Origin of the sequence: Bradyrhizobium sp. 179 (assembly GCF_023073535.1) — a bacterium.
Taxonomy (GTDB): Bacteria; Pseudomonadota; Alphaproteobacteria; order Rhizobiales; family Xanthobacteraceae; genus Bradyrhizobium.
This window is the reverse complement of sequence record NZ_JADPJR010000149.1, coordinates 57,672-113,939: the sequence shown is the minus strand read 5'-3', so window position 1 is coordinate 113,939 and position 56,268 is coordinate 57,672. Positions and strand designations below refer to the sequence as shown.

52 protein-coding genes, 1 other RNA gene and 1 pseudogene (2 of these 54 running past the window's edge) are annotated in these 56,268 nt (G+C 64.4%); 38 read left to right on the top strand and 16 right to left on the bottom strand.

Going from position 1 to position 56,268, the window contains the following annotated elements; all coding sequences use genetic code 11:
• The 3 genes from IVB12_RS34645 to IVB12_RS34635 form a co-directional block, all read left to right on the top strand.
• A protein-coding gene (locus tag IVB12_RS34645; RefSeq protein ID WP_247306830.1) for a TRAP transporter large permease subunit crosses the window boundary here: on the top strand, window positions 1–1,677 show its 3' portion. Its footprint begins 177 nt before the window's first position; 1,677 of the gene's 1,854 nt are visible here — the last part of the coding sequence; its start codon lies beyond the left edge, outside the window; the stop codon is at window positions 1,675–1,677.
• A gap of 12 nt (window positions 1,678–1,689) precedes the next feature.
• Window positions 1,690–2,667: an NAD(P)-dependent oxidoreductase gene (locus IVB12_RS34640; RefSeq protein WP_247306623.1), complete on the top strand. Its 978-nt coding sequence runs from the start codon at window positions 1,690–1,692 to the stop codon at window positions 2,665–2,667.
• 156 nt (window positions 2,668–2,823) lie between these two features.
• Entirely contained in the window at window positions 2,824–4,122 is a 1,299-nt protein-coding gene (locus IVB12_RS34635) for an MFS transporter (protein WP_247306621.1), read from the top strand.
• Between the two features lie 98 nt (window positions 4,123–4,220).
• On the opposite strand, the gene IVB12_RS34630 is transcribed toward IVB12_RS34635, so the two are convergent.
• Window positions 4,221–4,832: a TetR/AcrR family transcriptional regulator gene (locus IVB12_RS34630; protein WP_247306619.1), complete on the bottom strand. Its 612-nt coding sequence runs from the start codon at window positions 4,830–4,832 to the stop codon at window positions 4,221–4,223.
• Window positions 4,833–4,963: 131 nt separating this feature from the next.
• On the opposite strand from IVB12_RS34630, the gene IVB12_RS34625 reads away from it, so the two are divergent.
• From IVB12_RS34625 to IVB12_RS34600, 6 genes are all read left to right on the top strand, one after another.
• Window positions 4,964–6,208: a cytochrome P450 gene (locus IVB12_RS34625; protein ID WP_247306617.1), complete on the top strand. Its 1,245-nt coding sequence runs from the start codon at window positions 4,964–4,966 to the stop codon at window positions 6,206–6,208.
• Between the two features lie 279 nt (window positions 6,209–6,487).
• Window positions 6,488–10,123 carry an AsmA-like C-terminal region-containing protein gene (locus tag IVB12_RS34620; protein ID WP_247306614.1) on the top strand — a complete coding sequence of 1,212 codons (3,636 nt, stop codon included), beginning with the start codon at window positions 6,488–6,490 and terminating at the stop codon, window positions 10,121–10,123.
• A 400-nt stretch (window positions 10,124–10,523) separates the two neighbouring features.
• Window positions 10,524–11,642: a DUF2336 domain-containing protein gene (locus IVB12_RS34615; protein WP_247306612.1), complete on the top strand. Its 1,119-nt coding sequence runs from the start codon at window positions 10,524–10,526 to the stop codon at window positions 11,640–11,642.
• A 31-nt stretch (window positions 11,643–11,673) separates the two neighbouring features.
• Window positions 11,674–11,913 (top strand): hypothetical protein, encoded by a 240-nt coding sequence (locus IVB12_RS34610; RefSeq protein ID WP_247306609.1) that lies wholly within the window; start codon window positions 11,674–11,676, stop codon window positions 11,911–11,913.
• 55 nt (window positions 11,914–11,968) lie between these two features.
• Complete coding sequence (locus tag IVB12_RS34605; protein WP_247306606.1) at window positions 11,969–12,217, top strand: hypothetical protein; 249 nt, start codon at window positions 11,969–11,971, stop codon at window positions 12,215–12,217.
• Window positions 12,218–12,373: 156 nt separating this feature from the next.
• On the top strand, window positions 12,374–13,102 hold the full coding sequence (locus IVB12_RS34600) for a Crp/Fnr family transcriptional regulator (RefSeq protein WP_247306603.1): 729 nt from the start codon (window positions 12,374–12,376) through the stop codon (window positions 13,100–13,102).
• A 27-nt stretch (window positions 13,103–13,129) separates the two neighbouring features.
• On the opposite strand, the gene IVB12_RS34595 is transcribed toward IVB12_RS34600, so the two are convergent.
• The 10 genes from IVB12_RS34595 to ssrA form a co-directional block, all read right to left on the bottom strand.
• A complete protein-coding gene (locus IVB12_RS34595) occupies window positions 13,130–14,836 on the bottom strand; it encodes a response regulator (RefSeq protein ID WP_247306600.1) in 1,707 nt (568 codons plus the stop codon).
• On the bottom strand, window positions 14,833–16,347 hold the full coding sequence (locus tag IVB12_RS34590) for an ATPase domain-containing protein (RefSeq protein WP_247306598.1): 1,515 nt from the start codon (window positions 16,345–16,347) through the stop codon (window positions 14,833–14,835). Before IVB12_RS34590 ends, IVB12_RS34595 begins: the two co-directional genes overlap by 4 nt.
• A 137-nt stretch (window positions 16,348–16,484) precedes the next feature.
• Complete coding sequence (locus tag IVB12_RS34585) at window positions 16,485–16,982, bottom strand: GNAT family N-acetyltransferase (protein ID WP_247306828.1); 498 nt, start codon at window positions 16,980–16,982, stop codon at window positions 16,485–16,487.
• 222 nt (window positions 16,983–17,204) lie between these two features.
• Complete coding sequence (locus tag IVB12_RS34580; RefSeq protein WP_247306597.1) at window positions 17,205–19,076, bottom strand: ferrous iron transporter B; 1,872 nt, start codon at window positions 19,074–19,076, stop codon at window positions 17,205–17,207.
• 23 nt (window positions 19,077–19,099) lie between these two features.
• Window positions 19,100–19,375: a FeoA family protein gene (locus IVB12_RS34575; protein ID WP_247278520.1), complete on the bottom strand. Its 276-nt coding sequence runs from the start codon at window positions 19,373–19,375 to the stop codon at window positions 19,100–19,102.
• 113 nt (window positions 19,376–19,488) lie between these two features.
• Window positions 19,489–19,740, bottom strand: coding sequence for a ribbon-helix-helix domain-containing protein (locus IVB12_RS34570; protein WP_247306579.1), 252 nt, complete (start codon window positions 19,738–19,740; stop codon window positions 19,489–19,491).
• A complete protein-coding gene (locus IVB12_RS34565; RefSeq protein ID WP_247306577.1) occupies window positions 19,737–19,925 on the bottom strand; it encodes a DUF4169 family protein in 189 nt (62 codons plus the stop codon). Before IVB12_RS34565 ends, IVB12_RS34570 begins: the two co-directional genes overlap by 4 nt.
• A gap of 275 nt (window positions 19,926–20,200) precedes the next feature.
• Window positions 20,201–21,664 carry a class II fumarate hydratase gene (fumC, locus tag IVB12_RS34560; RefSeq protein WP_247306574.1) on the bottom strand — a complete coding sequence of 488 codons (1,464 nt, stop codon included), beginning with the start codon at window positions 21,662–21,664 and terminating at the stop codon, window positions 20,201–20,203.
• 104 nt (window positions 21,665–21,768) lie between these two features.
• Window positions 21,769–22,287 carry a ClpXP protease specificity-enhancing factor SspB gene (locus IVB12_RS34555; RefSeq protein ID WP_247306571.1) on the bottom strand — a complete coding sequence of 173 codons (519 nt, stop codon included), beginning with the start codon at window positions 22,285–22,287 and terminating at the stop codon, window positions 21,769–21,771.
• A 116-nt stretch (window positions 22,288–22,403) separates the two neighbouring features.
• Window positions 22,404–22,771: a transfer-messenger RNA gene (gene ssrA / locus IVB12_RS34550) on the bottom strand.
• A gap of 294 nt (window positions 22,772–23,065) precedes the next feature.
• On the opposite strand from ssrA, the gene IVB12_RS34545 reads away from it, so the two are divergent.
• The 10 genes from IVB12_RS34545 (at window position 23,066) to IVB12_RS34500 (ending at window position 32,552) form a co-directional block, all read left to right on the top strand.
• Window positions 23,066–23,827, top strand: a complete 762-nt coding sequence (locus IVB12_RS34545) for a tripartite tricarboxylate transporter TctB family protein (RefSeq protein ID WP_247306568.1) — start codon at window positions 23,066–23,068, stop codon at window positions 23,825–23,827.
• A gap of 4 nt (window positions 23,828–23,831) precedes the next feature.
• Window positions 23,832–25,349, top strand: a complete 1,518-nt coding sequence (locus tag IVB12_RS34540; RefSeq protein WP_247278527.1) for a tripartite tricarboxylate transporter permease — start codon at window positions 23,832–23,834, stop codon at window positions 25,347–25,349.
• A gap of 140 nt (window positions 25,350–25,489) precedes the next feature.
• Window positions 25,490–26,470: a tripartite tricarboxylate transporter substrate binding protein BugD gene (locus IVB12_RS34535; RefSeq protein WP_247306565.1), complete on the top strand. Its 981-nt coding sequence runs from the start codon at window positions 25,490–25,492 to the stop codon at window positions 26,468–26,470.
• Between the two features lie 171 nt (window positions 26,471–26,641).
• The gene (locus IVB12_RS34530) at window positions 26,642–27,436 is read left to right on the top strand and encodes a thymidylate synthase (RefSeq protein WP_247278529.1); all 795 of its coding nucleotides are present in this window, start codon (window positions 26,642–26,644) and stop codon (window positions 27,434–27,436) included.
• A 5-nt stretch (window positions 27,437–27,441) separates the two neighbouring features.
• Window positions 27,442–27,927 carry a GNAT family N-acetyltransferase gene (locus tag IVB12_RS34525; RefSeq protein ID WP_247306562.1) on the top strand — a complete coding sequence of 162 codons (486 nt, stop codon included), beginning with the start codon at window positions 27,442–27,444 and terminating at the stop codon, window positions 27,925–27,927.
• Complete coding sequence (locus IVB12_RS34520; protein ID WP_247306560.1) at window positions 27,927–28,436, top strand: dihydrofolate reductase; 510 nt, start codon at window positions 27,927–27,929, stop codon at window positions 28,434–28,436. The genes IVB12_RS34525 and IVB12_RS34520 overlap by 1 nt, the downstream gene beginning before the upstream one ends.
• 154 nt (window positions 28,437–28,590) lie before the next feature.
• Window positions 28,591–29,733, top strand: a complete 1,143-nt coding sequence (gene hflK, locus IVB12_RS34515) for an FtsH protease activity modulator HflK (RefSeq protein ID WP_247306557.1) — start codon at window positions 28,591–28,593, stop codon at window positions 29,731–29,733.
• Window positions 29,730–30,626, top strand: coding sequence for a protease modulator HflC (locus tag IVB12_RS34510; RefSeq protein WP_247278533.1), 897 nt, complete (start codon window positions 29,730–29,732; stop codon window positions 30,624–30,626). Before hflK ends, IVB12_RS34510 begins: the two co-directional genes overlap by 4 nt.
• A 70-nt stretch (window positions 30,627–30,696) precedes the next feature.
• The gene (locus IVB12_RS34505; protein WP_027560516.1) at window positions 30,697–30,903 is read left to right on the top strand and encodes a DUF2065 domain-containing protein; all 207 of its coding nucleotides are present in this window, start codon (window positions 30,697–30,699) and stop codon (window positions 30,901–30,903) included.
• A gap of 143 nt (window positions 30,904–31,046) precedes the next feature.
• Window positions 31,047–32,552 (top strand): Do family serine endopeptidase, encoded by a 1,506-nt coding sequence (locus IVB12_RS34500; RefSeq protein ID WP_247306553.1) that lies wholly within the window; start codon window positions 31,047–31,049, stop codon window positions 32,550–32,552.
• 75 nt (window positions 32,553–32,627) lie between these two features.
• Here the strand turns inward: IVB12_RS34500 and serB are convergent, their stop codons facing one another.
• Window positions 32,628–33,533 carry a phosphoserine phosphatase SerB gene (gene serB, locus IVB12_RS34495; protein WP_247306515.1) on the bottom strand — a complete coding sequence of 302 codons (906 nt, stop codon included), beginning with the start codon at window positions 33,531–33,533 and terminating at the stop codon, window positions 32,628–32,630.
• Between the two features lie 11 nt (window positions 33,534–33,544).
• Here serB and miaA point away from each other — a divergent pair, with 11 nt between their 5' ends.
• The 8 genes from miaA to IVB12_RS34455 all read left to right on the top strand — a co-directional run bounded on the left by miaA (window position 33,545) and on the right by IVB12_RS34455 (window position 42,081).
• Window positions 33,545–34,501, top strand: a complete 957-nt coding sequence (gene miaA, locus IVB12_RS34490; protein WP_247306512.1) for a tRNA (adenosine(37)-N6)-dimethylallyltransferase MiaA — start codon at window positions 33,545–33,547, stop codon at window positions 34,499–34,501.
• A gap of 328 nt (window positions 34,502–34,829) precedes the next feature.
• On the top strand, window positions 34,830–36,605 hold the full coding sequence (locus tag IVB12_RS34485) for an acetolactate synthase 3 large subunit (protein ID WP_247306509.1): 1,776 nt from the start codon (window positions 34,830–34,832) through the stop codon (window positions 36,603–36,605).
• Between the two features lie 145 nt (window positions 36,606–36,750).
• A complete protein-coding gene (gene ilvN / locus IVB12_RS34480; protein WP_247278538.1) occupies window positions 36,751–37,293 on the top strand; it encodes an acetolactate synthase small subunit in 543 nt (180 codons plus the stop codon).
• A gap of 3 nt (window positions 37,294–37,296) precedes the next feature.
• Window positions 37,297–37,992: a class I SAM-dependent methyltransferase gene (locus IVB12_RS34475; RefSeq protein WP_247306507.1), complete on the top strand. Its 696-nt coding sequence runs from the start codon at window positions 37,297–37,299 to the stop codon at window positions 37,990–37,992.
• A 48-nt stretch (window positions 37,993–38,040) separates the two neighbouring features.
• On the top strand, window positions 38,041–38,931 hold the full coding sequence (locus tag IVB12_RS34470; protein WP_247306505.1) for an EamA family transporter: 891 nt from the start codon (window positions 38,041–38,043) through the stop codon (window positions 38,929–38,931).
• Between the two features lie 7 nt (window positions 38,932–38,938).
• Entirely contained in the window at window positions 38,939–39,541 is a 603-nt protein-coding gene (locus IVB12_RS34465; RefSeq protein WP_247306503.1) for a LysE family translocator, read from the top strand.
• Between the two features lie 133 nt (window positions 39,542–39,674).
• Complete coding sequence (gene ilvC, locus IVB12_RS34460) at window positions 39,675–40,694, top strand: ketol-acid reductoisomerase (protein ID WP_035700280.1); 1,020 nt, start codon at window positions 39,675–39,677, stop codon at window positions 40,692–40,694.
• A gap of 538 nt (window positions 40,695–41,232) precedes the next feature.
• Window positions 41,233–42,081 (top strand): SDR family oxidoreductase, encoded by an 849-nt coding sequence (locus IVB12_RS34455; protein ID WP_247306500.1) that lies wholly within the window; start codon window positions 41,233–41,235, stop codon window positions 42,079–42,081.
• 11 nt (window positions 42,082–42,092) lie between these two features.
• Here the strand turns inward: IVB12_RS34455 and IVB12_RS34450 are convergent, their stop codons facing one another.
• Window positions 42,093–42,713, bottom strand: coding sequence for a hypothetical protein (locus tag IVB12_RS34450; protein WP_247306498.1), 621 nt, complete (start codon window positions 42,711–42,713; stop codon window positions 42,093–42,095).
• A 104-nt stretch (window positions 42,714–42,817) separates the two neighbouring features.
• Here IVB12_RS34450 and IVB12_RS34445 point away from each other — a divergent pair, with 104 nt between their 5' ends.
• Complete coding sequence (locus tag IVB12_RS34445) at window positions 42,818–43,468, top strand: TetR/AcrR family transcriptional regulator (RefSeq protein WP_247306813.1); 651 nt, start codon at window positions 42,818–42,820, stop codon at window positions 43,466–43,468.
• Between the two features lie 210 nt (window positions 43,469–43,678).
• A complete protein-coding gene (locus tag IVB12_RS34440; RefSeq protein ID WP_247306496.1) occupies window positions 43,679–45,391 on the top strand; it encodes an LTA synthase family protein in 1,713 nt (570 codons plus the stop codon).
• Window positions 45,392–45,507: 116 nt separating this feature from the next.
• On the opposite strand, the gene IVB12_RS34435 is transcribed toward IVB12_RS34440, so the two are convergent.
• Both IVB12_RS34435 and IVB12_RS34430 read right to left on the bottom strand, forming a co-directional pair.
• Complete coding sequence (locus tag IVB12_RS34435) at window positions 45,508–47,067, bottom strand: glycine betaine ABC transporter substrate-binding protein (RefSeq protein ID WP_247306494.1); 1,560 nt, start codon at window positions 47,065–47,067, stop codon at window positions 45,508–45,510.
• Window positions 47,064–47,846, bottom strand: a complete 783-nt coding sequence (locus tag IVB12_RS34430; RefSeq protein ID WP_247306491.1) for an ABC transporter ATP-binding protein — start codon at window positions 47,844–47,846, stop codon at window positions 47,064–47,066. The genes IVB12_RS34435 and IVB12_RS34430 overlap by 4 nt, the downstream gene beginning before the upstream one ends.
• 137 nt (window positions 47,847–47,983) lie before the next feature.
• Here IVB12_RS34430 and IVB12_RS34425 point away from each other — a divergent pair, with 137 nt between their 5' ends.
• Together IVB12_RS34425 and IVB12_RS34420 are read left to right on the top strand one after the other, a co-directional pair.
• On the top strand, window positions 47,984–48,802 hold the full coding sequence (locus IVB12_RS34425) for an ABC transporter ATP-binding protein (protein WP_247306488.1): 819 nt from the start codon (window positions 47,984–47,986) through the stop codon (window positions 48,800–48,802).
• Complete coding sequence (locus IVB12_RS34420) at window positions 48,802–49,590, top strand: ABC transporter permease (protein ID WP_247306485.1); 789 nt, start codon at window positions 48,802–48,804, stop codon at window positions 49,588–49,590. The genes IVB12_RS34425 and IVB12_RS34420 overlap by 1 nt, the downstream gene beginning before the upstream one ends.
• A gap of 44 nt (window positions 49,591–49,634) precedes the next feature.
• On the opposite strand, the gene IVB12_RS34415 is transcribed toward IVB12_RS34420, so the two are convergent.
• Window positions 49,635–50,084: a cupin domain-containing protein gene (locus IVB12_RS34415; protein ID WP_247306482.1), complete on the bottom strand. Its 450-nt coding sequence runs from the start codon at window positions 50,082–50,084 to the stop codon at window positions 49,635–49,637.
• A 138-nt stretch (window positions 50,085–50,222) separates the two neighbouring features.
• On the opposite strand from IVB12_RS34415, the gene IVB12_RS34410 reads away from it, so the two are divergent.
• The 7 genes and pseudogenes from IVB12_RS34410 to IVB12_RS34380 all read left to right on the top strand — a co-directional run.
• Window positions 50,223–51,248: an ABC transporter substrate-binding protein gene (locus IVB12_RS34410; protein WP_247306480.1), complete on the top strand. Its 1,026-nt coding sequence runs from the start codon at window positions 50,223–50,225 to the stop codon at window positions 51,246–51,248.
• A gap of 29 nt (window positions 51,249–51,277) precedes the next feature.
• The gene (locus IVB12_RS34405) at window positions 51,278–51,982 is read left to right on the top strand and encodes an NUDIX hydrolase (protein ID WP_247306477.1); all 705 of its coding nucleotides are present in this window, start codon (window positions 51,278–51,280) and stop codon (window positions 51,980–51,982) included.
• 95 nt (window positions 51,983–52,077) lie between these two features.
• Window positions 52,078–53,400 (top strand): ABC transporter substrate-binding protein, encoded by a 1,323-nt coding sequence (locus tag IVB12_RS34400; RefSeq protein WP_247306474.1) that lies wholly within the window; start codon window positions 52,078–52,080, stop codon window positions 53,398–53,400.
• 15 nt (window positions 53,401–53,415) lie between these two features.
• Window positions 53,416–54,186, top strand: a complete 771-nt coding sequence (locus tag IVB12_RS34395; protein ID WP_247306471.1) for an ABC transporter ATP-binding protein — start codon at window positions 53,416–53,418, stop codon at window positions 54,184–54,186.
• On the top strand, window positions 54,186–54,890 hold the full coding sequence (locus IVB12_RS34390; RefSeq protein ID WP_247306468.1) for an ABC transporter ATP-binding protein: 705 nt from the start codon (window positions 54,186–54,188) through the stop codon (window positions 54,888–54,890). Before IVB12_RS34395 ends, IVB12_RS34390 begins: the two co-directional genes overlap by 1 nt.
• 6 nt (window positions 54,891–54,896) lie before the next feature.
• A complete protein-coding gene (locus IVB12_RS34385; RefSeq protein ID WP_247278555.1) occupies window positions 54,897–55,778 on the top strand; it encodes a branched-chain amino acid ABC transporter permease in 882 nt (293 codons plus the stop codon).
• A pseudogene (locus tag IVB12_RS34380) lies at window positions 55,775–56,268 on the top strand (branched-chain amino acid ABC transporter permease); it runs 554 nt beyond the window's last position. The gene IVB12_RS34385 and the pseudogene IVB12_RS34380 overlap by 4 nt, the downstream one beginning before the upstream one ends.

The following is a 56,268-nucleotide window of genomic DNA, read 5'->3' as shown; positions in this document are numbered from 1 at the left end:
GGACTGATGGTTGGCTCGGCCTTCTTCGGCGCGGCGAGCGCGCTCGCGCGCGGCGAGAATGTCGGCGTGTCGTTCTTCCGGGATCTGCTGTCACAGCGATTGCAGGCGCTTGTCGATGCCGCCAGCGCGCTCCTGGTCGTGCTGATCTCCGGCTATGTCGCCTACAACGCCATCAAGCTGGGTTCGCTGACGGCGGGACAGACCACCGGATCCGGCCTGCCACTGGAGCTGACCTTCTATCCGATGGGTGTCGGCGCGCTGTTCATGACGGTGTTCGCGATCGACCATCTCTGCACACGCCCGCTCCCTGATATCGTCAGGGGCCTCATTGCCATCCTGGTCATCACCGGCCTTTATCTTGCCTGGGATTATCTCTCGCCGTCATCGGCGCCGTCGGCGGGCATCTTGATGCTGATCGGCTTCTTCGCCACCCTGTTCGGCGGCTTGCCAATCGGCTTTGCGCTGGCACTCGCCGCGCTGATCTTCATCTGGGTCGAGGGCGCGCTGCCCGGCGTCATCTTCGCCCAGCAGATGGCGCGAGGCATCGACAATTTCGTGTTGCTCGCGATCCCCTTCTTCATCCTCGTCGGCTATCTCGTGGAAGCCAACGGCATGTCGGTGCGCCTGATCGAGCTGTTGCAGCGCGCGGTGGGGCGGATGCGCGGCGGATTGAACGTCGTGATGGTGGCCTCGATGGTGCTGTTCTCCGGCATCTCCGGCTCGAAGATGGCGGACGTCGCCGCGGTCGGCTCCGTCTTGATCCCGGCGGCGCGCCGCTCGAAGCAGAATCCGGGCGGCGCGGTGGCGCTGCTTGCAGCGTCCGCGGTGATGGCGGAGACCATTCCGCCCTGCATCAATTTGATCATCCTCGGCTTCGTCGCGAACCTGTCGATCGGCGGCCTGTTCGTCGCAGGCCTCCTGCCGTCGGCGCTGATGGCGCTGGTGCTGATCGCGGTGTCCATCATCTTCGGCAAGCGGCCGGACAAGATAGAGGAGGTCGAGCCGCAGATGCCGGTGTCGGGCCTGTGGAGCGGCGCGATCGCCTCGTTCGGCCTGGTCTTCATGATCTTCTTCGGTTTCAAGACCGGCTTTGCCACCGCGACGGAGATCTCGGCCTTTGCCGTCGCCTATGCGCTGGTCGTCGGCAGCGTGGTGTTCCGCGAGCTTGGCTTCAAGTCCGCCGCGCACAGCTTCGTGCAGGCGGCGACGCGCGCGGGTCTCGTGCTGTTCATCGTCGCCGCCGCGCAATCGCTGGCCTTCACGCTGACCTTGCAGCAGGTGCCGCATGCGGTCGGCGACTTCATGCTGGGACTGTCCAAGACCTCAGGCGTCTGGTTGTTCATCCTGTTGGCGATTGCCGTGCTGATCGTGATGGGCTCGGTGCTGGAAGGCGCGGCCGCCCTCATCATCTTCGGACCGCTGCTGCTGCCGGTCGCCGTGCAGCTCGGAATAGATCCCCTGCATTTCGGCGTCGTGCTTGTCATCGCGATGGGCATCGGCCTGTTCGCGCCGCCGCTCGGGCTCGGGCTCTACGGCGCCTGCCTGATCGGTAACGTGCCGATCGAGCAGACGGTGAAGCCGATCATGGCCTATCTCGGCCTCTTGTTCCTCTGCCTGCTCGTCATCGCCTTCGTGCCGTGGCTCTCGACGGCGCTGCCGCGCGCGTTCGGCTATTGAAGGAGTGTCGTCGTGAAAGTCCTGCTCGCCCACACGCCGGAGATGCGGCGGAACTACTACGGCGATCGCAGCCTGAATGGCCTGCGCGCGACCGCCGAAGTGATGCTGCACGATGGCGACGAGCCGCTCGACGCTGCCGGGCTCGTGCGTGCGGCCAAGGACGTTGACATCATCGTTGCCGATCGCATGACGGAGGGGCGCGGCGAGATCTTTGCGCAGCTGCCGCGCCTGTGTGCATTCGTCCGCTGCGCCGTCGACGTCCGCAACGTCAATGTCGACGCGGCATCAAGGGCGGGCGTGCTCGTGACCCGTGCCGGCCCGGGCTTCGTGCAGGCGGTGGCCGAGCTCGCGCTCGGCTTCATGGTCGATCTCTCCCGCGGCGTCTCGCGAACCACCGCCGACTACCAGGCCGGCCGCAAGGCGGAAGCACGGATGGGCCGCCAGCTCGCGGGCAGCCGGATCGGCATCATCGGCTATGGCAGCATCGGGCGTTATCTCGCCGAGGTGGCAAAAGTGCTGCGCATGGAGGTGCTGGTCGCCGATCCCTTCGCGACCGTCAGCGACGCTGCGATCCGGCAGGTCGGTCTTGATGAGCTGCTCGCCGTGTCGGACTACGTCGTCTGCCTCGCGATTGCCAACGAGCAGACCGAGAACCTGATTGGGGAAGCGGCACTGGCGCGCATGCAGAAGCATGCCGTGTTCATCAATCTCTCACGCGGCAATCTCGTCGACGAGGCGGCGCTGGCGCGGGCATTGATCGAGCATCGCATCGCCGGCGCGGCCATGGATGTCGGCCGCGCGCCCGACCAGATGCCGACACCCGAGCTGGCGAAACTGCCGAACGTGATCGCCACGCCGCATGTCGGTGGCCTGACCCCGCAGGCAATCGAATATCAGTCGCTGGAAACGGTGCGTCAGGTCGAAGCGATCGTGAAGGGAGAGATCCCGCAAGGCGCCGTCAACGCCGACCACTGGACGCGGCGGCCTTAAAGAAGATCCATCGGCTTGAACGTCGCTCCTTCGGCGTTCGAGATGATCTCGGCGGTGCGCGCAAATTGCGCTGCCGCTCAAGAGGCATGCACGAAAAGCGCTTGACCCGGGCATCTCTGGATGGTCGGAAGGATCGTCCAGGGATGAAACACAAACATGCGGTTTCCGTTCTTCTACGGCTGGGTCGTAGTCGCCGTGACCTTCGTCACCATGGCCATTGGCGTCAACGCGCGCACCGCCTTTTCATTGTTCTTTCCTCCCATCATCTCCGAGTTCGGCTGGGAGCGTGGCATCACTGCGGGGGCGTTCTCCTTCGGCTTCGTGGTGTCGGGCGTGGTCAGCCCGCTGATCGGCCGCCTCATGGACCGCGCCGGCCCGCGCGCCGTGATGGAGCTCGGCGTCGTGCTGATGGGCGGCGGCCTGCTGCTCGCGCCGCTCACCAGCGCGCCCTGGCACCTCTACGTCACCATCGGCGTCATGGTCGGCGCCGGCTCGGTCTGTCTCGGCTATTCCGGCCAGTCGCTGTTCCTGCCGAACTGGTTCATCCGCAAGCGCGGATTCGCCATCGGCATTGCGTTCGCCGGCGTCGGCATCGGCTCCGTGACGCTGCTGCCATGGGTGCAGCACATGATCGAACAGACCGGCTGGCGCACCGCCTGCACCGCGATGGGGCTGCTGGTCCTGATCGTTCTGGCGCCGATCAATCTGCTGCTGCGCAAGCGCCCCGAGGACATCGGCCTTGAGCCGGACGGCGATGCCACCCCGCTCGCGGGAGCGGCAAAGCCCGTCTCCAATGTCGTCGATCCGGTCTGGGCCGGCACCGAATGGACGCTGAAGCGTGCCGTTGCAACTGCACGATTCTGGTGGATCGCGCTCGGTTATTTCTGCGGCCTGTACATCTGGTACGCGGTGCAGGTGCACCAGACCAAATTCCTGCTCGATATCGGCTTCAGCCCTGGCGTCGCGGTGTGGGCGCTCGGCATCGTCAGCCTGCTCGGCATTCCCGGCCAGATCCTGCTCGGCCATGTCTCCGACCGGATCGGGAGGGAATGGGTGTGGGCGATCAGCTGCGCGGGTTTTGCCATCTGCTTCGCGGCGCTGATGGCGCTGAAGTTCCAGCCGTCATTGTGGCTGGTCTATCTCATGGTGTTCACGCAAGGCGCGCTCGGCTACGGCCTCACCTCGATCATGGGCGCCGTGGTGTTCGAGATCTTCCAGGGCCGGCACCAGGGCAGCATTTTTGGCACGATCATGCTGGCCGCGCTGGCGGGCGGTGCCGCCGGTCCCTGGGTGACCGGCTTTCTCTATGATCGCGCCGGCGATTACACGCTCGCCTTCGGCATTGCCGTGATCGTGAGCGCATTGTCGGCGCTGTCGATCTGGCGGGCCGCGCCGCGCAAGGTGCGGGTGGTGGCCGGCCGGCTGCACGCGCTGCAGAGCGAAGCTGCACAATAGGTTCCGCATGCACCGCATTGTCGCTCTCGCCCTGGCGGCACATTAAGCGCCGGGTCTCGGCGGGACGTGGAAACGCGACGATCCTGCGAAGCCACATCCTATTCCGACGCCAACCCGGTCCTCCGCCGCAGATCCGTGATCGCGCGCAGAAAGCTGTCGGCCGGCGTCGTCTCGGGGTCGATCAGCCGGTGCAGGCGGAAGCCGTCTTCCAGTGCGAGCACGACGGCGGCCATCCAGGGCGGGTTCAGACTGTCATTCCGCCCGTTGCTGTTCAACGTCGCCTCGACGATGTCGGCGACCAGCTTGCGCCGCGCGCGCAGGCGTTTTGCTAGGTCCGGCCGGCGCTTCTCGGCGCGCGCGACGAACAGGATCATCTCCATGTGCAGCAGCGGCGAGCGGCCGAGTGGATCCTGCTTGCTGCGGTCCATCGTCTTCAGCGCCGCGATGAAATCGTCGAGATTGTCGTGCTGCGCGAGGATGTCCATGTTGCGCCGGATCGACTGCTCGACATGGTCCTCGAGCATGGCGATGATCAGCTCGTCCTTGCTCTTGAAGTTGGAATAGAACGCGCCGCGGGTAAAACCCGCCGCGGCCGCGATCGCCTCGATGCTGGCGCCGCCAATGCCGTCTTGCTCGAACACGCGCGCGGCCGCCTCGAACAATCTGTCGCGCGTATCGTCCCTGGTGGGCCTGGTTCTCACCCTTGACATCCCGGCAGCTTAGGGCAGAATGCAACTCGATACAACAATGTATTGAGTTGATAATTCTAAGGGGATGGTTACGCCGGGCTGTGGGGCAGCCTTGCGTATGCGTGTCATGCGGCAACCGATCTGAGGTCACCATGAACGAGCAAGTGCAAGGCGCGAATCCAGGCCCGAACAGCGATCCGCTGTTCAACCCGCTGTCGCCGGACTTCATCCGCGATCCCTATCCGCATTATGATCGGCTGCGCACGATCGATCCGATCCATGTGACGCCGTTCGGCCAATTCGTCACCAGCCGACACGCCGATGTCAGTCTGGTGCTGCGCGACAAGCGCTTCGGCAAGGATTTCGTCGAGCGCACCAAGCGCCGCTATAGCGAAAAGATCATGGACGAGCCGGTGTTCCGCAGCATGAGCCACTGGATGCTGCAAGCCGATCCGCCCGACCACACCCGCCTGCGCGGCCTGGTCGTGAAGGCTTTCACCGCCCGCCGCGTCGAGGACATGCGCCCGCGCATCCAGGAGATCGTCGACCAGACCATCGATGCGGTGATCGACGGCGGCCACATGGACCTGATCGAGGATTTTGCCTTCCGCCTGCCCGTCACCATCATCTGCGACATGCTCGGCATCCCCGAGGAGCACCGCGAGGTCTTCTACAAGAGCTCGCGCGACGGCGGGCGGCTGCTCGACCCGGTGCCGCTGTCGCCGGAAGAGATCAAGCAGGGCAACGCCGGCAACCTGATGGCCCAGATGTACTTCCAGCAGCTGTTCGAGCTGCGCCGCCGCAGTCCCGGCGACGATCTCATCACCCAGCTCGTGCAGGCCGAGGAGGACGGCAACAAGCTCACCAACGAGGAATTGACCGCCAACATCATCCTCTTGTTCGGCGCCGGTCACGAGACCACCGTCAATCTGATCGGCAACGGCCTGCTGGCGCTCCACCGCAATCCGGACCAGCTCGCGCTCTTGAAGGCACGGCCCGAGCTGATGGTGGGCGCGATCGAGGAATTTTTGCGCTACGATTCCTCGGTGCAGATGACCGGGCGCGTCGCGCTGGAGGACATCGACGATCTCGGCGGGGTGAAGATCCCCAAGGGCGAGACCGTGCTTTGCCTGCTCGGCTCGGCCAACCGCGATCCGGCGGTCTATCCCGACCGGCCCGACCGGTTGGACGTCACCCGCCAAAACGTGAAGCCGCTGTCATTCGGCGGGGGCATCCATTTCTGCCTGGGGGCCCAATTGGCGCGCATCGAGGCCGAGATCGCCATCGCGACGCTGCTGCGGCGGCTGCCCGATTTGCGCATCGACGATGTCGAAACCCCGGAATGGCGGCCGACCTTCGTGCTGCGCGGCCTGAAGCGGTTGCCGGCAAGCTGGTAAAGGCGTCAGCGCTGGTTCTGCGAGCGCAGATCCTCATCCTGAGACGCCCGCGAAGCGGGCATCTCGAAGGATGGCCGCCGGCGGAGCGGGGCCTCTATGGTTCGGGACGGCGCTTTGCGCCTCCTCACCATGAGGGCCTCGCGCCGCCGTTAACCTCCGCGCGCAACGGTCGCTGTGACTTCGCCATACTTCCCCCTATATAAGGGGCTGTTCCGGCCCGCCTGAAGCCTTCCGAGGGCAAGGTCTGGTCCGGGCGCCGTTTTGGCCGAGGGGAGACCCGTGCAGACGACGCTGCTCGGATTGGCGATTGCCTTCATCATTGCGCTGCTGGCCGCGTTGATCGGGCCTTACTTCGTCGACTGGAACCAGTTTCGGCCCCAGTTCGAGGCGGAGGCGAGCCGAATCATCGGCGTGCCGGTGCGGGTGGCGGGCGAGCTCGACGCGCGGCTGTTGCCGGCGCCGACGCTGCGTCTGCGCGCGGTCACCTTCGGCGGCAACAACGATCTCGGCCGCCTGCGCGCCGACAAGCTCGACGTCGAGTTCAGTCTTGGCTCTCTCATGCGCGGCGAATGGCGCGCCACCGAGCTTTCGGTCGGCGGCATGGCGGCCGACCTCGGCCTGGACGCGCGCGGGCGGGTCGATTTGCCGTCTACCGCGAGCGGTGCCTTCAATCTCGCCTCGCTCGCTATCGAGCGGCTCAATCTCACCGGCCGCATCGCCCTGCACGATGCCGCCAGCCGCTCGACGCTGGAGCTGAGCGACATCGCCTTTTCCGGTGACGTGCGCTCGCTCGCCGGCTCGGTGCGCGGCGACGGCCGTTTCACCGCCAACGGCGTGCGCTATCCGTTTCGCATCTCCTCCGGCCCGAGCGCCGATGGCAACGCCACCCGCCTCCACCTCAACATCGACCCGGGCGAGCGCGCCGTCCTCGCCGATCTCGAAGGCGTGCTCGCCTTCGACAACCGCCTGCCGAAATTCGATGGCGCACTGACGCTGGCCGTGCCCGCGACAAAGAAGGCGGGCGAGGTAGGGCCGACGCCCTGGAAGCTCACGACGAAGCTGAAGGCCGATCCGGCCGGCGCAAAGTTCGACCAGATCGACGTCAACTTCGGTACTGACGACGCCGCGCTGAAGCTCGGCGGCGTCGGCGACCTCAAGTTCGGCGCCTCGCCGCTGCTGCGCGCGGTGCTCTCGGCGCGGCAGGTCGATGCCGACAAGCTGGCGGCCAAGGATGCTGCCAAGGATGCTGCCAAGGACGATGCCGATCCGCAGCGCGTCCTGCCGGCGCTGCGCGCAGGGCTGGCCGCGATCCCGCAGGCGCCGATCCCGGCGCAGATCGAGTTCAACTCCGACCAGATCATGCTCGGTGGCCGTCCGCTCCAGAACATCACCGCCGAGCTGCAGACCGACGGACGATCCTGGACCTTCCAGCGGCTCGAGCTGCGCGCTCCGGGCATGACGCAGCTCTCGCTCAATGGCGCCACTCCCGGCGCCGACAGCTTCAGCGGCCGCCTCAGCGTCGAATCGTCCGATCCCGATACGCTGCTGGCTTGGCTGCAGGGCCGCAGCGAGATCAACCGGCGCAGCACGCGGCCGCTGCGCCTTGCTGGCGACGTGACGATTGCCGCCAACCATCTCGCCATCGACAGGCTGAAGGCCGAGATCGAGGGCGGTGCGGTGGAGGGCCGCATCGCCTTCGTCCAGACCGGCGCCAGCAAGGGCTCCCGGATCGATGCCGAGCTCAAGGCCGATCGTCTCGACCTCGATGCCGCGGCGAGTTTTGTGCGCGCGCTTGCCGGGCCGCAGGGCGAATGGCCGGAGGAGGCAAAGCTCTCGCTCGATATCGGCCGCGCCATCTCCGCAGGACAGGAGCTGCGGCCGTTTGCGGCAAAGCTCGGCTATGGCCCGGCGGCGCTATCGCTGGAGCAATTGCGGTTCGGACAAGCCAGCGGCGTGACCACCGAGGCGAGCGGCAGCTTCGATCGCACCCAGCTCACCGGCAGGCTCGCGCTGAAATCCTCCGGCAATTCGCTGCACGAGCTCACGGCGCTGATCGAGCCGTTTGCGCCCGCGGTGCGCGGGCGCTTCGATGCCATGCCGGCATTGCCCGGCGCGACGCGCCTGAAGCTCGACCTCAGCCTCGACAAGAATGCCGAGCATGCCGATCGCAGCGACGCCCGCGCCGTGTTCGATCTCGACGCGCCGCAGCTCAAGGCGACCGCGACGCTGGCCGCGCAGACGCCGGTGGCCGCCGTCAGCGGCTTCGACATCGACCGCCTGCGCAACAGTGACTTCACACTCGATACGAAACTATCGGCGCCGCAGGCCGGGGCGCTGCTGGCGCTGCTCGGCCTCGATCGCGTGGTGGCCGCAGGCGAGGGCGCTTCGCAGTTCGAGGGCAAGGTGACCGGCGCCTGGGGCCGGCCGCTGCAAGTGAACGCCAAGCTCTCGGGCGGGCTGGATGCGGATGCGCAAGGCAATTTTGACTGGCCGGCTTCCAAGGGCAGCGCGAGCCTGCGCGTGCGCAATGCCAATCTGGCGCCACTGTTCGGGACCAGCGCGGCCGACAAGCCGGCGCAGAAAGTCAGCCTGTCCTCGCGCGTCAGCCTGTCCGGCAATCGCCTGACCTTCGATGATCTCGACAGCACCGCGGCCGGCTCGCATCTGCGCGGCCATCTAACGGTGACGCTCGACCAGGACAAGAGTGTCGATGGCGAGGTGGGCCTCGATACGCTCGATCTTGCGCCGGCGCTCGCGATGGCGATCGGCGCCGCCGGCCACGAGTCCGGCGAACCGTTGAGTGCGGGGCTCATCGGTGGGTGGCGCGGCCGCATCGCCTTCCAGGCATTGCGCGGCACATTGCCCGGTGGCATCGAGCTGCGCCCCTTCGCCGGCACGATCCGCGGCGATGGCCAGTCGCTCGCGCTCGATGCGCTCAAGGGCGGCATCGGCGGCGGCGAGATGTCGGCAAGTCTCGATGCGCGCAATAGCGCAAATGGCTTGGCCCTGAACGCGCGTATCGAACTCGGCAATGTCGATGCGGCGGCGCTGCGCTACCGCAATCTCGCGCTGCCCAAGGGACGCGCCTCGGTGCAGATGGCGCTGACCAGCCAGGGCCGTAGCGTCGCGGCCCTCACCGGCGCGCTCGCCGGCAACGGTACGGTGACGCTCGATTCCGCCGAGATTGCCGGCCTCAATCCGCGCGCCTTCGAGATCGCCATCCGTGCCAGCGACGGCGGCCAGGTCAGTGACGACAACCGGCTGCGGCAACTGGTCGAGCCCGCGCTGTCGGCAGGCCCGATCGCGGTCGCCTCGGCGCAGATCCCGTTCACGATCCGCGATGGGCGCCTGCGCGTCGGCGCGACACCGCTGGAAGCGAAAAACGCCCGCGCCATCGTCTCCGGCGGCTACGACATTCCCGCCGACCAGGCCGACATCCGCGCCAGCCTGACGCCGATCATGACCGGACTGTCCGGCGCCCCGCCGGAGATCCAGCTGTTCGCGGCAGGCCCTCCGGACAAGCTCAATCGCACCGTCGATCTCGCGCCGCTGTCTTCCTGGCTCGCCGTGCGCACCATCGACCGCGAGACGCGCCGGCTCGATGCGATCGAGCGCGGCGAGCCGCCGCCCGCCACCGCCGCGCTGCCGACACTGGTCTCTCCCGATGGCGCGCCGGAGCAGGCACCGGCGAATGTGCCCCTGCCGGGCCAGGATCCGCGGCGCGCACCGGCCAAGGCGAAAGTTGCGCCGACGCCGAAAGCTCCGCACGCGGCCCCCGCCGCGCCGAGCCCACCGCTGGCAAGCCAGCAACTTGCCCCTTTGCCGCCGCCGATCGACGTGAAACCCGCTCCGGGCCCGCCGCCCGCCAAGCCCAAGCCGAAGCCGCCGCTGGTGCTGACGCCACAGAATCCGTGAGGCGGTGCTCGCGGCCGGGCTCGGTCTTCACCTCTCCCCAGCGGGGAGAGGTCGGATTGCGCTCGGCGATGCAGAGCATCGTCCGGAGCAATCCGGGTGAGGGGCGGCGGCATCCGCTGAAACCGTAACCCTCACCCGGATCGCATCTTTCGATGCGATCCGACCTCTCCCTACGGGAGAGGTGAAGCAGCACCTTGCCCGCGCCTTCCATTCCCACGCATTTGAATGAATTTTGATCGGCAAAACTGATTCGCCGGTTTTACTGAATTCTCGCGTTTGATCTCTAGCGTCGGTTCCTGAGGAATCCGGTGTCCTGCCACGAGCGGCGGGACGGCTTGCCAAGCTGCTCGTCAAGAGCTGCTCGGCGAGAACGGCTCGCCAAGAACTGGGGGTTATCGAGATGAACGGCGCGAAAACGCTTCTGCAGGATCTGGACGACGCGATCGCACGCGGCACCGACGAAAGCCGTGTGAAGGCGTTGTGGCATGCGACCGACATCCTAATCACCGGCCGCTACAGCGACGACGAGATCAGCATGTTCGGCGAGGTCATCGGGCGGCTTGCCGACGAGATCGAGGTCGCGGCGCGGGTGCAGCTCTCGGAGGTGATGTCGGCGTGCGACCATGCCCCCTTCAATGTCATCGAAAAGCTCGCGCTCGACGACGAGATCGAGGTCGCAGGTCCCGTGCTGCGCGAGTCCAATCGTATCGACGAGAAGATGCTGGTCGAGAGCGCCATGACCAAGAGCCAGTCGCATCTGCTGGCGATCGCCCAGCGCAAGTCGATCGGCGAGGCTGTGACCGACGTGCTGGTCAAGCGCGGCAACCAGGAGGTGGTGACGTCCGTTGCGAAGAACGAGGGCGCACGCTTCTCCGGCTCAGGCCTGCTGCACATGGTGCGCCGCGCCGAGGGAGATTCGATCCTTGCCGAACAGCTTGGCCTGCGCAAGGACGTGCCGCGTCACATCTTCCAGCAGCTGATCTCCAAGGCCTCGGAAGACGTCCGCCGCCGGCTCGAGACTGAACGACCCGAAATGATGACGCAGATCCAGAGCTCGGTGACCGAGGTCACCGGCGATCTTCAGTCCAAGTTCGGCCCGTCCTCGCGCAGCTATTTCGTCGCCAAGCGCGTGGTAACGACGCAGTACCGCCAGGGCAATCTCAACCAGGACTCGATCTCGAACTATGCGCGCCAGCACCGCTTCGACGAAGTGCAGATCGGCTTGTCGCTGCTGTCGGCGCTGCCGGTCGACGTGATCGAGCGTGCGCTGATGGACCGTAATCGCGAGATGATCCTGGTGCTGTGCAAGGCACTCGACTTCTCCTGGGACACGACCATGTCGCTGCTGTTCCTCGGCGCCAAGGATCATCTGATCACGGCCCGCGAGCTGCAGGACAATGAGCGCGAGTACGGCCGGCTCAAGATCGAGACCTCGCGCAGCATCTTGAAGTTCTACCAGTCGCGCAAGAACAGCGCGGGTGCCGATGCGGGCCGCCAGCCCGAGCTCCAGGTACACTGAGAAGTACATTGAGGACAGGGGAGTATCTGCAATGTTGCCTCAATTCGGCACCGCCGTTCGCAAGAAGATCAACAAGGCACCGGCCGCCGATCTCGGCGGCGGTGCGCCGGACAAGGCGTCGGTCGACGCCGCCTGGCTCGTGCTGGAAGCCGCCAACGACCTCGGCGACCACGCCGCGATCGAAGCCTGCCGCCGCGTCATCGACGCCGAGCTGAACGGCACGCTGGCCGGCAGCTCGGACATCGATCTGGTGCTGGGGTATTTCCGGTAAGCGCACAAACGGCTTGGGAGCGAGGAACGGACGCGTTGGCCGTCAGTTTGCGTGCATGCCACGCTATTACTTCGACACGCGGGACAATGAGACCTTCATCGCCGACGAGATCGGCGTCGATATCGCCTCCTTGGAGGAGGTGAGGACTATGGTCTCCACGGCGATGGCCGAGTTCGCCAGGGACGTGCTGCCCGGTTCGGCGTTCCGGACGCTGGCAATCGAAGTTCGCGATGATTTCGGCCCGGTTTTGCTGGTTTCGTTGCGCTTCGAGATCGAGCGGGTATCAGACCAGAAATTAACTTAGGCGCTGAGCGGAACCTTCCCCTTAACCTATGATTGTCCCTGATCACCGGCCGCGACTCTTGGGCGCTGGTGGCTGAGAGTTTTGTGCTCCCGCCTATCGGCCGGAGCGGCGAGTTCCTTTCCGGCTCAAACTTCCTCAAGCGCGGAGAGGTGTGCGATGCCCGCAACGTTAACGGCTGCACTCGTTCAAAAACTCAGTAAAGTCAATCGGCTCGACCAGGACGATGTCCTGGCACTTCAAGAACTTTCTATCCATAGCAAGCGCGTCCCGGCCCAGCAGCGCTTCGTGCGTGACGGTGACCGCCCCTCGGAATCCTGCCTGATCGTTGATGGTTTTGCATTCCGCTCCAAGCTTACGCCGGACGGACAGAGGCAAATTCTCTCGCTCCATATGCCAGGAGAGATCCCGGACCTCCAGAGCCTGCACTTGCACGTCATGGATCATGACCTGACGACGCTCACGGAATGTACCCTCGGTTTCATCAAGCACGACGCCTTGCGTGAGCTAAATCAAAGGCGACCGAACGTAGCGGCTGCGCTCTGGCGCGAAACGTTGATCGATTCCGCAATCTTCAGGGAATGGATCGTCAATGTCGGACGCAGGCCGGCGCGTGTTCGAATGGCGCACCTGTTGGCTGAGCTTTACGAGCGGCTTGAACTGATCGGGCGCACGACAAAGGGGTCCTTCGAGCTCCCGATTACGCAAATCGAACTGGCGGACTGCCTTGGATTATCGGTCGTCCACGTCAACCGGATCCTGCAGCAGCTTCGTCACGATGGTCTCGTCGCAACCGAGCGCAGAACCTTCCACTTGCTCGACAAGGCCAAGGTGGAGGAGGTCGGGCAGTTCGAAAAGATCTACCTGCATCAGCGGCCATCGGTCTGATTTCGCTTTCTCGTGCGTCCGCCCAGCTCAGCGGCAATTCGAGCGCCTTGAGTCCGTGTCGAGCCGAAGCTTTGACTTGACCGCGTGAAGGGCGGCGGCCAGTTCGTCGATATGATAGGGCTTTGCCAGGATCTGAACGTCCTCGGCCTCCGCTTCATGGACGGCCGCTTCGGCGTATCCACTGGTCAGCAAGACGGGTACGTCACTGCGTCTTTTCTTGATCTCTCGCGCGAGCTCGACCCCGTTCATACCGCCCGGCATCATGATGTCGGAAAAGATCAGATCGATGGAGCGCCCGTCGGCCAGGGCACCAAGCGCCGCCGCGGCGCTGGAGGCGTGCGTGACCTCATAGCCGAGTTGGCCGAGCATCTCGCTGACCAAGGCAGCCACCTCGTCATCGTCTTCGACCAGCAGGATTCGACCGTGGTTCTTCTTCTTCGGCCGCACCCTGGTGAGGTCGATGAGGTGTCGCTCTCTGGAAGGAACGTCGAACGACCGCGGCAGGTACAGCTCGATGCTGGTGCCGCGGCCGACCTCCGATTGGATGCGCACCGTGCCGCGCGACTGCGTCGCAAATCCATGGACCTGCGCCAGCCCAAGGCCGGAGCCTTTTCCGACGTCCTTGGTCGTGAAGAACGGCTCGAAGACGCGGGACAAGACGCCCGGAGCCATCCCAACACCGGTGTCGATAACGGAGAGACGCACATAATCGCCGGAGATCTCTTGGTCCTTCAGGTCGGGTAGATTCTCCCCGCGCACGACGATCGTGCCGCCATTGGGCATGGCGTCGCGTGCGTTGACGGCCAGATTGAGAATGACCAGCTCGAGCTCACCGGGATCGACCTCTACCGGCCACAGCTGCTCCGGAAAATCGAACTCGACATGAACATCGCCCCTCAGGCTGCGATCGAGCAGTTCGCGCATGCCGCCGATCTGCGCAGCGACGTCGACGGGCTCCGGCCGAAGCTTCTGCCGGCGGGAAAACGCCAGAAGCTGCTTGGTCAGGCTGGCGCCGCGCTGCGCCGCCTGGATCATCCCGTCCATCAGACGCCGGCGCCGGTTTGGATCTGTCTGGCGGTCGAGCATGTCGAGCCCGCCGGAAATCACCATCAGCAGATTGTTGAAATCGTGAGCCACGCCGCCGGTGAGCTGGCCGATGGCTTCGATTTTCTGAGCCTGGCGTAACGTTTCCTCCACGCGAGCGCGCTCGTTCATTTCGAGGCGAAGCTGCTCGTTGGCCTCCTTCAGCTCTCGCGTCCGCTCGATCACCAGCTTCTCGAGCTCCTGCGCCGTCTGCTCGCGGGCCTCAAGCAGAGCCCGGATCTCATATTGACGCCGCCGTGCCCGCATCGCGGATTGCACCGCGCTGGTCAGCGTAATCGGCTGCACCGGCCGCTCGAGCAGCGAAACGTTACGCAGAAGCTCGACGATGCTGCGGCGCCAGGCGACGACTGCCGGCTGCTCTCGATGGCTGGTGAGAACGACAAATGGGAGGTCGGACCATGGCGGTTGGTTCGCGATCCATTGTGCCAGCGGCGCCGTATCTTTCCCGAACAATCCCTCCTCGGCCAGAAACACGGTGCCCACGCCAGCGGTCATCTCGTTGACGAGTTCGAGCAGGCTTCGGCAGTTGACCGCGTCCAGATTCCCGCCGCGGAAAAGCTCGGCCGATGCCGGTCCGTCCCGGCCGATCGGCGCGTATACGAGAACACGGTTGTCCCGGCGGGCGCTCATTCGGCCAGCCCTTCCGGGAGTTCCGAGCCGGTATAATGCGGATTGCCGGAAAAGATGCCGCTGAATTCGTTGAGAGGTGGGCCCAGTTTGATCCCGGTGCTGCCGAGCCGAAACTCGCGGATACTGTGCTCGTGATTGCCGCTGCGCTTCTTGACGACAGACAAGGCGCGCCGCACTCGTCCGCCGAACTCGAAATAGCGCAGCATCAAGACCGAATCGCTCAGATAGCTGATGTCGAGCGGCGTATCCATCGGGCCGACCAGTCCATGCTGAGCGAGGATAAGGATGGTCAGCACGCCCTGCTGTGCCAGGTAGCTCACGAGTTCATGCATCTGCAGGATGAGAAACCGCTCATCCGGCATCGCATTCAAGTAACCGTTCAGACTGTCGATGATCACCACGCGCGCGTTGTCGACCTCGACGCTCCGGCGCAGGTTCGCCGTGAACTCGCCGGGAGACAATTCGGCGGGATCGATCTGCTGAAACCGAATTCGCCCCGAGTCAATGTGAGCCTGGAGAGGCAAGCCGAGCGTGCGGGCTCGCGCCTCCACGGTACCGCGGCCTTCATCGAAGGCGAAGAACACGGCGTGCTCGCCACGTTCCGCCGCCGCTATCGCATAGGTCAGCGCTAGCGATGATTTGCCGACGCCGGCAGCGCCAATGAGAAGTGCGTTGGTGCCGCGCTCGAGGCCGCCTCCCAGCAATTGGTCGAGCTCGGCGCTGCCGCTGGGCGTGAAATCGCCGGAAAAGGGCTTGTGATGTTCGGCCGCGACCAGCCTGGGGAATATCCGCAAGCCGCCTTCCGAGATCGTGAAATCGTGGTAGCCGCCGCGAAACCTTATGCCGCGCATCTTGATCACGCGAAGCCGTCGCCGCTCAGCCCCGTACTCGATTGCCAGCTGTTCGAGCATGACGACGCCGTGTGCGATGGAATGAAGCTGCAGGTCGTCTTGGGACGATGAGAGATCGTCGAGCAGGACCACCGTGCAATTGCGATTGGTGAAATAATGCTTCAGAGCCAGAACCTGGCGTCTGTATCGCAGCGGGTTTTGAGCCAGCAGGCGCAGTTCGGACAGGCTGTCGAGCACCACGCGCGTGGGGTCAACGCGTTCGACCTCCTTGAAAATCAAATTGGTGGTTTCGCTCAGCTCCATCTCTGCGGGATGGAACACCGTGAGCTCGCGTTCGGGATCGAGCGTTGTCTCCGGCGGGACTAGTTCAAAGATATCCACGCCTTGCAAAGACCAGCCGTGCCGATGCGCGACAAGCTCCAGCTCCCGTCTCGTTTCAGATAGCGAGATATAGAGCACGCGTTCGCCATCGCGCACGCCCCTGAGAAGGAATTGGAGCGCGATGGTGGTTTTGCCGGTGCCGGGCCGTCCCTCATAAAGATACATCCGATTGGCGTCCAAGCCGCCGCCCAGAATGTCATCCAGGCCGTCGCTGCCCGTCGAAACTCTCGGCAAATCCTTAAGATGACTGTCGGACACAGACCTGGACGTACCGGTCATTGAACCCCCGTTGCACTTGTTTACCGGACGGCCGCTGCTTGCCCCGCCCCGAGGCGAGCAGCCGCATTGCACTGTAAGGTCGGTAAGGAACTCTCGGGCCGCCGCCGGGTTCCACCGGCCAGGCCCGGATCAGTCTCTCACCGCCGTTTGCGGTAGATCGCGACGTCCTCGCCGTGACGGTTCGTGCGCCGCTCAAGCAGATAGTGCGACTTCTCCAGCACGCGGCGCGATGCGCCATTCGCGACATAGACGATGCCGATGAGGGATGGCAGCGCGAGCTGCGACAGCCCAATGTCCGTGAGCGCGCTCGCGATCTCGCTCGCAAGTCCCTGGCCCCAGAGATCGCGCTTGAACGCGTAGGCAATCTCGATCTCCGTGACGTCGTCGACGAGGATGTGCCGGATTCCCGCCCGCCCGGCGAATGCGCCGTCTTTCGATCGCAGCGTCCACAGCCCGAAGCCATGCTCGTCCCAATGCGCCATGTTGGTGGCGAGATATTTCGTCGTCGTTTCGGCCGAGCGTACGCCGCCGATATAGCGCGAGACATCGGGATCGAGATGGAGTGCGACGAGGTCGGCGAGATGGTCTTCGTGCAACCTCTCGGCGGTCAGTCTGTCGGTGCTGAAGTGATCCATGAAGCCGATGGCGATTTTCGGACTGGCCGCGATCTTGATGGCGTTGAAGGTCGACGATGCCATCATGCCGGTGTTTTGCCCGACGGGTCAACTGATTTTCCGAATTTCGCCCGGTTACCCCAGCTATGGTCGGATGACTTTCGCACACGCGTAAGCCATTGATTTCATGACCCCCGTCTACTGTGCATGGGGTTGTTTTCGCAGCTTTTGTTGGGAGGGGCTTTAGCCCGCCCCTAGCGCGACCGCGACATTGTAGGTGACGAGGCTCGCCGCATAGGCCAGCAGCAGCATGTAGGTGAAGGTCACGGCCATCCAGGCCCAGCTTCCGGTCTCGCGCCGGATCACCGCCAGCGTGGAGGCGCATTGCGGGGCGAAGATGTACCAGGCCAGCATCGACAGCGCGGTCGCGAGCGACCATTTCGTCGCCAGCACCTGACCGATCTGCTCGGCCGCCTCCTTGCCGCCCTCGATCGCATAGACGGTGCCGAGGGCTGCGACCGCGACCTCGCGCGCCGCCATGCCGGGGATCAGGGCGACGGCGATCTGCCAGTTGAAGCCGACCGGCGCGAGCAGCGGCTCGAGCGCCCTGCCGATCATCGCAGCCAGGCTGAAATCGATCGCCGGCTCCGTGGCGCCCGCAGGCGGCTGCGGGAACGAAGCCAGGAACCAGATCAGCACCATCATCGAGAAGATCGTGGTGCCGGCGCGCTGCAAGAACATCTTCGCGCGGGTGTAGATGCCGATTGCGATCGATTTCAGCCGCGGCGCTTTGTAGTCCGGCAGCTCCAGCATGAACGGCGCCGGGGCATAGTCGCGCAGCATGAAGAACTTGATCACGAACGAGACCAGCAGCGCGCTGGCGATGCCGGTGGCATAGAGGCCGAACATCACGAGGCCTTGCAAGTTGATGAAGCCCCAGAGGTCCCTGGCCGGAATGAAGGCGGAGATGATCAGCGTGTAGACCGGAATGCGCGCCGAGCAGGTCATCAGCGGCGCGATCAGGATCGTGGTCAGCCGGTCGCGCTTGTTGTCGATGACGCGCGTTGCCATGATGCCGGGAATGGCGCAGGCAAAGCTCGACAACAGCGGAATGAAGGCGCGGCCGTGCAGGCCGGCGCCGCCCATGATGCGGTCCATCAGGAACGCGGCGCGCGCCATGTAGCCGAAATCTTCCAGGAGCAGGATGAACAGGAAGATGAGGATGATCTGCGGCAGGAACACGATGCCGCTGCCGACGCCGGAGATCACGCCGTTCTGCAGGAAGCTCTGCAGCAGGCCGGCGGGCAGGGTGGCCTGAACGACCTCGCCGAGCGCATCGAAGCCGGACTTGAGCAGCTCCATTGCCGGTTGTGCCCAGGCGAACACCGCCTGGAACATGATAAACAGGATCAGCGTCAGCACGATCAGGCCGCCGACGGGATGCAGCACGATCGCGTCGATCCGGGCGGTCCAGGTGTCGGGTCGAGCAGGCAGGCTGACGCAATCGGCGATTATGCGGTCGGCCTCGCGCTGGGTGGCGCGCAGCTCGGAGACGCTGAGCGCGCGCCAGTTGTTCTCGCGCAGCTCGGCAGCGAGCTTGGCCGAGATCTCGTCGGTCAGCTGCAACAGATCGGCCGTGCCGCCCTTGCGCACCGCGATCGAGGTGACCACGGGCACGTCGAGCTCCTTGGCGAGCCGTTCCACGTCGACATTGATGCCGCGGCGCGTGGCGATGTCGAACATGTTGAGCACGAGGATCATCGGCCGTCCCGTGCGCTTGAGCTCGAGCAGCAGGCGGATGGTCAGGCGCAGATTGGTCGCGTCGGCCACGCACAGCACGAGATCGGGCATCGTCTCGCCGGAGGCCTTGCCGAGCACGAAGTCGCGGGTGATCTCCTCGTCCGGGCTGCGGCCGCGCAGCGAATAGGTGCCGGGCAGGTCGACCACGGAGACCTGGCGGCCCAGCGGCGTGACGAAAAAGCCTTCCTTGCGCTCGACCGTGACGCCCGGGTAGTTCGCCACCTTCTGCCGGCTGCCGGTCAGGGCATTGAACAGCGAGGTCTTGCCGCTGTTTGGTGTGCCGACCAGGGCGAGATGCAGCAGGGGTAATTCCATGGGAGCAAATATCCGGCCGCTATCTAAGCGACGATGATGGCCATGGCCTCGCGACGACGGACCGCGATGGTGATGTTGTCGACCCGCACGGCGATCGGGTCGCGTCCGACCAGCCCCTCATGCAGGACCTCGACCCGGGCGCCCTCGACGAAGCCGAGTTCGATCAGCCGGCTCTCGAGCTCGATGTCCGACAGCGCCGAGCCCGCCTCGCGGGCAGACAGATGCTGGATGACGCCGGTATAGCCGCGCTGCGCCAGGCCCAGCGGCATCTGCGAACGCGTATCGTTGGTGTCGGTCATGCCCTGTATTTTCAACCCAGGGCATTGAGGTCAAGCGCGCTTGCTCGCCGAAGCTGCACCTTAGAGTGATTTTAAAGTGCAGAGCAGGTCGCCTCAGGGGAAAGTCCCGGCGGCTACTGGGCGGAGACCTTTTCCGGCTGGACGGCCATGGCGCGGCTCTTGAAGTAGTCCAGGACGAACAGCCGGATCGCCGACGACAGATTACCCTGCTGGCGGTTACTGTCGATCTCGCCGACCAACTCGGACAGCGTCATGTTGCGCAGACCCGAGATCTCCTTCATGCCGTTCCAGAACGCCTCTTCCAGGCTGACGCTGGTCTTGTGGCCGGCGACGACGATCGACCGTTTCACGACGGGCGACTTCATGGCTGCTCCTCGCGATCGATCTGGTGCTGATCCAGATGCTCCTTCGCCCGGTCCGCCCGCTTCTCCTCCGCCGACCGCTCCGCTTTCGTGCGACCGAACTTCGCCCGGTTGACGTCCGCCTGCTTCGCCGAGGCTTCCCGCTCGGCGCGCTTCCTGAAACGATTCAGGTTGATGACGTTCCCCATGCCGCGTCTCCATCACCCGATCCTCTTCAGGCAGGTTGAAACGTTCAGAAACCGGGCGCTGCATTGCGCCCCAAAAGACTTGATTGCCATTCGCTCGTCCTCGTCAATCGGCCACTCGGCCATCAAACGATGAATTTCGCCCTGTCGAGGGCAGAAGGGCTGCGCAGCACGCCGCCAAGCAGCGCCATTGACGGTAATCAAATCCCGTCCCCAAAGCCGCATATTTCTGCGGGTCTGGCGTCCGTATCACTACGGATGGCTATCGGAATTCGGAATTATCCCGGGCTGGTCATCTTCTCGGGGCGGACCAGGCGGTCGAATTCATCGGCCGAAACGAAGCCGAGCCGCAGCGCCTCTTCCTTCAGCGTGGTGCCGTTGGCATGCGCGGTCTTGGCCACCTTGGCCGCATTGTCGTAGCCGATTTTCGGCGCGAGCGCCGTCACCAGCATCAGCGAGCGCTGCATCAGCTCCCTGATGCGCGTCTCGTCGGCGCGGATGCCGCTGACGCAATGTTCGGTAAAGGAGCGCGCGGCGTCCGCCAGCAAGCGGATCGAGTGCAGCATGTTGTAGGCCAACACGGGCTTGTAGACGTTGAGCTCGAAATGGCCCTGGCTGCCGGCGATCGTGATCGCGGTGTGATTGCCGAACACCTGGCAGCACACCATGGTCATCGCCTCGCACTGCGTCGGATTGACCTTGCCCGGCATGATCGAGGAGCCCGGCTCGTTCTCCGGCAGGATCAGCTCACCGAGGCCCGAGCGCGGGCCGGATCCGAGCAGGCGGATGTCGTTGGCGATCTTGAACAGGCCCGTCGCCACCGAATTGATGGCGCCGTGCGCCAGCACATAGGCATCGTTCGAGGCCAGCGCCTCGAATTTGTTGGCGGCGCTGGTGAAGGGCAGCTTCGTGATCCCGGCAACGTGCTTTGCGAACAGCTTTGCAAAGCGCGGCTTGGAGTTGAGGCCGGTGCCGACGGCGGTGCCGCCCTGCGCCAGCGGATAGAGCTCCTTCACCGCGGCCTTGAGCCGGGCGATGCCGCTCTCGACCTGCGCGGCATAGCCCGAAAACTCCTGGCCGAGCGTCAGCGGCGTCGCATCCTGGGTGTGGGTTCGGCCGATCTTCACGATCTTGGAAAACTCCTTCTCCTTCTTGCGCAGCGCGCGGAGCAACTCATTGAGCGCAGGGACGAGATCGGCATTGATGCGGCTTGCGGCGGCAATGTGCATCGCCGTGGGAAAAGAATCGTTCGACGACTGGCTCATGTTGACGTGGTCGTTGGGATGCACCGGCTTCTTGGCACCGAGCTCGCCGCCGAGCAGCTCGTTGGCACGGTTGGCGATGACCTCGTTGAGGTTCATATTGGTCTGCGTGCCCGAGCCGGTCTGCCACACCACCAGCGGGAAATGATCGTCCAGCTTGCCCTCGATCACCTCGCGCGCAGCGCGGATGATGGCGTTGGCGCGGCGCTGGTCGAGCAGACCGAGTTCGCGGTTGGACTGTGCCGCGGCGAGCTTGACGATGCCGAGCGCATGCACCAGCGAGATCGGCATGCGATCCGTGCCGATGCGAAAATTCTGGCGCGAGCGTTCGGTCTGCGCCCCCCAATAGCGGTCGGCGGCGACCTCGATGGGGCCAAAACTATCGGTCTCGGTGCGGGTGGCGGGGCGGTCGGTCTTCGAGCGAGCAGTCTCTGAGCGGGCAGTCTCTGAGCGGGCAGTCTTGTCCATGAGCACATCCATTTCGCCGTGCGGAATGCCGCGCGGCCCCTTGATATGCTCTTCTATATAGGGCGTCGGATATATAGGAAGTCCGGCCGCGCGCGACGGGGGCGGCCCAGCCTAGATCATTTCTTGCGGAAACGATCGAGCCGTACGACTTCGGCGCCGCCCTGGTTCGGGGCCGCCGGCGCTTCCGTGCTTTCCCCCGGCTCAGCGGCGGGCGCGGGTACCGCGACGGCCGACGGTGCGGGTGCTGCCGGCAAACTCTCGGGCACCACCTCGGCGATGTCGGAGGTGTCGAACTGGAGGCCGAATTTCACGGACGGATCGAGGAAGCTCTTGATGGCGCTGAACGGCACCACCAGTCGCTCCGGAATGCCGCCGAAGGAGAGGCCAACCTCGAAACGGTCCTCAAGCACGGTCAGGTCCCAGAACTGGTGCTGGAGGATGATCGTCATCTCTTCCGGATATTGCGCGAGCAACCGCGGCGACAGCTTCACGCCCTCGGCCTTCGACACGAAGGTGATGAAGAAATGGTGCTCGCCCGGCAATCCATGGGTCGCCGCATCGGTCAGCACCTTGCGCAGCACGCCGCGCAGCGCGTCGCGGGCCAGCACATCGTATCGGATATGATCGGTCGCCATGGTGGTCCTGTTGCGTCCCCGAAGCCGGGCCCTGCCGGCCCGACTCGCCAGGCCGCAATAGTACCGCGCCTGACGGGCCAGCAGGAGTCCCCGCCGGGGAAGAAATCAAAGAGTAAAGTGGAGGCTTCTGTTGCCAGGTGCCTCCGAACCCCGCCTAGCGGAGCTTAACCCGCTAGGACTTTAGAGTGGTCTTTCAAACTGCGTTACGCAGCCTGAGCAACCGGAGCAAAGTTGTCGTTGGCAACTATTGCAGTAGCCCGATAACGGCGGAACAATACCGGGAAAAAGTACGCCCTTTACGCCCTCGTCGATCCTATTTCGCCCCCGCCAAAGCCCGCTTCTTGGGCCAGCCCATCGGTGGGCTTTGGTGGAGGCGCCGGGTACCGCCCCCGGGTCCGAATGGTTTATTGCGACGACCGTTTATTTCCATAGCCGGCGAACCGGCATCCCCAATATAGGCGGCAAACGTTTCGAAAAACAGGGGTTTCAAGCGGCGATCCAGCGGTTTCCATGCGCAGGTTCCGGACAGTCGCCGGTTGGAATCTGGCACGTTTCATCGCCATTGATGGATCCCGCTGCCGCACCAAGAGCGCGACGGTTGCGATGATCACCTTCGTTCGCGCATCAATCCACTCTGGCTCGTGCTCGCCGGAGCCTGTTGGGTTTTGCTGGCATTGTGTGATGAAAATCGCTAGGCAGTGATCCGGGCGGGGGAATCCAGTTCCAGCCGATTTAGAACAACAGTGCTCGTGACTTACGGGTCGCGGAGGAGACAGGCATGGCCGACACGATGGGCCACTCAGCGACCGCCACCCGAAACACAAAGGTGGCGCTCGGTTTTTGTCTGCTGGCGCTTGCGCCGCAGATTTTCGAATTGATCTGGTCGATCGGGACGATCTTCGGCTGGGGCGCCGGGCGCGGCCCGGCGACGGTGATCACTAACCACGCGACGGCGCTGCTCGCCGGCGCGCCCAGCGCCATTCTCGGATCGTTCGGTGGCGGTGCCAAGAAGGCATCGTCCGAGGTACTGCTGGCGCTCATCTATTCCTATCCGCTGTTCGTGGTGGCGATTCTCACGCTGTTCATGACGATCCGATCGGCGCAGGACTATGTCGGCGGCGTCGTCCTGATGGCGCTGGCGCTGTTCGCGTTGTGGGCATCGAGTGATTTGCAGGGCATGCGGGGCTTCTCCTTCGGCGCAGGCACCGCGCCGCGCATGTTCGGGGGCCTGCTGGTCGCCTTGTCCGCCGGTATCGCCCTGACGGGGCTCCTGACGGAGGGAGCCCCGCTCGCCCATTACGCCTGGCGCGGGCCGCTGTTCGTGGTGGCGGCGATCGTCTTTTTCGCACTGGCGATCCGGCCTCTTGGCCTCGTGGTCACAGCCTTCGTCAGCTTCATGATTGCGGCGACGGGCTCGCACGAGACGCGCTGGCTGGAAGCTGCGATCGTCGGCGCCTGCCTGACGTTCGGTTGCGCAATCCTGTTTCCGTACGTGCTCGGGCTGCCGATGCCGATGTTTCCGCGTTTCCTGATCCAGTGAGGGCGTGATGGATATCTTTGCCAACCTCGCTCACGGCTTCGCCGTCGCGCTCTCTCCGATCAACCTTCTGATGTGCCTGATCGGCGCTCTGGTCGGGACGCTGGTGGGCGTGCTCCCGGGCATCGGCACCATCGCGACCGTCGCGATGCTGCTGCCGATCACCTTCGGACTGCCGCCGGTCGGCGCGCTGATCATGCTCGCCGGCATCTATTACGGCGCCCAGTACGGCGGCTCGACCACGTCGATCCTGGTCAACATACCCGGTGAGGCGACATCGGTCGTTACCGCCATCGATGGCCATCAGATGGCGAAGCAGGGCCGCGCTGGTCCCGCGCTGGCGATCGCCGCGATCGGCTCGTTCTTCGCCGGCTGCGTCGCGACGGTCTTGATTGCCGTCCTCGGCGCGCCGCTTACGAAGCTCGCGCTGGCGTTCGGCCCGGCCGAATATTTCTCGCTGATGGTGCTCGGCCTGATCTTCGCGGTGGTCCTGGCCAAGGGCTCGGTGCTGAAGGCGATCGCAATGATCGTGTTCGGCCTGTTGCTCTCGATGGTCGGCTCGGACATCGAGACCGGCGCCTCGCGCATGGCCTTCAACATTCCGGAACTCGCCGACGGCCTCGGCTTTGCGACGGTGGCGATGGGCGTATTCGGCTTTGCCGAGATCATCCGCAATCTCGACGCCGGCGCCGAGATGAGCCGCGATCTCGTGCAGCAGAAGATCACCGGCCTGATGCCGACCAGAAAGGATCTGATCGACTCGACGCCTGCCATCCTGCGCGGCACCGTGCTCGGCTCGATCCTCGGTATCCTGCCCGGCGGTGGTGCGACGATCGCATCGTTTGGCGCCTATACGCTCGAGAAGAAGCTTGCGAAGAATCCGTCGCGGTTTGGCCGCGGTGCGATCGAGGGCGTGGCGGGGCCGGAGAGCGCCAACAATGCCGCCGCGCAGACCTCGTTCATCCCGCTGCTGACGCTCGGCATCCCGCCCAACGCGGTGATGGCGCTGATGGTGGGCGCGATGACCATCCACGGCATCGTGCCGGGCCCGCAGGTGATGCAGAAGCAGCCGGATCTCGTCTGGGGCATGATCGCCTCGATGTGGATCGGCAATCTGATGCTGATCATCATCAACCTCCCGCTGGTCGGAATCTGGGTGCGGCTGCTGCGCGTGCCGTACCGGCTGATGTTCCCCTCGATCGTGATCTTCTGTGCGATCGGCATCTATTCGGTGAACAACGCACCGGTCGACGTCATCCTCGCAGGCGTGTTCGGCCTCGTCGGTTACTGGCTAATCAAGCACGATTTCGAGCCCGCGCCGTTGCTGCTCGGCATGGTGCTGGGGCCGCTGATGGAGGAGAACCTGCGCCGTGCGCTGCTGATCTCGCGCGGCGACTGGAGCGTGTTCCTGACGCGTCCATTATCGGCGGTGCTGCTGGCCGTCGCGGCGGGCCTCCTGGTTCTTACGGTGCTGCCGGTGTTGCGCGCCAAGCGCGACGAGGTGTTCACCGAGTCTGAGAACTGAGGGGGTGCGCCCTGCGTCGGCGCCGCGCCCTGCGTCCGCGCGCCGCATTCGGAAGTCGAATCGACTTGTATGACGGCTTCGTGGAATGAAAATGCCGGCCTTCGTGGCCGGCATTTTTGTTTGTCTCCCGGGAGATCGAGATGACTGTCATTCGCGCGCTTGCGGGCGCATGTGCCGCGGCGTTCGCATCATTGTGCGTCCTTGCCGCACCGGCTGAGGCACAGACCTATCCGACGCGCAGCATCACCATGATCGTGCCGTTCGCGGCCGGCGGACCGACCGACGTCGTCGCGCGCATCGTCACCGCGCACATGGCGCAGACGCTGGGGCAGAGCATCATCATCGAAAACGTGGTTGGCGCCGGCGGCACCACCGCCACAACGCGCGCGGCGCGTGCGGCCAACGACGGTTATACGCTCATCACCGGGCATATGGGCACGCATGCCGCCTCCGTGCCGCTCTATCCGAAACTCGCCTATCATCCCGAAAAGGACTTCGAGCCGGTCGCGCTGCTCGCGGGCACGCCGATCCTGATCCTGGCGCGCAAGGATTTTCCGCCGAAGGACCTCAAGGAGTTCGTCGCCTACGTGAAGGCCAACGCCGAGAAAGTGAATGCCGCGCATGCCGGCGTCGGCTCGGTCTCGCACGTCTCGTGCGAGCTTCTGCACTCCATCCTCGACATCAAGCCGGTCGGTGTGCCCTTCAATGGCACGGGCCCTGCGATGAACGCGCTGGTAGCCGGCCAGGTCGACTACATGTGTGACCAGATCGTCAACGCCGTGCCGCAAATCAATGCCGGCACCATCAAGGCCTATGCGATCGCGACGGCGGAGCGCAATCCGTCGCTGCCGAACGTGCCGACCACGGCGGAAGCCGGCCTGCCGGCATTCCAGGCCCAGGCCTGGAATGCGATGTTCGCACCGAAGGGAACCTCACCGGCAATCGTTGCGAGCCTGAACGCCGCGGCCATCAAGGCGCTCGACGACGAGACCGTGCGGAAGCGCCTGCTCGAGCTCGGCAGCGTCATTCCCGGCCCCAAGGACCGTACACCAGAGGCGCTGGCGAGCCTCGTCAAGAACGAGATCGCGAAATGGAGCCCGGTGCTGAAGCCGGCAACTTAGCCAGCAGGATCAAGCTAATAGGCGAGGGGTGGGACGCTGGGTTCCGCCCCTTGTCGTTTGCGCCGGGAACGCTCACTTTTTCGGGTATAATCGGCGCGAACAGCGAATCGCCGCTGTCGCAGCGCGGAGGCGGCCGCTAAGTTTTCCAGCCTCCCCAAAGGCTCACGACACATGCACCAGTATCAGGACCTGCTCGAGCGGATTCTTTCAGACGGCGCCGAGAAGACCGACCGGACCGGTACCGGTACGCTGTCGGTGTTCGGCCACCAGATGCGCTTCAATCTGTCCGCCGGTTTCCCGATGCTGACCACCAAGCGGTTGCCGCTGAAGGCGATCGTGCATGAGCTGCTCTGGTTCCTGAAGGGCGATACCAACATCAAATATTTGCGCGACAACGGCGTCACCATCTGGGACGAATGGGCCGATGCCAACGGCGATCTCGGCCCGGTTTACGGGCATCAGTGGCGCTCCTGGCCCGCGCCTGATGGCCGCAGCATCGACCAGATCGCGAATGTGGTCGACATGATCAAGCGCAATCCGGACTCGCGCCGCCTGATCGTCTCGGCCTGGAATCCGGCCGAGGTCGACAAGATGGCGCTGCCGCCGTGCCACTGCCTGTTCCAGTTCTACGTTGCCAACGGCAAATTGTCTTGCCAGCTCTATCAGCGCTCTGCCGACGTGTTCCTCGGCGTGCCCTTCAACATTGCCTCCTATTCGCTACTGACGATGATGGTCGCGCAGGTCACCGGCCTCAAGCCCGGCGACTTCGTGCATTCATTCGGTGATACCCACCTTTATTCCAACCATCTGGAGCAAGCGAAGCTCCAACTCACCCGCGCGCCGCGCGCGCTGCCGGTGATGCGGATCAACCCCGACGTGAAAGACATCTTCTCGTTCCGCTTCGAGGATTTCGAGCTCGTCGGCTACGATCCGCATCCGCACATCAAGGCGGAAGTCGCGGTTTAGCGCCTATGTCGCTCAACATCCGCCGCGTGCGCCCGGGCGAAGCCGGGCTCGTTCTTGCTTTCATCCGCGAGCTCGCCGAATACGAAAAGCTCTCGCACGAGATCGAGGCAACAGAGGCGATGATTGCGGACGCGCTGTTCGGTGAGCGGCCGCAGCTCCATTGCGCGATCGCCGAGTGGAACGACGAGGCGGTCGGTTTTGCGGTGTGGTTTGCGAATTTCTCCACTTTCAGCGGCCGCCATGGCATTTATCTGGAAGACCTCTATGTGCGGCCGTCGCATCGGGGCAGGGGCCTCGGTAAGGCGCTGCTGGTCTATCTCGCGAAGGAATGCGTCGACAACGGCTGGTCGCGCCTGCAATGGGCGGTGCTCGACTGGAACGCGCCGTCGATCGCGTTCTACAAATCCCTCGGTGCCGTCATGATGGACGACTGGACGCTGTGTCGCGTCACCGGGCCAGCGTTGACACGGCTTGCCGGGAGCGCGACCTGATGGAGATCGTCTTCGTCGTCGCGATCGCCGAGAACGGGATCATCGGCGCCGGCAACGCCATGCCGTGGCGAATGAAATCCGACATGGCGCGCTTCAAGGCGCTCACGATCGGCAAGCCCGTGATCATGGGCCGCAAGACGTTCGAATCCCTGCCCCGGCCGCTGCCGAACCGCACCAACATCGTGATCACGCGGGATGCGGACTATCGCGCCAACGGCGCCATCGTCACGACGTCGGCATCGGATGCGGACGCGATTGCGCGGGGCGACGCCCTACGGCGTTCGGTCACTGAGATCGCGGTGATCGGCGGCGCCGAGATCTTTCGGCAATGGCTCGATCGCGCCGATCGGCTCGAAATCACCGAAGTGCATGCGCGGCCCCAAGGCGACACGTATTTCGACATCGACAAGGCCGAGTGGGACGAGGTGGCGCGCATCCGTCATCCTGCCGGCCCCGACGACAGCGCCGACTTCTCCTATGTGACATATCGTCGGCGGGCGCGCCATTAACCGCATTCGCCAATGTTTACATTGACTTTTTCGTGCCCGAGCATAGCTCGGAAGACGGTCAGGGCTGCGTTGTAAGGGACCTGCCTGTCCCCTATAAAGCCGGACCGGACAAAGCGGGCGGGGGGCAATGCCACCCTGCCGAGGAGAGCGTCGAATGCCGTGGAAGAATCAGGGCGGTGGCCCATGGGGCTCGGGTCCAAAGGGACCGTGGGGCTCAGGCCCGCAACCGGTCGGGCCGAGGCCGCCGGATCTGGAAGACCTCCTGCGGCGCGGCCAGGACCGCCTCCAGCAGATCATGCCGGGCGGCTATTTTTCCGGCGTCGGCATCACGCTGATCATCCTGCTCATCGTCGCGTTCTGGCTGCTGTCGGGCTTCTTCCGCGTGCAGTCCGAAGAGCGCGGCGTCGTGCTGCGCTTCGGCAAGCATGTCCGCACCGTCGATCCGGGCCTGAATTATCACCTGCCATATCCGATCGAGACCGTGCTGCTGCCGAAGGCGCTGCGCGTCTCCACGACCTCCATCGGCATGACGGTGATCGAGGAACCGGCGCGGCGCGGCCGCTCCATTCGCGACGTGCCGGAAGAGAGCCTGATGCTGACCGGTGACGAGAACATCGTCGACGTCGACTTCACCGTGCTCTGGCGCATCAAGCCCGACGCCGGCGGCGTCGGCGATTTTCTGTTCAACATCCAGAACCCCGAAGGCACCGTGAAAGCGGTCGCCGAGAGCGCGATGCGTGAGATGATTGGCCGTTCGCAGATCCAGCCGATCCTGACCGGTGCCCGCAATACGATCGAGCAGGGTGTGCAGGAGCTGATCCAGAAGACCCTCGACAGCTATGGCGCGGGCATTCTCATCACCCAGGTGCAGATGCAGAAGGTCGATCCGCCAGCGCAGGTGATCGACGCCTTCCGTGACGTGCAGGCGGCGCGAGCCAATCTGGAGCAACTGCAAAACGAAGCGCAGACCTACGCCAATCAGGTGGTGCCGCAGGCGCGCGGACGTGCAGCGCAGATCCTGCAGGCCGCCGAAGGCTACAAGGAGCAGGCGGTCGCCGAGGCCAAGGGCCAGAGCGCGCGCTTCCTGAAAGTGTACGACGAATACAAGAAGGCGCCCGACGTGACGCGTGAGCGGATTTATCTGGAGACGATGGAGCGCGTGCTCGGCGGCGCCGAGAAGCTGGTCTATGACGGCGGCCCTGCGGGTCAGGGTGTCGTGCCCTATCTGCCGCTTCCCGAGTTGACGCCCAAGCGGCAGCCTACGACCGGTCCGCAGTCGAGCGGGGGCAACCGATGAGGTCTCCGGTTACAGGTTTCGTCTCGCTGCTCGGACTCCTGCTGGTCGTGATCGTCGGCTACATGTCGCTGTTCACGGTGCAGCAGACCGAGCAGACCATCGTGCTCCAGTTCGGCAAGCCGGTCGACGTCGTCACCGCACCCGGCCTGCATTTCAAGGCGCCGTGGAATTCGGTGATCAACATTGACAAGCGGATTCTCGACCTGGAGAACCCGTCGCAGGAAGCGATCGCCTCCGACCAGAAGCGGCTGGTGGTCGACGCCTTCGCGCGTTACCGCATCAAGGATGCGTTGCGCTTCTATCAGAGCGTCGGCTCGATCCAGGCCGCCAACATTCAGCTGACCACGCTTCTCAACGCGGCGCTGCGCCGCGTGCTCGGCGAGGTCACCTTCATCAACGTGGTTCGCGACGATCGCGAGAAGCTGATGCAGCGTATCCGCGATCAGCTCGACCGCGAGGCCGATGGCTATGGCATTCAGGTCGTCGACGTCCGGATCCGCCGTGCCGACCTGCCGGAGCAGAACAGCCAGGCGGTCTACCAGCGCATGAAGACTGAGCGTGAGCGAGAGGCCGCTGAGTTCCGCGCGCAGGGTGGCCAGAAGGCTCAGGAGATCAAGTCCAAGGCCGATCGCGAGGCGACCATCATCGTCGCGGAGGCCAATTCGCAGGCTGAGCAGACCCGCGGTGCAGGCGATGCCGAGCGCAACCGCCTGTTTGCGGAAGCCTACAGCAAGGACGCCGATTTCTTCGCCTTCTACCGGTCGATGACGGCCTATGAGAACGGGCTACGTTCGAACGATACCCGTTTCCTGCTGCGGCCGGACTCGGATTTCTTCCGGTACTTCAGTAACCCGTCCGGAAAGATGGCAACCGAGACGCCGGCGAAGCCCTAAGCTAGACAAGGGCGGCCGGCTTGGCCGCCCCTGCCCAGACAAGAACAGCATAACGGGAGGTTCCATTCCGATGAGGTCCATTGCGTTTGCCGACTTCCTCATCGGCCTGGGCATCCTGTTCGTGCTGGAAGGCTTGATGTTCGCGGCCAGTCCCAACTGGATGCGCAAGGCTATGAAGAGTGCTATCGCCACGCCCGACAACATCCTGCGGGCTGTCGGGATCGGTTCGGCCGTGGCCGGCCTGATCCTGATCTGGGTGATGCGGCGCCCGGTTTAGACGTCATGCCAACGCCAAAGTGAAGGCAATCGACCGGTTTTCGCCGTATTATCGGGGTGTTGAGACCCGTTAAGCTCTGCGCTTGCGCCGTCCCCCCGTTCGAGCGCAGGCTGGCGCCGAACCCTTATTCTCTGGAGATCACAATGACCGCTGCCACCATTGCCCCGTCCCGCTTGCGCCACTGGGTGCGAACTGGGCTGGCCGCGCTCGCCATCGGTGCTTTCGGCGCATTCGGCACGCCGGCTCATGCGCGTGGACCGGACGGCATCGCCGACGTCGCCGAGAAGGTGATCGACGCGGTCGTCAACATCTCTACGTCGCAGACCGTCGAGGCCAAGGGCGGCGGCAGCAACACCATGCCGCAACTGCCGCCAGGTTCGCCGTTCGAGGAGTTCTTCGACGACTTCTTCAAGAACCGCAGGGGTCCCGGCGGTGGCAGTAAGGGCGGCGACAACAACCCGCCGCGCAAGACCAATTCGCTCGGCTCCGGCTTCATCATCGACGCAGCAGGCGTGGTCGTTACCAACAACCACGTCATTGCCGATGCCGACGAGATCCATGTCATCCTCAACGACGGCACCAAGATCAAGGCCGAGCTGGTCGGCGTCGACAAGAAGACCGACCTCGCCGTGCTCAAGATCAAGCCGCCGAAGCCGCTGGTCGCGGTGAAGTTCGGCGACTCCGACAAGCTCCGGCTCGGCGACTGGGTGGTTGCGATCGGCAACCCCTTCAGTCTCGGTGGCACGGTCACGGCCGGTATCGTTTCGGCCAAGAACCGCGACATCTCCTCAGGGCCATATGACAGCTATATCCAGACCGACGCCTCCATCAACCGCGGCAATTCCGGCGGCCCGCTGTTCAACCTCGACGGCGACGTCATCGGCGTCAACACGCTGATCATCTCGCCCTCCGGCGGCTCCATCGGTATCGGCTTCGCCGTGCCGTCGAAGACGGTCGTTGGCGTCGTCGACCAGCTCCGGCAGTTTGGCGAGCTGCGCCGCGGCTGGTTAGGGGTGCGCATCCAGAGCGTCACCGACGAGATTGCCGAGAGCCTCAACATCAAGCCGGCGCGCGGCGCGCTGGTCGCCGGCGTGGACGACAAGGGTCCGGCGAAGCCCGCCGGCATCGAGCCTGGTGATGTCGTCGTCAAATTCGATGGCAAGGACGTCAAGGATCCGAAGGACCTGTCCCGCGTCGTCGCCGACACGGCGGTCGGCAAGGAGGTCGACGTGATCATTATCCGCAAAGGCCAGGAGCAGGCCAAGAAGGTCACGCTCGGCCGGCTCCAGGATCCCGAAAAGGTGCAGGCCGCGGTGAAAACCGACGAGCCCGCACCCGAGAAGCCGGTGACGCAGAAGGCGCTCGGTCTCGATCTGGCAACGCTGAGCAAGGATCTACGCGCGCGCTACAAGATCAAGGACACCGTCAAGGGCGTGGTCGTCACCAATGTCGATGCCAATTCCGACGCCGCCGAGAAGCGGCTCTCCGCCGGTGACGTCATCGTCGAGGTGGCGCAGGAGGCGGTGTCGAGCGGCGCCGACATCCAGAAGCGGGTCGATCAGCTCAAGAAGGACGGCAAGAAGTCGGTGCTGCTGCTCGTCTCCAATGCTGAGGGCGAGCTGCGCTTCGTGGCGTTGAGCGTGCAGTAGGAAGGGCTGGTCGTCCTATATTCATTGCCATTCCGGGTTGGATGCTTCGCATCACCCGGAATGACGGAGACAACGTTATCCCTCCACGAACTCCTCGCGCCGATACCCTTGCGCATACAGCAGCGCGGTGAGATCGCCGTGATCGATCTGCGCTGCCGCGGCCGCGGCCACCGCCGGCTTGGCGTGATACGCCACCCCGAGCCCCGCCGCCTGGATCATCCCAAGGTCATTGGCGCCGTCACCGACTACGATCGTCTCGAGGTCGTCGAGATCGAACGATTCCATCAGATCCAACAGTGTCGCGAGTTTCGCGGCGCGGCCCAAGATCGGTTCCTTCACCTCGCCGGTGAACTTGCCGTCGCGCACGACGAGTTCGTTGGCGCGGTTTTCCTGGAAGCCGATCTTGGCGGCGACCGCGCTCGTGAACAGCGTGAAGCCGCCCGAGACGAGGCAGGTGTAGGCGCCGTGCGCGCGCATGGTCGCGACCAGCTCACGGCCGCCGGGGGTCAGCGTGATGCGCTTGGCCAGTACCTCATCGACCGCGCGGGCGGGTAGATCCTTGAGCAGCGCAACGCGCTCGCGCAGCGCCGGCTCGAACTCGATCTCGCCGCGCATCGCGCGTTCGGTGATGGCGGCCACATGCGCCTTCACCCCGACCAAGTCGGCGAGCTCGTCGATGCATTCTTGGCCGATCATGGTGGAATCCATGTCGGCGAGAAAAAGCTTCTTGCGCCGGAAGCCGACTGGCTGCACGACGATGTCGATGGGCAGGTCGCCGCGAAGCTCGCGGAGCCGCTGTTCTATGGCGTGGCGGTCGCCTTCGAGGTTACTTTCGGCGCCGAAGGGAATGTCGACCGCAACCCCTTCGAACAGCCAGTGCGCGGGAGCTGCATGTGGCAGCACCGCGCGGGCGCCGTCGACGATGGTAGAGTCGAGCGCAGGATTGTCGGGATTGCAGATCAGCGTGGCGACGAGGGACATTTGAGGTTTTCGTGAGCGAGGGGCAAGTCAGCGGAAGGCATGTTGGCAAGGCCGTGCTTATCGCAGGCCCGACCGCCAGCGGCAAGTCGGCGCTGGCGCTCGAGCTTGCGCTCGCCACCGGCGGCATCATCATCAACGCCGATTCCATGCAGGTTTACCGCGATCTGCGCATCATCACGGCACGGCCGACAGCGGCTGATGAGGCGCTCGTGCCGCATCGTCTCTATGGCCATGTCGATGCGGCCGTGAATTTCTCGGCCGGTGCCTGGGTGGGCGACGCGGCGAAGGCGCTCGAAGCGGCGACGGCCGAACGCCGCCTGCCGATCTTCGTCGGCGGCACCGGGCTCTATTTCAAGGCACTGACGGCGGGCCTCTCCGTAGTGCCGCCAATTCCTGCCGAGGTGCGCGAGGACGTGCGCGCGCGGCTGCAGCAGAACGGCGTCGAAGCGCTACACGCGGAACTCGCGCACCGCGATCCGCGTGCGGCCGAACGATTGAATCTGCGCGACCGCACCCGGATCGCGCGCGCGCTGGAAGTGGTCGAAGCGACCGGCCGTTCGCTGCTCGACTGGCACGGCGAGGGCCAGCCGCCGTTGCTGCCGAAGGACAATTTTCGCGCGGTGTTTCTCGCCCCCGCGCGCGACGAACTCTATGCCCGCATCGATGCGCGCTTCGATGCCATGTTGAGCGCCGGCGCGCTCAGGGAGGTCGAGCGGCTTGCCGCCAGACAGCTCGATCCGCTGTTGCCGGCCATGAAGGCCCACGGCGTGCCGGCGCTGATCCGGCATCTGCGCGGTGAACTCAGCCTGGAAGAAGCTGCCACAATCGGCCGCGCCGACACCCGCCACTACGCCAAGCGCCAGTTCACCTGGTTCCGGCATCAATTGCCTGAGTTCGAATGGATGAAGCCGGAGGAGGCGAGGGGATGGCTCGCCGCGATCGTGCACGCGACACCGGATACGAACTGACGAGCTTTTGTGTCCGGTTCCTGAATTTACCGCTCGCCGAACCCGGGGAACACCGCTACACTGCCAAAATCGCGCGGGAACGGCCACATTGCCTTGACATCCGGGCTTTGGCCGCTATGTTTCGCGCAACCTTTGGGAAGCCGAGCGCCTGCCATGCGTAACATTATTACCAAACTCCTTATCGCCGTCGTACCCAGGCACACCGCCGGGGGTGGCTAGCTGCCATCCACAAGACAGGCGGTGTGCGTGGGCCCTCTTCGGGGCCTTTTTTATTTCCCGAACCCGACACGAACGAAGCCGCTGACAACAGCGCATCCGGAGCAAGCCAATGAGCGAGAAGAGCCACGATCCGAACCAGATGACCGGCGCCGCGATGATCGTCCGCGCGCTCATCGATCATGGCGTGACCGACATTTTCGGCTATCCCGGCGGCGCGGTGCTTCCGATCTATGACGAGATCTTCCACGAGAGCGAGGTCCAGCACATCCTGGTCCGCCACGAGCAGGGCGCCGGCCATGCCGCCGAGGGCTATGCGCGCTCGACCGGCAAGCCGGGCGTCGCGCTGGTGACCTCCGGTCCCGGCGCGACTAACATGGTGACGCCGTTGACCGACGCGCTGATGGACTCGATCCCGCTGGTGTGCATCTCCGGCCAGGTGCCGACGCATCTGATTGGCAACGACGCCTTCCAGGAATGCGACACCGTCGGCATCACGCGCCCCTGCACCAAGCACAACTGGCTGGTGCGCGACGTCAACGATCTCGCCAAGGTGCTGCACGAGGCTTTCTATGTCGCGACCTCCGGCCGTCCGGGGCCGGTGCTGGTCGACGTTCCCAAGGACGTGCAGTTCGCGACCGGTACCTATCATCCGCCGCGCAAGTCCGACGTGCACCGCTCCTATGCGCCGCGCGTGAAGGGCGATGCCACGCAGATCCGCAAGGCGGTGGCGCTGCTCGCCAACGCCAAGCGTCCGGTGATCTACAGCGGCGGTGGCGTCATCAATTCCGGTCCCGAGGCGACCAAGCTCTTGCGCGAGCTGGTCGAGGTCACCGGTTTTCCGATCACCTCCACGCTGATGGGCCTCGGCGCCTATCCGGCTTCGGGCAAGAACTGGCTCGGCATGCTCGGCATGCACGGCACCTATGAAGCTAACATGACCATGCATGATTGCGACGTCATGCTGTGCGTCGGCGCGCGCTTCGACGACCGCATCACCGGTCGCGTCGATGCGTTCTCGCCGGGTTCGAAGAAGATCCATATCGACATCGACCCATCCTCGATCAACAAGAACATCCGGGTTGACGTGCCGATCATCGGCGATTGCGGCAACATCCTCGGCGACATCCTCCAGGTGTTCAAGGCAGAGGCGAAGAAGCCCGAGATCAAGTCGTGGTGGCAGCAGATCGCGCAGTGGCGTGCCCGTAATTCGCTGTATTACAAGAAGAGCAACGACGTCATCCTGCCGCAGCATGCGATCCAGAGCCTGTTCGAAGCGACGCGCGGCAAGGATACCTACATCACGACCGAGGTCGGCCAGCACCAGATGTGGGCGGCCCAGTTCTACGGCTTCGAGGAGCCGCATCGCTGGATGACGTCGGGCGGCCTCGGCACCATGGGCTACGGCCTGCCGGCCGCGATCGGCGTGCAGGTTGCCCACCCCGACAGCCTCGTCATCGACATCGCGGGCGATGCCTCGGTGCAGATGACGATGCAGGAGATGTCGACGGCCGTGCAGTACGAGCTGCCGATCAAGATCTTCATCCTGAACAACCAGTACATGGGCATGGTGCGGCAGTGGCAGCAGCTGCTGCATGGCAACCGCCTGTCGCATTCCTACTCGGAGGCGCTGCCGGATTTCGTCAAGCTCGCCGAAGCCTATGGCGGCGTTGGCCTCCAGGTGCACAAGCCTGGCGATCTTGAGGGTGCCATCAAGGAGATGATCGCGGTCAAGCGCCCGGTGCTGTTCGACTGCCGCGTCGCTGCGCTTGAAAACTGCTTCCCGATGATCCCCTCCGGCAAGGCGCACAACGAGATGCTGTTGCCGGAGCAGGCCAACGACGCAGCCACCGCGAAGGCGTTCGCCGGCGGCAAGGCGCTGGTGTGAGCGCAATGGTCACAAGCTCCGCTGCCATCGCCCGGCTCGACCGGCCGATCCAGTACGCCGCTCCCTGTGTAGGGATCTCACGCCGTGGCAATTACTGGCGGCCCGCCTTCGCGGGCATGACGAAGAAGATTTGAGGGGAACGACAATGAACCAGCCGGCATCCGCCTATTTCATCGAGGACCGTCACGATCCCAACGAGACGCACACGCTCGCCGTGCTCGTGCAGAACGAGCCCGGCGTGCTTGCGCGCGTCATCGGCTTGTTCTCGGGCCGTGGCTACAACATCGAGAGCCTCACGGTCTCGGAGACCGAGAGCCAGAAGCACCTCTCGCGCATCACCATCGTCACGACGGGCACGCCAATGGTGATCGAGCAGATCAAGCACCAGCTCGATCGCATGATTCCGGTCTATCGCGTCGTCGACATGACGCAGACCAAGCGCTCGATCGAGCGGGAGCTCGCGATGGTGAAGGTGCGCGGGCAGGGCGAGCACCGCGTCGAGGCGCTGAGGCTTGCGGATGCGTTCCGCGCCCGCGTGATCGATGCGACGACCGAGAGCTTCGTGTTCGAGATCACAGGCAATACGGACAAGATCAATCAGTATATCGACCTGATGCGCCCGCTCGGCCTCGTCGAAGTGTCGCGCACCGGCGTTGCCGCGATCGGTCGCGGGCCTGAAGGGATGTGAACCATGCTGGCGCGCGACTGGTACTATAACGAGCGGAACCGGATGGGGATCGAGCCCGCAGTGGCGTCGATCTATGACAGCCATGACGATGCCGACCTGCGGGCGCGCGCCGCGCTGAAAATGCTAGGAGTCCAGCGCGACTGGCGCATCGCCGATATCGGCTGCGGTAACGGCGTGCTGGCCACCGAAGCGGCGCTGATGGGCGCCGAGGTCGATGCTATCGACATCTCCCCCGCGATGCTGGCGCTCGCCGAGATCTATGCACGTGACCGCAAGGCGCCGGTCCGCACCCAATCGGCCGGCCTGCTGAGCTTCTCCTACCGTCCGGAATCCTACGATTTGATCGTCAGCGAGTTCACGCTGCACCATCTGCCGGACTTCTGGAAGGCGGTGGCGATGTCGCGGATCTATCGGGCGCTGAAGCCGGGCGCGAGCTTCTACCTGCGCGACATCGTCTACACTTCAATGCCGGACGCCATTGAGCGCGACGTCGAGCAATGGGCCGACTTCCAGATCAAGAACCACGACTTTTCGCGTGAAGGTGTCGTCGCGCACATGCGCGACGAATATTCCACCTTCAGCTGGGTGATGGAACGGATGCTGACCGACATCGGCTTCAGGCTGGTCTCGGCCGACTACCACGCCCCGATGCACGGCACCTATCTGCTGCGGAAACCGAAAGCCGGCGAGCAAGGCTAGACCAGAACAATAACAGGACTGCACGACAGGGCAGGACCGAGAACAACAATGAAGCCGGCCGACATCCTCATCGCCATCCTGGTGGCGATCATCTGGGGGCTTGCCTTCGTGGCGAGCCGGATCGCGCTCGACGAGTTCTCGCCGGAGCTGATGACGGCGATGCGCTTCACCATTGCCGCAGTACCGTGCCTTTTCATTCCCAAGCCGAAGGTCGCCTGGCCCCTCCTGATCGCGATCAGCGTCACGCTGTTCCTCGGCCAGTTCCTGAGCCAGGCCTATGGCATTGCCCACGGCGTGCCGGTCGGCCTGGCCAGCGTGGTCGTGCAGAGCCAGGCGCTGTTCACGATCGGCTTCGCCGCTGTCGCATTCGGCGAACGTCCGACGCCGATGCAGACGCTCGGCATCGTCATCGCAGCAGCCGGCCTTTTGATGATCTGCGGGACCGTCGGCTATGATTTCAGCGTCGGCGCCTTCGCGGTGCTGATGATCGCGCCGGTCTGCTTTGCCGTCGGCAATCTCCTGCTGCGGGGCGCCCGTGGTGCGCCGATGTTCGACCTGTTCGCCTGGCTGTGCCTTACTGCCGCGGTGCCGTTGTTCGCGCTCGCGCTGGTCGTCAACGGGCCAACGCCGACCTGGCAGTCGCTGATGCACATGTCTCTGACAGGCCTGATCTGCCTGCTGGTGATCGGCGCCATCTCCACCAGCATCGCCTACTGGCTATGGGGCCGATTGCTGCGCGATTATCCGGCGGCGCAGGTGGTGCCGTTCGCGCTGCTGGTGCCGTTCGTGGGATCGGCCGCCTCCAGCATCGTGTTCGGCGAGCGGTTCGGACCCCTGCGCCTCGCCGGCATGCTGACCGTGATCGGCGGTATCGCGGTGATGGTGCTGGCGCAGCGGCCCAAGGCGTTGCCCAAAGAGCCGCTGCCGAAAGTCGCGTGAGGCGAACATGTCCCAGTCGCTGTTCTATGCCTTCCTCACCTTCATGGTCGTGATGTACTTCACGCCTGGGCCGAACAACATCATGCTGCTGTCCTCGGGCCTGACCTACGGCTTCCGGCGCACCATTCCCCACATCGTCGGTATCGTCATCGGCTTCGCCTTCATGGTCGCCGCGGTCGGCCTCGGGCTCGGCTCCGTGTTTCTGGCCTATCCTGTCCTCCAGACCATCTTGAAATATGCCGGTGCGGTCTACCTGATCTATCTCGCCGCCGCGATCGCCATGTCCGGGCCGACCAAGCCGGGCGACGGCGCCGCCCGCGGCCCGATGACCTTCTGGGGCGCGGCGATATTTCAATGGATCAACGCCAAAGGCTGGGTGATCGTGATCGGCACCATTACCGCCTACGCGGCGATCGCCCAATTCCCGCTCAACATCGCAATCCAGACCCTGATCAGCCTGCTCGTAGGCACGGTCTCGACCGTGGTCTGGGCTCTGTTCGGCTCCGCATTGCGGCCGGTCCTGACCTCAGAGCGGCTGGTCCGTGCCTTCAATGTGCTGATGGCAGTCCTGCTGCTCGCTTCCCTCTACCCCGTCTTCATGGATGCATGATGCCGCAGATTTCCATGCAGAAACGGGTTTCCCAGCGGCCCTAAAATGCTCTAGACAGCCCCCGAAATCCGTCAATTCACCTTCGAAAGATCTGACCATCGGCCGATTCCGGCCCCGAACGAGGAAACGAACTATGCGTGTTTATTACGATCGCGACGCCGACCTGAACCTGATCAAGGGCAAGAAGGTCGCCATCGTCGGCTATGGCAGCCAGGGCCACGCCCATGCGCTGAACCTGAAGGACTCCGGCGTCAAGGAGGTGGCGATTGCGCTGCGCAAGGGGTCGGCCTCGGCCAAGAAGGCGGAGAACGCCGGCTTCAAGGTGATGGAAGTCGCCGAAGCCGCCAAATGGGCCGACCTCGTCATGATGCTGACCCCGGACGAACTCCAGGGCGACATCTATCGCGAGCACCTGCACGACAACATGAAGAAGGGCGCCGCCCTTGTGTTCGCGCACGGCCTCAACGTCCACTTCAATTTGCTCGATCCGCGCGCCGACCTGGACGTGCTGATGATCGCGCCGAAGGGCCCCGGCCACACCGTGCGCTCGGAGTACCAGCGCGGCGGCGGCGTGCCCTGCCTGATTGCGATCGCCAAGGACGTCTCGGGCAACGCCCATGACCTCGGCCTGTCCTATGCCTCCGCGATCGGCGGCGGCCGCGCCGGCATCATCGAGACCACCTTCAAGGAAGAGTGCGAGACCGACCTGTTCGGCGAGCAGGTGGTGCTTTGCGGCGGCCTGGTCGAGTTGATCAAGGGCGGCTACGAGACTCTGGTCGAAGCCGGCTACGCCCCGGAGATGGCCTATTTCGAGTGCCTGCACGAAGTGAAGCTGATCGTCGACCTGATCTATGAAGGCGGCATCGCCAACATGAACTACTCGATCTCCAACACCGCCGAGTACGGGGAGTATGTCACCGGTCCGCGCATCATTACCGACGAGACCAAGAAGGAGATGCGGAAGGTTCTCGCCGACATCCAGGGCGGCAAGTTCGCGCGCGACTGGATGCTCGAGAACAAGGTCAACCAGACCTCCTTCAAGGCGACCCGCGCCAAGCTCGCTGCCCACCCGATCGAAGAAGTCGGCGCGAAACTGCGCGACATGATGCCCTGGATCAAGAAGGGCGCGCTGGTCGACAAAAGCAAAAACTAAGCCGTTGTGCCCCGGACGCAGCGCAGCATTTTGGTGATGCCCTGCTGATCCGGGGCCAAGCGGCCTCTGGATCCCGGCCCCACGACGCATCGCTTATGCGCTGCGCCTTGTCCGGGACACGCGAGCGAAAGCTTCGCTCGCCAAACAAATCTTAAGCCTTCGCGACTATGTTCGAGCGAGATCGCAAACGCGATCTTTCTCCTCCTTCTCGCGCGAAGCATTGTTGCTTCATTCAAATTCTTCGCGAGTTGACGCGCTGCTTGAACGCCAAGAACTGACGCTTAAACCACATTCTTGATCTCGCGTCCCTTTTCAAAAATTTCTAGAACTCCCTGATCGTGAAAAGGGCTGCGTCGTCAGAGTGAAAGATTCGACTCTTCATCCGCCTGTTCAAGGTGCCTTCGACCTCATGTCGCAACGTTCGCGCGCCGCTTCATCTTGAGAACCGACACCTGCCGCGCGGACTTGCGCGCTGGGCGCCATTTGCACACAGGCACCTTCCTCCTGCATGATCACGGCAACCCGAGGTGGAAAGACCATGCGATCTGTCGTCGTTACCGGGGCGTCTACGGGCATCGGCTGGGCCGTTGCAAAATTCCTGATCGGGCGCGGCTATCGCGTGTTCGGCAGTGTCCGCAAGCAGGCCGACGCCGACCGGCTGCAAGGCGAGTTCGGTGCGAACTTCACTCCGCTGCTGTTCGACGTCACCGACGAGGCAGCAGTCCTCGCTGCCGGGCGAAAAGTTCGCGCGGCGTTGGGCGGCGAGACGCTGGCCGGTCTCGTCAACAATGCCGGCATCGCGGTTGCCGGTCCCGTGCTCGAATTGTCGGCCGATGATTTCCGCCGCCAGATGGACGTCAACGTCATTGGCCCTGTCATCGCGACGCAGGCGTTCGGGCCGCTGCTCGGCGCAGACCCCTTGCTGAAGGGGCCGAAGGGCCGGATCGTGATGATCAGCTCGGTCGCTGGCAAGAGCGGCAATCCGCTGTCGGCGCCTTACAGCACCTCCAAGCACGCCATCGAGGGCCTGTCGGAGAGCCTGCGCCGCGAGCTGATGCTGTTCGGCATCGACGTCATCATCGTCGCCCCCGGCGCGGTGAAGACGCCGATCTGGAGCAAGGCCGAAGAGATCGACCTTTCCGTCTACCAGAACTCGCCCTATCTGCCGGCGCTGAACAAGGTGATGGCGTTCATGATGGACATCGGCGCCAAGGGCCTGCCCGCCGAGCGCATCGCCGAGATCGTGTTCGAGGCGCTGACGGCGCCAAGCCCGAAGGTGCGCTACCAGATCACGCCGGACCCGCTCCGCCACCTGATTGCGGCCGTGCTACCGAGACGGACGCTCGACCGCATCATCGCCAAGCGGCTCGGATTGCTGCCGCAGTGAGCTTGGGCGTTTCAGCCCGCGGCGACGGTTTGCCCGCGCGGGTGGCGGGCCATCGCTATCATGCGCAACGTCAGCACGATCAGCAGCGGAATGAGGAATGCGGCGTAGAGCGGCATGGCCGGCACGCGCTTGCCGAACGACACCATGAACTGGAAACAGAGATAGTAGCCGCCCGCGACGTGCAGTATGCGCCAGGTGCGCGGTCCGAGCAGCGCGGCGGTGCGGTCGAACGAGGTCGCACTCATCGCGATGATGAAGCCATAGCCGATGCCGCCGAAGATGTAGGAGGCCGCGGAGGTCGCCTGGGCAAAGCCGGCCGGATCCATCCTGGCGAACGCGACGATCGCCGCCGCGTGGATGGCGTGGGAGGCCGCGAAGCTCAAGCCTAGATAGCGGCGGTTACGGTGCTGCCAGCGCGTCCAGGCATTGGGCGAGAGCCGCGCCAGCGCCGCGGCACTGAAGGCGAGGCAGAACAGCAGCAGCGAACTTCGCGCCGTGAAGCGGATCACCATGCGAACGCCCTCAACCTCGAACAGCCGCATCGAGGCGATCCACAGGCTCAGGGCGATCAGGCTGAGCGTTAGGACGGCAAGCAGCCGCCAGCCTTCGAGCCAGCTTTGACGTTGTGACATGGCGAATCTCCTTGGATGTAATCAGTGATTACATATACAGCAGCAAGATCGTCAATGGTGTAATCGCTGCTTACATTCACGTTCGGGTGATGCTAGAAGACGCCATGCCCGCCCGTCAGACGTCCAAGCCGCGTGCCCGTCGAACACCCGAAGCCCGGCCGTATCACCACGGCGACCTTCGCCGTGTGCTGATTGACGCTGCGCTGCAATTGGCGGCGGAAGGTGCCGAGGTCTCCGTCCGCGAGGCGGCGCGCCGGGCCGCGGTGTCGCCGGGCGCGCCGTTCCGGCACTTTCCGAACCGCGATGCCTTGATGGCGGCGGTGGCCGAGGAGGCGCAGCGGCGCTTCCGCGCCGAGATCGAGGCGGCGCTGGGCGAGGAGCCGCTCAAGGGTCCACTGGAGCGTTTTCGCGCCTTTGGCCTCGCTTACCTGCGCTGGGCCATGCGCAATCCGGCCCATTTCGAGATCATCTCCACCGGACGCTACTTCGCCCATGGCAGCTCGGCGGAGCTGACCCGCGACAATGCCGAGCTGATCGCGCTGTCGGAACGGATGCTGACTGATGCGGCCGAGCAGGGCCTGCTGAGGTCGGCGGATCTGAAGCGCATCCAGATCGCCGCTCGCGCGTTGGTCTACGGTTTTGCCCGGATGAATCTCGATGGCCACTTTCCGCGCTGGGGAATCGAGGACGACGAGATCGAGCGGATGGCGGAGGGGGTGATCGACCTGTTCATCGCTGGGATCGCCCAGCCCTGACATTGAGCAGCTGCCTGCCCGCTGCGGCCCACCGTCTTTCGCTAACAATAAGCGATGTCGGATCGCCGAACGCGTTGCCTGACCTTGACCGTTCCGTTACAGTTTTATGACACGGCGCAGGCTTCCGGCTGCGCCGGGCGCCGCCAGCCGTCTCGATGCCGGCCAAGCGGCTTGGCATCACCGCGCCGGACCAGAAGTTGCGTGTCGTCGATGGCGTCCGCGCCCAATCCAGGTCCTTCTGCCACCACCGCCGTGCTTGCGAGCGTCGCCGCGCTCGGCATCTGGCGGCTGCTCGCGGTCACGGCGCCACATTTCGCAGCGCTGGCGCTGATGTACGAGACCGAGACCGATTTCGGCTCGCGCCTCTCCTTCGCCCTGGCCTGGGGCATCCTCAACTTCTTCTGGATCACGCTGCTGCGGCGCCCGGCGCTGTCGGGCGCACTGTCGCTGACCATGGTCGTCGTGCTGGTGCTGCTGTCGCGGCTGAAGCACGAAGTCGTGCAGATGACGGTCAACTTCATCGATTTGATGATGATCGACCGCGACAGCGTCGCGTTCCTGTTCACGATCTTCCCGAATCTGCGCTGGTCGGTGATCCTGGCCGGCCTCGTCACGCTGCCGCTGATGTATGCGCTGTGGTGGCTTGATCCGTTCCGCATCCGCCGGCTGCCGGCGCTCGCCTGCAAGCTCGCCTGTGTTGCCGCACTGGTCGGCTATTCGCTTTATCATCCTGACCAGGCCTGGCGCGGCTATTACGACGACGGCTATCTCTCGAAATTCTTCCGCTCCGGCGTCACAGCGGTCGCCGACTTCGTGCAGTACGGTTTCATGGAATCCGCAGCCTCCACCAACGAGCGGCTCAACGTGCCGCTGGTGGACGCCTGCCATCCTGCGGGCCGCCGCCCCAATATCATCATGATCCATGATGAATCGAGCTTCGACATCCGCGCCGCCCAGGGCATCAAGGTGCCGCCGCGTTACGGCGACCATTTCAGGTCCTGGGACGGCAAGCAGCGCACGTTCCTGGCCGAGAGCAATGGCGGGCCGAGCTGGTTCACCGAGTACAACGTGCTTGCGGGGCTCTCGTCGCGCTCGTTCGGCCGCTTCGCCTATTTCGTGACGCGCATCGCCTCGAACCGCGTCGAACGCGGCCTGCCATTGGCACTGCGCCGTTGCGGCTACGACACCCTGTCGCTTTACCCCGCCCATGGCGGCTTCATGGGCGCGCGCAGCTTCCAGATGACGACCGGCATCGAACGTTTCCTCGATTCGGAGGATCTGGGCGCCAAGGACGTCGAGCCGGACTCCTTCTTCTACGACAAGGCGCTTCAGCTGATAGGGCAACAGCCGCCGAACAAGCCGCTGTTCACCTTCATCTATCTCGGCGCCAATCATTTCCCCTGGGAAACGCGCTTCCGCCCTGATCTGCTGCCGAAGTGGCGCGCGCCGGGCAACTTGCCGTCCATCGACGAATATCTGCGCCGCCAGGTGATGAGCGCCGAGCAGTACAAAGCTTTCATCGCCGGTCTGAAGAAGAACTTTCCCGGCGAGCCTTTCCTGATCGTGCGCTACGGCGATCACCAACCGGAATTCGCGCCGAACCTGCTTGAGCCCGGCCTCGACGAGGGCGCCCTCGGCAAGAAGCTCGACGCTTACGATCCGCGGCTGTACGCAACGTATTATGTGATCGACGCCATCAATTTCGAGCCGGTGAAGAGCGATGCCGTGATGGACACGATCGACGGTCCCTATCTGCCGCTAGTGATCCAGGAAGCTGCCGGCATCCCGCTCGATCCGTCCTTCGCCGAGCAGAAGGAGATCATGCTCCGCTGCAAGGGCATCTTCTATGGCTGCAAGGATGGCGCCGAGGCGCGGCGGCTGAACCGGCTGCTGATCAACGCGGGGATGATCCGGGGGCTGTGATGTCTCTCACGCTCTTTGCGATGAGAGCGCCGTTGGAGCACCCAGGCCCCTCCAACGTCGTCCTGGCGAAGGCCCATAGGCGAAAGCCATGACGACGCTGAACCAGTCGCGCCAGCCTACCTGTTGCTCACCTTCTCCCACAGCCACTTCGCCACTGCATCGGGCGATGAATTCGCATCGTTGCCGCTCGCGCGCAGATTGGCTTCGCGCACCGTCGCGATGTCGATCCTGCCGAGCAGCGGCCTCAGCGCAGCCTGCAACCGCTCGTCACCGGCTCGCATGGGCGCGAGCAGCAGGATAGCATCGTAAGGCGGGATGGCGTGCCGGGGATCATCGAGCGCGACGAGATCGTATTTCGCGATCAGGCCGTCGCTGGTGTAGCCGGCGATCACGTCGACCTCGCCGCTCGCGACCGCCGCGTACATGAAGTCCGGCTGCATCTGGCGTTGGGTGCGGAACGAAAGCCCATAGGCCTTTTGCAGCGCGGCCCATTCGGGGCGCGAGAAGAACTCGTAGTCGCCGGCGATCGACATGGTCGATGTGTGCGCGGCGAGATCGGCGATGCTGCGGATGCCCAGCGCCTCGGCGCGCTTCCGCGGCATCACCAGTGCATACGCATTCTCGAAGCCGAGCTCGCCGAGCAAGGTGATGTTCTCTTTCGCGAGGGTTGTCTTCAGCTCTGCGAGCAGTTCCGCGCGCGGCTTAACGTCGGTGCGATGCAACTGATTGGCCCAGAGTGTACCGGAATAATCGACATAGAGATCAATGTCGCCGGTCTTCAGTGCCTCGAAGATCACGCTGGAGCCGAGGCCCGATCGCGCCGTCGCTGAGAGGTCAGCCGCCTGGAGGCGGTCCTTGAGCAGGGCAGACAACACATATTGCTCGGCGAAAGTCTTGGCGCCGACGACGTAGCTCTGGGACGAGCGCCCCATCGTCGGCACCAGCGTTGCGGCGACCAGTGCCGCGATCCCGATCGCGCCGAGCCCGGTGCGCATGCGGCTGCGCTGGCGCAGGCCGCTCTCGAGCAGGCCGAGCAGTTGGTCGACGGCAAGCGCGAGCAGGGCCGAGGCCAGGCAGCCGAACAGCACGAACACCCAGTTCTGGGTTTGAAGCCCCGCGAAGATGTAATTGCCGAGGCTGGTCTGGCCGATCGGTGTCGACAGCGTCGCGGTGCCGATCACCCACACCGCGGCGGTGCGGATCCCCGCCATCATCACCGGCAGCGCCAGCGGCAGCTCGACCATCACGAGCGATTGTCGCGCGGTCATGCCGACACCTTTGGCGGCTTCGATCAACGCGGGATCGATGCCGTTGAGGCCGGTGATGCCGTTGCGCAGCACCGGCAGCATCGAATAGAGCGCGAGCGCCAGCACGGCCGGCAGGAAGCCGAAAGCGGAAAAGGAAAAGCCGAACCAGGCAAGCGTGACGGAGGCCAGCAGCAGCAGGAGCGGATAGAACAGCGCAAGAAGCGCAAGTCCAGGGACTGTCTGCACGATGCTGGCAAGCGCAAGCAGGATGCCGCGGGGCGCCGGGTGGTTGCGTGTGAGGAGTGCCAACGGCAGGCTCGCAATCAGGCCTAGCGCAAGCGCGGCGAGACTCACCCGCACATGGTTGCCGAGATAGTCGGGCAAGTGCGACAGCGCCTCGCCCCAGCGCGGATCGGTGAAGAGGCTCATGCCGCACCGCTCGTTGGCAGCCGCGCATTCAATCGCTCGACCTGGCGCCGCGGCGTGCGCAACAATTCCAGCACGTAGGCGTCGCCGCTTTTCGACAGCTCTGCCGGCGTACCCTGCGCGAGCAGCTTTCCAGCGCGCATCACCGCAATGCGGTCGGCGAGCAGGATGGCCTCCGTCATGTCATGCGTAATCATGACAGAGGTCAGACCGAGCTTGCGGTGCAGGTCGCGAAAATCCTCGCCCAGCGCATCGCGGGTGAGGGGATCGAGCGCGCCGAACGGCTCGTCCATCAGCACGATCCGAGGTTTTGCCGCGAGCGCCCGCGCCACGCCGACGCGCTGGCGCTGGCCGCCGGAGAGCGCCTCCGGCAGCCGGTCGCGATGCGCGGCACGGTCGAGCTGCACGAGTTCCAGCAGCTCGTCGACGCGCGCGGCAATATCGGCAGCCGAGACGCCCAGCAGCTTTGGCGTGACACCGATATTGTCGGCAACGCTCAAATGCGGAAACAGCCCACCGGCCTGGAACACGTAGCCGATCCGCCGCCGCAGCGCGACCGGATCGACATTCTGCACGTCCTCGCTCTCCACCGTGATCGTGCCGCTGTCCGCCTCGATCAATCGGTTGGCGAGCCGCAGCAGGGTGGTCTTGCCGGAGCCCGAGCCACCCACGATGGCCAGAAACTCGCCCTCGGCGATATCGAGCGACACGTCGTCGACGGCTTTGAGCGGCCCGAAGCTCTTGGTGACACGTGCATAGCTGATCGCCAGCTTGGAGGGCATCGCGGGTAAGCTCGCTCTTACCTTCCCCTGCAGGGGAGGGTGAAGGGGTAAGAGCTGCATGCGTAGCACGCTTGGCGCCTTGATTGAACTTGGTCGCGCGAGCGGCTAAGGCATCGGTCCAGGTTTGGAGGAAGCACATGACGACGCCCACGGCAGTGGCGCTGGAAGATGCCAAGGTCGCGTTCCACCTCCGGGACGGGCGGGTCTATACGGCGGTGGAGAAAGCCCATCTCACGGTGGCGCAGGGCGAGTTCGTCGCCATTGTCGGCCCGACCGGCTGCGGGAAATCCACGCTGCTCAACGTCGCCGCCGGGCTGCTCAAGCCGGCAGCGGGCAGCGTCAGGATATTCGACCAGCCGCTCGCGGGGCTGAACCGGGATGCCGGCTACCTGTTCCAATCCGATGCACTGTTCCCGTGGAAGACCGCGCTCGACAATGTCGCGATCGGGCTCGAGATCAAGGGCACGCCGCGCTCCGAAGCGCTGCCGCGGGCGCAGCAATGGCTGACCTCCGTCGGCCTCGGTGCGTTCGCAGGCCGCTATCCACACATGCTCTCGGGCGGCCAGCGCAAGCGCGTGGCGCTGGCGCAGGTGCTGATCCGCGATCCAAAAATCCTGCTGATGGACGAGCCGTTCGGGCCGCTCGATGCACAGACGCGCCAAGTCATGGGCAATCTGCTGCTCGATCTCTGGAACGCCGACCGCAAGGCCGTGCTGTTCGTCACCCACGATCTCGAAGAGGCGATCGCACTCGCCGATCGCGTCCTGATCATGTCGGCGGGGCCGTCCTCGCGCATCATCGGTGACTGGCGCGTGCGCTTGCCGCGCCCGCGCGACATTTTTGAGGTCCGGCTCGATAAGGAGTTTCATTCACTGCATCGCGAGATCTGGGGCGTGCTCAAGGACGAGGTGATGAAGGGTTACGTTCAGTCCACGCAGGCGGCGGAGGCGGTCTGATGTCGCGCCCGATGCTGCTTGCGCTGCAAGTCCTGGTCGCGGTCGTCTGCATCGTGACGTGGCAAGTGCTCTCGACCGTCCCCGTCTTCGGCAAGATCCTGCTGCCGCCGTTCTTCTTCTCCAATCCGTTCGACGTATTCAGCCAGATCGTGAAGTGGTTCGCGTCCGGCGTGATCTGGAAACATCTCGGAATCACGCTTGCGGAATCGATCCTGGCTTTCGTGATCGGCTCGGTCGGCGGCGTGCTGGTCGGCTTCTGGTTTGCGCGCCAGCCACTGGTCGCAGCCGTGTTCGACCCTTACGTCAAGATGGTCAACGCGCTGCCGCGCGTCGTGCTGGCGCCGATCTTCGCGCTGTGGCTCGGCCTCGGCATCTGGTCCAAGGTCGCGCTCGGTGTGACGCTGGTCTTCTTCATCGTCTTCTTCAACGTCTATCAGGGCGTGAAGGAAGTCAGCCGCACCGTGCTGGACAATGGCCGCATGCTCGGCATGAGCGAGCGCCAATTAATGCAGCACGTCTATTGGCCGTCGGCGCTGTCCTGGATGTTCTCCTCGCTGCATACGTCGGTCGGCTTCGCCGTGGTCGGCGCGGTCGTCGGCGAATATCTCGGATCGGCGGCCGGGCTCGGCTATCTCATTCAGCAGGCCGAAGGCATCTTCGACGTCGCCGGCGTGTTCGCCGGCATGTTCGTGCTGTCGGCCTTCGTGATCCTGATCGACTTTGGCGTCACGCTGGTGGAGCGGCGGCTACTGGTTTGGCGGCCGACGGCGTCGGACGGTCGCGGCTAGGGCGCAAGGGGCCGCGCGTCGGCGCGAGCCCCGATCGCGAACGTTCAATCCAGCAGCTTGGTGTCGTCGGGTGCCTGCGGCGGCGTCTTGATCGCGATCGCCTTGACCTGGCCGCTGATCGGCTTGGTGCCGCCATGCGGCGTGCCCTTCGGGATGATCACGAGATCGCCGGGCTTCACCGTCACCTCCTTGTCGCCGAGCCAGATCGTCCCGGTGCCGTCCAGGATGTACTGGATCTCGTTGGTGTTGGGATGCATGTGCTTGGGCACGTTGCCGACCTGGATCGAGACGGTGGCACCGTCCGCGCTCGCGAACATCTTGGAGCGGTAGCCGACAGCGTTTGCGGGCCCGAGCGCATCGCCTTCCATCTCGCCGGTATGGACGATCTGCGCGGTGATGTTTTCGGCGGCGAGCGCCGGCCGGAGCAGGTGGGTGGCGCCGCATCCGGCGGCAAAGGCGGCGGCGATCGACAGCCCGGCAGCAAGGCGATTCATGGATGATCCTCCCCATCAAGATTTGTTCTTGTTTGGACATGCTATTGCGCCGAAAGGCCGATGGCCAGCCCACTTAGGCGGTGCTTCTCAAGCCCGCCCCGCTGCTCTATGGTGCCGCCGGCCGAACGGAGGAAGCCAATGAAGAACACGATTGCCAGGCTCGCCGGCGCGCTGCTCGCGCTGACGCTCACCATCGGTCTTGCCGCGGCGCAAAGCAAGGTGACCATCGCGGTCGGCGGCGGCTCTTGCCTGTGCTACCTGCCCACCGTGCTGGCCAAGCAGCTCGGCGAATACGAGAAGGCCGGCGTCAGTGTCGAACTGGTCGACCTGAAGGGCGGGTCGGACGCACTCAAAGCCGTGCTCGGCGGCAGCGCCGACGTCGTCTCCGGCTATTTCGACCATTGCGTCAATCTCGCCGCCAAGAAGCAGGAGCTTCAGGCCTTCGTGGTCTATGATCGCTATCCCGGCCTCGTGCTGGTGGTCGCACCCTCTCGGACCAACGACATCAAGTCGGTCAAGGATCTCGCCAGCAAAAAGGTCGGCGTGAGCGCCCCTGGCTCCTCCACCGACTTCTTCCTGAAATTCATGCTCAAGAAGAACGGCCTCGATCCCGCCGGCACCGCCGTGATCGGCGTCGGCCTTGGCGCCACCGCAGTCGCAGCCATGGAGCAAGGCCAGATCGACGCGGCCGTGATGCTCGATCCTTCCGTCACCGTGCTTCAGGGCAACCACAAGGATTTACGCGTTCTTTCCGACACCCGCACCCAGAAGGACACGCTCGAGACGTTCGGCGGCGAATATCCGGGCGGCGCGTTGTACTCGACGGCAGCCTGGGTCAACGGTCATGAGAAGGAGACACAGGCGCTTACCAATGCGATCCTGGCAACGCTAGCCTGGATCCATTCGCATTCGCCCGAGGAGATCATGGCGAAGATGCCGGAGGAGACGGTCGGCAAGAACAAGGATCTCTATCTCGCTGCGCTGAAGAACACGATTCCGATGTTTTCCGAAACCGGCAAGATGGACCCGAAGGGCGCGGAGGCCGTGCTTGCGGTGTTCAGCGTCGGTTCGCCCGAGGTGGCGAACGCCAAGATCGACGTCAGCAAGACCTTCACCAACAAATTTGTCGATCAGGCCAACAAGACGACGGGGAATGCCAAATAAGTGACGCGAAGGCGTAGTGGTCAGGCGTCATGACGTCACCGGTCATTCATTGCGTCTCGGCGCTTGATCTTGCGGTGCGGCCGGTCGTGTGGCCGTTCGCCGAGGAGCGTCGCGCCGAGATCGCGGCGCATTTTGCCGAGAAGCAGCGCGAGCGGCCGAAGATCTGGAACGGTCGCGTGCTGCTCGGACGCGACGCCGTGTTCACGGACGGCCATTTCGCCGCGACCTATTTCGAGACCGATTTCGCCAGCTTCCTCGCCTGGCGCGACTGGGGCTTTCCTGATCCGGCCGTGTTCAACGGTTTTGGCATGGGCGCGTTGCGCACCTCCGACGGCGCCTTCGTACTGGGCGAGATGGCGCAGCACACGGCCAATTCGGGCCGCATCTATTTCCCTTCGGGCACGCCCGACCTCGACGACATCAAGGACGGGGCTCTCGACATTCCCGGCAGCGTCGTCCGCGAGGTCGCGGAGGAGACGGGGCTGACCGCCGACGACTACGCGGCGGAGGCGGACTGGCACTGCGTGGTCTCCGGCCGTGTGATTGCGATGATTCAAGTCCTCAACCTGGACATGCCGGGCGAGGTGGCCCGCGCCCGGATCGAAGCCAATCTCGCGCGCGAGGCCGAGCCCGAACTGTCGGCCATTCATCTCGTGCGCGGGATGAGCGATCTCACGCCGTCCATGCCGCGATTTGTCACGGCCTTTATTGCACAGCGGCTCGCCTCTCGCTGACGCGCGAGGCTTGACATCGCTTCTCTCAGCCCATGTGATGGGCGAAAAAGCAAAAGCAACAAGAATGCGATGCACAATCGTCCAGGGAGGTTCTGATGCGCCTGCGCATGGCTACCCGTTTGGTACGTGGGCTGTTGGTCGCGATTGCCGCGGCGGCCTTGGCGGTGTCCGCCCAGGCCCAAGACCAAGGCAAAGAGAAGAAGATCAAGATCGGCGTCGTCTTCGATTTGACCGGACCTCTCGCCGGCGGCGGCTCCGAGCTCGGCTATATCGGCGCAAAGATCATCCTCGACCATTTCGCCAAGACCGGCGTCGAAGGTTACAAGGTCGAGGCGGTCTACGCCGACGCGCAAAGCAAGCCTGACATCGCCATCAACGAATCCGTCCGCCTGCTCGAGCAGGAGAAGGTCGACATGGTGCTCGGCTTCTTCTCCTCGGCGCAATGCGTACCGGTCGCCGCCCGCGTCGAGCAGCTCAAGAAGTTTATGTGGATCACGACCTGCATCTCGTCGGCCGTGTTCAACGACAAGGGCTACAAATACGTGTTCCGCCCGCAGGCGAGCGGCGACCAGTTCGGCATGATGACGATGGATTTCATCGCGCAGAACGCCAAGGAGAAGTTCGGCAAGGAGCCGAAGGACCTGCGCGTCGCCATCATTCACGAGGACGGGGCCTATGGGGTCGATGTCTCCAAGGGCAACGAGGCCGGTGCGAAGAAGGCCGGCTTCAACGTCGTGCTGAAGGAGGGCTATTCGGCGACCGCGCCGGACCTCTCCGCGCTGGTGACCAAGCTCAAGCGCGCCAAGCCCGACGTGATCTTCCACACGGGCTACAACCCCGACATTACGCTGCTGCTGCGCCAGGCCCGCGAGCAGGGCCTGAAGTTCGGCGCGTTGATGGGGCATGGCGCCGGTTATGGCGTCTACGAGAAGCTGAAGGAAGGCATGGGCGCGGACGCCGCGTACATCTTCAACACCGACCCGATATCGATCTGGCTCGCCAACCAGAAGACCTTGGATCCGAAGCTCCCGCCCGTGATCAAGATGGTCGGCGACGAATTCGACAAGATCAGGCCGGGCGTCGCCATCCGCTCGGCCCATGTCGGCATCGGCGCGTCCAACACGTATGTATTCATGAGCGACGTGCTGCCGCGAGCGATCAAGAAGTATGGCGGTGTCGATCCCGACGCGCTGCGCAAGGCGGCGCTCGACACCGACATTCCCGAGGGCGGCACCATGCTCGGCTTCGGCGTGAAGTTTTACGGTGAGGGCACGCCGATGGCCGGGCAGAACGAACGCTCGTTTCCCGTGGTGATCCAGTACATCGACGACAAGTCCTCCGTGGTGTGGCCCAAGAGCCAGGCGCAGCGCGAGGCGGTGCTGCCGCTGCCGAAAGGCACCCCCTACAGCAACCAGTAGCGGCGGAGTGCTTCGGTGTTGGAAGTCAGCGGGCTGGTGAAGCGGTTTGGGGGCTTCACAGCCGTCAACAGCGTCTCGTTCAGGGTCGAACAGGGCGAGATCCTCGGCCTGATCGGACCCAACGGCTCGGGCAAGAGCACGATCTTCAACATGCTCTCGGGCACGCTGGCGCCGACCTCCGGTTCGATCCTGTTCGCCGGACATGAGATCGCAGGCCTTCCGCCGCACCGGATCATCAACCGCGGCATCGGCCGCACCTTCCAGATTCCGCGGCCCTTCCGTCGCCTGACCATCTTCGAGAATGTCGCGCTCGCCGGCTTCTACGGCCAGGGCCGCCACAGTCGCGTCAAGGCCGAGGAAGCGGCCGAGCGGTCGCTGGCGATGGTCGGCCTGCCGATTGATCGCCATGCCAGTGTCGATGGCCTTGGCGCAGCCGGCCTGAAGAAGCTCGAGCTTGCGAAGGCGCTCGCCACCGCGCCAAAGCTGTTGCTGGCGGACGAAAGCCTCGGCGGCCTCGACGAGACCGAGATGGATCAGGCCGCCGACATGCTGCGCAACATCCGCGACGAACTCGGCATCACCATCATCTGGGTCGAGCACATCATGGGCGTCTTGATGCGCGTCGTCGATCGCGTCATGGTACTCGATCACGGCGAGAAGATCTCGGAAGGCTTGCCGAGCGCGGTTGCGGGCGATCCGCGGGTGATCGAGGTCTATCTCGGGACTGATGCCGAGACGACGCAGGCCGCGGCCGCCGAAGCGCGCCGCCGCGCGGGAGGGCAATGATGCTGGAGCTCCGCGGCGTCAATGCCGGCTATGGCACGTTCCAGGCGCTGTTCGACGTCAATCTCGACGTCAAGGCCGGCGAAGCCGTCGGCGTCATCGGCCCCAACGGCGCCGGCAAGACCACCTTGATGCGCGTCATCTCCGGCTTGATCCGGCCCTCGCGCGGCTCGATCAAGATGGAAGGTGTTGATCTCGTGGCGACGCCGTCGCACAAGATCGTCGGCCTCGGCATTGCGCATGTGCCGGAGAACCGGCGGCTGTTTCCGCAGCTCACGGTGGACGACAATCTCAAGATGGGCGCCTTCATGAGAGAGGCGCGCGGGCACTATGCCCAGCGGCTCGACGTCGTGTTCGAGCTGTTTCCGCGCCTGAAGGAGCGCCGCCACCAGATGGCCGGCACCATGTCCGGCGGCGAGCAGCAGATGTGCGCGATCGGCCGCGCCATGATGTCCAATCCGAAGCTTCTGCTGCTCGACGAGCCGTCGGCGGGCCTCGCGCCGCTCATGGTGCAGCAGGTGTTCGAACTGGTGAAGCGGATCCGTGCCAGCGGCCTGACCGTGCTGATCGTCGAGCAGAACGTGCAGCAGGTGCTGAAAGTGGTCGATCGCGCCTATCTGATCGAGGCGGGCACGATCCGCGCCTCCGGCACCTCGGCCGAGATGCTGGCGAGCGACACGGTCAAGGAAGCGTATCTCGGGGTGTGAGGGGGCATGCAGGCATTTCTGGACGTCTTCGACATTTATCTGCTGGAGGCCGTGATCAACGGCATCCTGCTCGGCGGCGTGCTGGCGCTGCTCGCGCTCGGCCTCAACCTGATCTTCGGCGTCATCGACGTGACCTGGATCTGCTATGCCGAACTCGTGATGATCGGCATGTACGCTATGTACTTCATGGTGCAGTATTACGGCGTCAGCTATTTCATCGCTGCGCCCTTCACTATCCTGCTGGTTGCGCTCCTCGGCGCGGCGCTCCACTACCTCGTGATCGCGCCGCTGCTCACGGCGCCGCCGATCAATCAACTGCTCGCGACCGGCGGCGTGCTGTTCGTGCTCCAGAGCTTTGCCACCGTCGCGTTCGGCATCGACTTCCGCAATCTCGGCATCCGCCTGCCGGTGCTCGCCTTCGGCGACATGAATTTCAGCTACGCACGGCTGCTGTCCTTCGTGGCGGCACTGGTCGGCATGGTTGCGGTCTACCTGTTCATGACGCGCACCTTCACCGGCACCGCGATCCGCGCCATCTCGCAGGACCGGCAGATCATGGCGCTGATGGGCGTCGACACCAAGCGGATCTATCTCATCACCTCGGCTCTTGGAGGTGCGCTGGCCGGGCTCGCTGCCTGCCTTCTGGTGCTGCAATATGACGTGCATCCCTTCGTCGGCCTCTCCTTCGGGCCGATCACGTTCCTGATCTGCGTGCTCGGAGGCTTAGGCAATTTCATCGGCGGCTTCATCGCCTCCTTCGTGTTCGCCGAGATCATCTCGCTCGGCGGCCTGTTCTCCGATCTCGAATGGGGCTACGTGCTCGCCTTCGCCTTCTTCATCGTCATGATGTTCATCCGGCCCGCAGGCCTCCTGGCGAGGCGCCGATGATGGGGCAGGGACGACTTGCAGCCTGGGGGATCGGTCTGGCGGCGCTGGTCGCGCTCCCTTTCGTCTATCGCGATCCCTATCACCTGCACATTCTCGTGCTGATCCTGATCTGGTCGTTCGCCTACACGTCCTGGTCGATGATGGGGCGGTTCGGCCTCGTCTCGCTCGGGCACGGCGGCTTCATGGGGATCGGCGCCTATGTCACCGCGCTGTTGTGGAATCACCTCGGCCTTTCGCCATGGATCGGCATTCCCGTCAGCATGGCCGCGGCCGGTGCGCTGGCGCTGATCGTCGGCTATCCCTGCTTCCGCTTCCGCATCACCGGGCATTATTTCGTGCTGGTGACGCTGGCGCTATCAGGCATCGTGCTCCAGGTGATCACCGCGACGCGCGATTATACCGGCGGCTCGCTCGGCTACACGCCGAACCGGGCGGCGGGCAACAGGCTGCTGGCGCTGCAATTCGACGACAAGACCACCTGGTATCTGAT

Excerpts from the sequence above, each read along its gene's own strand:
- IVB12_RS34625 (WP_247306617.1), top strand. The coding sequence starts at position 4,964 with ATGAACGAGCAAGTGCAAGGCGCGAATCCAGGCCCGAACAGCGATCCG.
- IVB12_RS34600 (WP_247306603.1), top strand. The coding sequence starts at position 12,374 with ATGCCCGCAACGTTAACGGCTGCACTCGTTCAAAAACTCAGTAAAGTC.
- IVB12_RS34575 (WP_247278520.1), bottom strand. The coding sequence starts at position 19,375 with ATGACCGACACCAACGATACGCGTTCGCAGATGCCGCTGGGCCTGGCG.
- IVB12_RS34435 (WP_247306494.1), bottom strand. The coding sequence starts at position 47,067 with ATGAGCCTCTTCACCGATCCGCGCTGGGGCGAGGCGCTGTCGCACTTG.
- ilvC (WP_035700280.1), top strand. The coding sequence starts at position 39,675 with ATGCGTGTTTATTACGATCGCGACGCCGACCTGAACCTGATCAAGGGC.
- IVB12_RS34440 (WP_247306496.1), top strand. The coding sequence starts at position 43,679 with ATGGCGTCCGCGCCCAATCCAGGTCCTTCTGCCACCACCGCCGTGCTT.
- IVB12_RS34530 (WP_247278529.1), top strand. The coding sequence starts at position 26,642 with ATGCACCAGTATCAGGACCTGCTCGAGCGGATTCTTTCAGACGGCGCC.
- IVB12_RS34390 (WP_247306468.1), top strand. The coding sequence starts at position 54,186 with ATGCTGGAGCTCCGCGGCGTCAATGCCGGCTATGGCACGTTCCAGGCG.
- IVB12_RS34525 (WP_247306562.1), top strand. The coding sequence starts at position 27,442 with ATGTCGCTCAACATCCGCCGCGTGCGCCCGGGCGAAGCCGGGCTCGTT.
- IVB12_RS34470 (WP_247306505.1), top strand. The coding sequence starts at position 38,041 with ATGAAGCCGGCCGACATCCTCATCGCCATCCTGGTGGCGATCATCTGG.
- IVB12_RS34475 (WP_247306507.1), top strand. The coding sequence starts at position 37,297 with ATGCTGGCGCGCGACTGGTACTATAACGAGCGGAACCGGATGGGGATC.
- IVB12_RS34630 (WP_247306619.1), bottom strand. The coding sequence starts at position 4,832 with ATGTCAAGGGTGAGAACCAGGCCCACCAGGGACGATACGCGCGACAGA.
- IVB12_RS34595 (WP_247306600.1), bottom strand. The coding sequence starts at position 14,836 with ATGAGCGCCCGCCGGGACAACCGTGTTCTCGTATACGCGCCGATCGGC.
- IVB12_RS34405 (WP_247306477.1), top strand. The coding sequence starts at position 51,278 with ATGACGTCACCGGTCATTCATTGCGTCTCGGCGCTTGATCTTGCGGTG.
- IVB12_RS34615 (WP_247306612.1), top strand. The coding sequence starts at position 10,524 with ATGAACGGCGCGAAAACGCTTCTGCAGGATCTGGACGACGCGATCGCA.
- IVB12_RS34445 (WP_247306813.1), top strand. The coding sequence starts at position 42,818 with ATGCCCGCCCGTCAGACGTCCAAGCCGCGTGCCCGTCGAACACCCGAA.
- IVB12_RS34415 (WP_247306482.1), bottom strand. The coding sequence starts at position 50,084 with ATGAATCGCCTTGCTGCCGGGCTGTCGATCGCCGCCGCCTTTGCCGCC.
- ilvN (WP_247278538.1), top strand. The coding sequence starts at position 36,751 with ATGAACCAGCCGGCATCCGCCTATTTCATCGAGGACCGTCACGATCCC.
- IVB12_RS34580 (WP_247306597.1), bottom strand. The coding sequence starts at position 19,076 with ATGGAATTACCCCTGCTGCATCTCGCCCTGGTCGGCACACCAAACAGC.
- IVB12_RS34385 (WP_247278555.1), top strand. The coding sequence starts at position 54,897 with ATGCAGGCATTTCTGGACGTCTTCGACATTTATCTGCTGGAGGCCGTG.
- IVB12_RS34520 (WP_247306560.1), top strand. The coding sequence starts at position 27,927 with ATGGAGATCGTCTTCGTCGTCGCGATCGCCGAGAACGGGATCATCGGC.
- IVB12_RS34510 (WP_247278533.1), top strand. The coding sequence starts at position 29,730 with ATGAGGTCTCCGGTTACAGGTTTCGTCTCGCTGCTCGGACTCCTGCTG.
- IVB12_RS34425 (WP_247306488.1), top strand. The coding sequence starts at position 47,984 with ATGACGACGCCCACGGCAGTGGCGCTGGAAGATGCCAAGGTCGCGTTC.
- IVB12_RS34565 (WP_247306577.1), bottom strand. The coding sequence starts at position 19,925 with ATGGGGAACGTCATCAACCTGAATCGTTTCAGGAAGCGCGCCGAGCGG.
- IVB12_RS34635 (WP_247306621.1), top strand. The coding sequence starts at position 2,824 with ATGCGGTTTCCGTTCTTCTACGGCTGGGTCGTAGTCGCCGTGACCTTC.
- hflK (WP_247306557.1), top strand. The coding sequence starts at position 28,591 with ATGCCGTGGAAGAATCAGGGCGGTGGCCCATGGGGCTCGGGTCCAAAG.
- IVB12_RS34485 (WP_247306509.1), top strand. The coding sequence starts at position 34,830 with ATGAGCGAGAAGAGCCACGATCCGAACCAGATGACCGGCGCCGCGATG.
- fumC (WP_247306574.1), bottom strand. The coding sequence starts at position 21,664 with ATGGATGTGCTCATGGACAAGACTGCCCGCTCAGAGACTGCCCGCTCA.
- IVB12_RS34420 (WP_247306485.1), top strand. The coding sequence starts at position 48,802 with ATGTCGCGCCCGATGCTGCTTGCGCTGCAAGTCCTGGTCGCGGTCGTC.
- IVB12_RS34545 (WP_247306568.1), top strand. The coding sequence starts at position 23,066 with ATGGCCGACACGATGGGCCACTCAGCGACCGCCACCCGAAACACAAAG.
- IVB12_RS34455 (WP_247306500.1), top strand. The coding sequence starts at position 41,233 with ATGCGATCTGTCGTCGTTACCGGGGCGTCTACGGGCATCGGCTGGGCC.
- IVB12_RS34430 (WP_247306491.1), bottom strand. The coding sequence starts at position 47,846 with ATGCCCTCCAAGCTGGCGATCAGCTATGCACGTGTCACCAAGAGCTTC.
- IVB12_RS34585 (WP_247306828.1), bottom strand. The coding sequence starts at position 16,982 with ATGGATCACTTCAGCACCGACAGACTGACCGCCGAGAGGTTGCACGAA.
- IVB12_RS34410 (WP_247306480.1), top strand. The coding sequence starts at position 50,223 with ATGAAGAACACGATTGCCAGGCTCGCCGGCGCGCTGCTCGCGCTGACG.
- IVB12_RS34465 (WP_247306503.1), top strand. The coding sequence starts at position 38,939 with ATGTCCCAGTCGCTGTTCTATGCCTTCCTCACCTTCATGGTCGTGATG.
- IVB12_RS34505 (WP_027560516.1), top strand. The coding sequence starts at position 30,697 with ATGAGGTCCATTGCGTTTGCCGACTTCCTCATCGGCCTGGGCATCCTG.
- IVB12_RS34400 (WP_247306474.1), top strand. The coding sequence starts at position 52,078 with ATGCGCCTGCGCATGGCTACCCGTTTGGTACGTGGGCTGTTGGTCGCG.
- IVB12_RS34555 (WP_247306571.1), bottom strand. The coding sequence starts at position 22,287 with ATGGCGACCGATCATATCCGATACGATGTGCTGGCCCGCGACGCGCTG.
- IVB12_RS34570 (WP_247306579.1), bottom strand. The coding sequence starts at position 19,740 with ATGAAGTCGCCCGTCGTGAAACGGTCGATCGTCGTCGCCGGCCACAAG.
- IVB12_RS34535 (WP_247306565.1), top strand. The coding sequence starts at position 25,490 with ATGACTGTCATTCGCGCGCTTGCGGGCGCATGTGCCGCGGCGTTCGCA.
- IVB12_RS34500 (WP_247306553.1), top strand. The coding sequence starts at position 31,047 with ATGACCGCTGCCACCATTGCCCCGTCCCGCTTGCGCCACTGGGTGCGA.
- IVB12_RS34605 (WP_247306606.1), top strand. The coding sequence starts at position 11,969 with ATGCCACGCTATTACTTCGACACGCGGGACAATGAGACCTTCATCGCC.
- serB (WP_247306515.1), bottom strand. The coding sequence starts at position 33,533 with ATGTCCCTCGTCGCCACGCTGATCTGCAATCCCGACAATCCTGCGCTC.
- IVB12_RS34610 (WP_247306609.1), top strand. The coding sequence starts at position 11,674 with ATGTTGCCTCAATTCGGCACCGCCGTTCGCAAGAAGATCAACAAGGCA.
- IVB12_RS34450 (WP_247306498.1), bottom strand. The coding sequence starts at position 42,713 with ATGTCACAACGTCAAAGCTGGCTCGAAGGCTGGCGGCTGCTTGCCGTC.
- IVB12_RS34590 (WP_247306598.1), bottom strand. The coding sequence starts at position 16,347 with ATGACCGGTACGTCCAGGTCTGTGTCCGACAGTCATCTTAAGGATTTG.